The following is a 57,671-nucleotide window of genomic DNA, read 5'->3' on the forward strand; positions in this document are numbered from 1 at the left end:
GAATTTCAAAATGAAATTCCCTTTCTTTATTGAGTAGTTACGCGCAACACTAATAATTTACATTAAATGCTAGCAACAAGTTTAAATAGTGTAAAGCGAATTATATTTTTCCATTTGCCCGATCAGACTCATATAATGTGCTCACATCGTTTACTGATTAAATCTCTCCATGCTTCCCAAAAAATGGTGGCAGTTTCTGATTCTGATTGCCCTGGTGCTCGGATTGGTTTTCACTGCGCTCATCGGCCTCGCGGCTACCCTTATCTATCCCGAATTACCCTCGCTTGATGCCCTGACGGATTACAAACCCAAGGTGCCATTACGGGTGTACTCCGAGGATAATTACCTCATCGGTGAATTTGGTGAAGAGCGCCGCGCCTTCATCAAAATCGAGGATGTGCCCGCCTCACTCAAACACGCCATTCTTGCCGCTGAAGATGAACGCTTTTACAAGCATGGCGGGGTAGACACCATGGGTATCCTGCGCGCCGCCATTGCCAACGTCACCTCAGGCAGCTTCAAGGAAGGCGCCAGCACCATTACCATGCAGGTCGCCCGCAACTTCTTTCTTTCCAGCGAAAAAACCGCGTCTCGCAAACTCAGCGAAGCCCTGCTCGCGATCAAGATTGAACACAACCTGACCAAGGATCAGATCCTTGAGCTTTACATCAACCAGATCTACCTGGGGCAGCGTTCGTATGGTTTTGCCGCAGCTTCACAAGTCTATTACGGCAAGCCTTTAAATAAATTGAGTGTTGCAGAAGCCGCGATGCTGGCCGGACTGCCAAAAGCACCTTCGCGCTACAACCCGTTTGCCAATCCAAAACGCGCAACAGCGCGCCAGCACTACGTTTTGCGGCGCATGAAAGAATTGCGTTACATCGATGAAAATACTTACGACAACGCATTAAAAGAACCGCAAAAATTCCGCCAGACCAAGCAGGTGCGTGACCTGGCCGCCGACTATGTGGCCGAGATCGCCCGGCAAATGATGTATCAGCGTTACAAGGATGACATCTATACCAGCGGCCTCAAGGTCTACACCACTATCCGCAAATCCAATCAGGAAGCCGCCAACAAGGCCGTCCTCCAAGGCATACTGGATTACGACAGCCGCCACGGTTATCGCGGCCCGGAAAAAGTAATTCATCCCCCGGCACACGGCACGGAAGAGGAAGCCAATTGGGTGGACAAGGCGCTGGATGAAATAGAGGTCTCCAATGGCCTGATGCCCGCCATGATCATCAACCTGAGCCCCAAGCTGGTGACTGTGCACTCGCAGAGTGGTGAAGATATCCAGATCACCGGCAACGGCCTGTCCCTGGTGCAGAAAACACTGAACGAAAAAGACCCGAGCAAGCGCAAGCTGCAACCGGGTGCCATCGTGCGCATCGTCAAGACCACCGACGGCTGGCAGATCACCCAACTGCCCCAGGTGCAGTCAGGCTTTATTGCACTGGACCCAGCGACAGGAGCTGTACGTGCACTGGTCGGCGGCTTTGATTTCAACCGCAACAAATTCAACCACGTCACGCAGGCTTGGCGCCAGCCCGGCTCCAGCTTCAAGCCATTCATCTACTCGGCTTCACTGGAGAAAGGTTTCACTCCAGCCAGCATGATTGAGGATGAACCTCTCACGCTTTCTGCGGCAGAAACTGGCAGCGGCTCGGCGTGGGAACCCAAAAACTTCGACAATACTTATGAAGGTCCGATGCGCATGCGCACCGCCCTGACCAAATCCAAGAACATGGTATCCATCCGCATACTGCAAAGCATAGGTGTGCGTTACGCTCAGGACTACATCACCCGCTTTGGCTTCTCGCCCAAGGATCACCCGCCCTACCTGGCCATGGCACTGGGTTCAGGCTCGGTCACCCCATGGCAGATGGCGGGTGCGTACGCCGTGTTTGCCAATGGCGGCTATCGCGTGCGCCCTTACATCATCAGCAAGATCGTGGACCCGCGTGGCAAAGTGGTGGAAGAAACCAAGTTTGACGAAGTGGGCAAAAATGCGGTGCGGGTGATTGATGCCCGCAATGCCTTCCTCATGACATCGATGATGCAGGATGTAGCGCGGATCGGCACTGCCGCCAAGGCACGCCAGATTGGCCGCTACGATCTCGCAGGCAAAACTGGCACGACCAACAGTCAGGTAGATGCCTGGTTCGCTGGCTTCAACCCGAAACAGGTGGCCATCACATGGATCGGTTATGACCAGCCACGCTCACTCGGCAGCAATGAAACCGGCGGCCGGGCGGCCTTGCCTATCTGGATTGATTACATGACCAATGCCTTGCGCAATGTGCCGGATGAACCATATTCCGTGCCGCCGGGTATCACTTCGGTCAAGATCAACCCGCACACTGGCATGCGCGTGAGCGACGATGAAAGCGGAATATACGAATACTTCTATCAGGAATTCATGCCGCCAGAAACCGAAGACAATACATTCAGTCCAATACCGGGATTCCCGACCAGCAAACCGCCGGAATCCACGGCAACGGATCCTACACGGGCTGATCAGTTATTCTAGGTAACCGGGTACTGCAGGATTTAGCAATATTTGTTGTTCTGGCGAGCGATTTACAGGGATTTATAAAGCGTTAGCAATGCCCCGACGGGCGAGGTAGAGCAGGCATCATGGCAAAAGACAGTTCAGGCCGACAGCAGCATCTGAGACAGCTGATTGCACAGCAGGCGGCACGCATGATGGCCGAGGAAGGGATATCCGACTTCAGCCATGCCAAGCGCAAGGCAGGCAAGCAGCTGGGGGCCACCGACATTAACTGCCTGCCGACCAATAGCGAGATCGAGGAAGAGATACGGCTTTATCACGAGATCTACAACAGCGAGGATCAGCCGGAAAACCTGCGCCAATTAAGGGCCGACGCCGTGATTGTGATGCGGCTGCTTGAACGCTTCAACCCGCACCTGACGGGGCCGGTACTGGACGGCACCGCCGGCAAGTTTGCCGAAACCCATATTCATCTCTTCGCTGACAGCCTCAAAGATGTCGAGATGTTCCTGCTGAATCAGCAGATTCCGTACGAAACCAACGAAAAATCCTACCGCATCAATGACAGGCGCAGCAGTGACCGTAAAGGCGGGGACCGCAAGAAGGTTCCGGTATTTACACTGGAAGGGCCGCATGGCCTGATCAGGCTCAGCGTATTTGAAATTGACGACCTCCGCACCCCCACCCGCAGTCCGGCAAACGGACAGGCTTCGAGTCGTGTCAACCTGGATGGCCTTAAAGCGTTGATCGCCTTGTCCCGGTTAAATCCGGAACTTGAAATGTAGCTGTTGAATTGTCGCGTTTTTGAAGAAACGCACTAGCCACGCAACCAGCGCGCCACATCCATCGCAAAGTAAGTCAGGATACCGTCAGCACCTGCACGCTTGAAAGCCAGCATGGCTTCCATGACGCAGGCCTGCTCATCCAGCCAGCCATTTTGCGAGGCCGCTTTCAGCATGGCGTATTCGCCGCTGACCTGATAGGCATAGGTCGGCACCCCAAATTCATCTTTGACACGACGCACAATATCCAAATATGGCATACCGGGTTTCACCATCACCATATCCGCCCCTTGCTCTAGATCTAGCGCAACTTCAACCAATGCTTCATTTGAATTGGCAGGGTCCATCTGATAACTATACTTGTTGCCCCGTCCCAGATTTGACGACGAGCCAACCGCATCCCGAAACGGCCCATAAAACGCTGATGCATACTTAGCCGAATAGGCCAGGATACGGGTATGTATATGCCCGTGTTGCTCCAACGCCTCGCGAATGGCGCCTATGCGGCCGTCCATCATGTCCGATGGTGCCACCACGTCAGCTCCTGCTTCGGCATGGCATAGCGCTTGGCGGATCAGCACTTCCACGGTTTCATCATTCAGCACGTAGCCGCTGTCATCAATCAGGCCATCCTGACCATGCGTGGTGTAGGGGTCCAGCGCCACATCGGTAATGATGCCAAGCTCGGGATGCGCCTGCTTGAGTGCGCGCACGGCACGCGGCACCAGCCCTTGCGGGTTGTAGGCTTCATTGGCATCCAGGCTTTTGCCGGCCTGATCCACCACAGGAAACAAAGCCAGCGCGGGAATTCCCAAGCGCACACATTCAGCCGCTGTTTGCAGCAGGTGATCAATACTCTGCCTTACCACACCTGGCATGGAGGCCACTTCTTCCTGACGCTGCTCGCCATCGAGCACAAATACCGGATAAATCAGGTCATTGGTGGTGATCACGTTTTCACGCATCAAGCGACGTGAAAATGCATCGCGCCGCATGCGACGTGGACGACTCATCAGGAATTGCTTGGATGCTGACATACTGATTTCTCCTCAGGCGAAAACGCGGGCGAGTTCGGTACCTGGCTCAGGCTGGCGCATGAACGCCTCGCCCACCAGGAACGTGTGGACATCATGCTGACGCATCAGTGCCACATCTTCGGGGGTAAAGATACCGGATTCTGTGACGACGATTTTGCCGGCCGGAATGCGCGCCAATAACCCCAGCGTGGTATCCAGCGTCACCTCAAACGTGCGCAGGTTGCGATTATTAATGCCCAGCAAAGGCGTATCCAGCTGCAGCGCCAGATCAAGCTCTTCCCCGTTATGCACTTCTACCAGCACCGCCATGCCCAGGTCATGGGCAATAGTTTCCAGCTGGCGCATACGGGGCAAGTCCAACGCTGCAGCGATCAGCAGTATGCAATCGGCACCCATGGCACGTGCTTCGTATACCTGATAGGCCTCGATCATGAAATCCTTGCGCAACACAGGTAACGCACACGCAGCCCGCGCCTCTTTCAAGTACTCTGGGGAGCCCTGAAAGAAATCTGCATCAGTCAGCACAGAAAGGCAGGCAGCGCCGCCCTTTTCATAGCTTGCCGCAATCTGGGCTGGCTGGAAGTCTTCGCGAATCACCCCTTTGGAGGGGCTGGCCTTTTTGATTTCGGCAATCACCGCCGCCTGACCTGCGGCTATCTTCTGGCGAATGGCGCCCACAAAGTCACGCGGTGCTGGCATGGCCTGTGCGTCGCGCTGCACCACGACAAGCGGATGGGCTGCCATGGCGGCCTGCACTTCCGCCTGCTTCACGCGGAGGATTTTATTCAAGATATCGGACATGCTTGTTCCAATTGAAAAATACGCTAACGGACAGGGCTTGCTACTGATACGTTTTACCCTGGTATTCGAGCCAGCCGGGCGTATGGCGTTGCTGCGGGTCATGGTGCGTCCAGTGCACCACGCCACCTTTGGCATTCCAGGCATATTCGCCAAAAAACGCCAGCTCGTCGCCAACGCCCAGTGCGGGAATACGCGGGGCGAGGTCAATATTATGTGCAATCAGCACGGTGATGCCATTTTCAAGGCGAACCAGTATGCGCTGATGCCGATTACCGTCATTGTCATCCTTGAGCACTTTGATCACCCGGCCACGCGCCTTGACCTGCACATGGCTAAGCCTGTGATCAAACGCCTGACGGATAACCGCATCACCATCCTGCCAAGTGGCGGGCCGCGCCAGCTCGACGGGCTGGGCAACAGGCGCTACTTCAGTCGCGGCGGAGGAAAAATGCCAAATGGTATACCCAGCGGCAATCGCCGCTGCCAGTATCAAGCGCTTCATACGGATGCAGCCAGGCTACGCAAGGCGTCCAGTTTTTGCATGGCAGCGCCGCTATCAATCGCCTCGGCAGCACGCAGAATCCCTGCCTGCAAGGTAGCTGCCTGACCGGCCACATAAATGGCCGCCCCTGCATTCAGCAGTACGATATCGCGCGCAGGGCCTTGCTCACCACGCAAGACAGCCGTGATCAGCTCGGCAGATTCCGCCGCATTTTCCACGCGTATGCTATCCACATCATGCAAAGGCATCCCGAAATCACGCGGGTTCAGCGTGTACTCGGTGACGACGCCATCTTTCAGTTCCGCCACATAGGTATCGCCCGAGAATGAAATTTCATCCATCTCATCGGCGCTGAATACCACCATGACATGCTCGCTGCCCAGCCGTTGCAATGCATGCGCCAGCAAAGGCACCAGGTCTTTATGGAATACGCCCATCACCTGCCGCTTGGCTCCCGCAGGATTGGTCAGCGGGCCCAGCAGATTGAACAGCGTACGCACACCCAGCTCACGACGCACCGGACCTGCATGCTTCATGGCGCTATGGTGATTAGGGGCAAACATGAAGCCGATGCCAACTTCATTCACGCAGCGGGCTACCTGTCCTGGCTGCAGGTTGATATTGACGCCCAGAGCCTCCAGCACATCCGCGCTGCCGGTCTTGGACGAAGCAGCCCGATTGCCATGCTTGGCAATGCGTGCCTGCGCACCGGCGGCAACAAACGCCGAGCAGGTCGACACATTGAATGCCTTGTTCACGGCCCCGCCCGTGCCACAGGTATCAATCAGGTAAGCGTCATCCGCCACCACCACCTTGGTGGAAAGCTCGCGCATGACTTCGGCGGCCGCTGCAATTTCATCCACCGTTTCGCCCTTGACGCGCAAGCCGATCAGCAGCCCGGCAATCTGGGCAGGCGTGAGCTCGCCGCCCATCACCTGCCGCATGATGGAGAGCATTTCACCATGGGTGAAATTCTGATGCTGGATCAGCTTTTGCAGCGCGGCCTTGATGGTCATGTCCATCAGTAGGCTTTCAGGAAATTATTCAGGAGATCGTGCCCGTGCTCCGTCAAGATGGATTCTGGGTGGAACTGCACGCCTTCCACCGGCAGGGTTTTATGACGCACGCCCATGATCTCGCCATCGTCGGTCCATGCCGTGATCTCCAGGCAATCCGGTATCGTCTCGCGCTCGATCACCAGCGAATGGTAACGGGTTGCCGTGAAGGGGTTCGGCAAACCACTGAATACACCCACATTGTTGTGGGACACCTGCGAGGTTTTGCCGTGCATCAGCTGCTTGGCGTGGATGATGCGCCCGCCAAACGCCTGACCTATGCTCTGGTGGCCGAGACACACACCCAGCAGGGGAATCTTGCCAGCAAATTCATGGATCAGCGGCACTGAAATACCCGCCTCATTGGGCGTGCAAGGGCCGGGCGAAATCACAATGTGATCCGGCTTCAGTTCGGCCACCTTGGCCAGGTCAATTTCATCGTTGCGGTAGACCTGCACATCCTGACCCAGCTCACCCAGATACTGCACCAGGTTATAGGTGAACGAATCGTAGTTATCGATCATCAGCAGCATGATTATTCCTTCCCTTGAGCCAGTTGACCGGCATTGCTGTCCAGACCGGCGAGCACAATCTCGGCGGCGCGAATCACGGCTCTTGCCTTGTTCTGCGTTTCCATCCATTCGTTCTCGGGCACCGAGTCAGCCACAATACCGGCACCGGCTTGCACATAAAGCGTCTTGTCCTTGATCACGGCGGTCCGAATGGCAATCGCCAGATCCATATCGCCATTAAAGCCGAGATAACCAACAGCACCTGCATAAATGCCGCGCTTGGAAGGCTCCAGTTCGTCTATGATTTCCATGGCACGCACCTTGGGCGCTCCGCTCACCGTACCGGCAGGGAAGGTGGCCTTCAGAACATCAATCGCCTGCATGCCGGGTTTGAGTTTGCCCTCCACGTTGGACACGATATGCATGACATGCGAGTAGCGCTCAATCACCATGCTGTCTGTCACTTTGACCGAACCCGTGACTGCGACGCGGCCCACATCGTTACGGCCGAGGTCCATCAGCTGCACATGCTCGGCACGCTCCTTGGGGTCCGCCAGCAGCTCTTCGGCCAGCGCTACGTCATGCTCGCGCGTCTTGCCACGAGGACGGGTGCCGGCAATTGGGCGGGCAGTGACCATATCGTTTTCCAAGCGCACCAGAATTTCAGGTGAAGCACCGACCACATGGTGGTCACCCATATCGTAGTAAAACATGTAAGGCGATGGGTTCAGGCTGCGCAATGCGCGATAGAGCGACATGGGGGATGCAGCAAACGGTTGCGACAAGCGTTGCGCCAGCACCACCTGCATGATGTCGCCATCAAAGATATAGCGCTTGGCCTGCTCGACGGCTGCCTTGAAATTGGCTTCGCCAAACTCCGACACCGCTTCACTCGGCGCCATCGCAGGCGCTTGGGGAATGGCGACGGGCTGACGCAGCTGCGTCAGCAATTGCTGCAGGCGCTGATGCGCTGCCTCATAGGCGTTATCCGTCGCGGGGTCCGCATACACGATGAAATAAAGCTTGCCTGACAGGTTATCCACCACAGCCAGCTCTTCGGACACCATGAGCAGAATATCGGGGACACCCAGCGCATCGGTCTTGGCATGCGCGTTGCGCGTGAGCCGCGGCTCGATATAACGCACGGTTTCATAGCCGAAATAACCAGCCAGGCCGCCGGTAAAGCGCGGCAAACCCTGATAAGGTGGTGTTTTGAAACGCGCCTGATACTGTTTGACGAAATCCAGCGGATTAATATCAGCGGCGGACTCAATCACGAGATCGTCCTGCAACACCTTGATATCACGATCATGAGCCACGATACGGGTACGGGCAGGCAAGCCTATGATGGAATACCGGCCAAAACGCTCACCACCCTGCACAGATTCCAGCAGATAGGAGAACGGGCGATTAGCCAGCTTGAGGTAAAGAGAAAGTGGAGTATCGAGGTCGGCGAAGGTTTCGACGACCAGGGGAATACGGTTGTAGCCCTGGTCCGCCAGGGCCTTGAACTCGTGCTTAGTGATGGTATGTAACATAGTAATTCCAAGTCTTGTATGTGCGTCAGGCGCAGCTGTGCGCCCTCCAGATTCGTCCCAATGGACGTTCGTCAGAGTTCAGCGCCACCATCGCCAGCTGGGCTGGCATTTAAAGTCCTGGAAATTCATCTATTTACCTTGGATCACACGTTAATAAAAAAGCCGCCTCTTGCAGACTGTCAATCACCGCATCAGCCCCCAGCATATCGGCAGGCTGCCCGCGATTATACCCATACGAAACCGCAATCGCCGCACATCCAGCGGCACGCGCCGCATCGACATCCGCCGAGGAGTCGCCTATCATCACCATCTGCGCTGGGCTTACGCCAAACATTTCGGCCATATGCAGCAAAGGCAGAGGATCCGGCTTTTTCCGCGGCAAGCTGTCTCCGGACAGCACCAGTGAAAAATACGGCAGCATGTCCATCGCTTGGAGCAGTGGCAGCGTAAAGCGTTCCGGTTTGTTGGTAATACAGGCCAGCTTGTAGCCGACCGCATGCAACTGCTTTACCCCTTCCATCGCGCCGGGGTAAGGCGCACTGCGCCGTGTCAACACTTCGGCATAGTGCTCAAAAAACAAGTCCTGCGCCTGCTCAAATGCCGCGGCATCAGGCTCCGCCTCCATCTCCCCCGTGAGCAGACGCTTGACCAGCCGCGCCGCGCCATTGCCCACATAGGTCATGACCAGCGCTTCTGGCAGGGTTGGGCGTCCCAGGGCGAGCAGCATGCGATTAGCCGCATCAGCAAGATCCGGGGCGGTATGCAGAAGCGTACCATCCAGATCCAGCGCCACGGCGCGCACCGGGATCGGAAAATTCACAACGGGGATTCCGCAGAGCACTCCATGTGCCACCGCTTGTGCGATGGCAGCAGGATTACACCTTGGCCAGCTCGGCGCGCAGGTTGCCGAGGATGGTGTCGTAACGGTTAGGATCGGTATCCTTGCCAGCACCGAACACGGCAGAACCCGCCACAAACGTATCGGCACCCGCACGGGCGATCTCGGCGATATTGGCCGTATTCACACCACCGTCGATTTCCAGCCAGATTTCACGGCCAGTCTTTTCGGTGTAGGCATCAATGCGGGCACGGGCCTGACGCAGCTTGTCCAGCGTGCCAGGAATAAACTTCTGACCGCCAAAGCCAGGGTTAACCGACATCAGCAGAATCATGTCGACCTTGTCCATGACGTAGTCGAGGTAATCCAGCGGAGTAGCTGGGTTGAATACCAGGCCGGATTTGCAGCCCAGCTCACGCACCAGCGAGAGGCTGCGATCAATATGGTCGGAAGCTTCAGGGTGGAAGGTAATGATGTTGGCGCCAGCCTTGGCAAAGTCAGGGATGATGCGATCCACGGGCTTCACCATCAAATGCACATCAATGATGGCATCGGTCACTGGGCGGATGGCCTCACAGACCAATGGACCAATGGTCAGGTTGGGAACGTAGTGGTTATCCATTACGTCAAAGTGAACGATATCGGCACCGGAAGTGATGACATCGCTGATTTCCTGGCCCAGCTTGGCAAAGTTGGCGGAAAGAATACTTGGGGCAATTCTGAATGGTTTGGCCATGGCTACGAATCAATCAGTTGAAAAACCCGCATTTTACCCGGATTTGTCACGTCAAGACAGCCCTTTAGCCCTGCCAGAGGTCAACATTTCGCCCAACTGGCCGTTACTAGGGAAGATATCTATCTGACTGAAATTGTTGCTTATGCTGGCGCGATACTGGAAAATTACGAAATGCATCTATTCACCGTCGGTGTGAACCACACCACCGCCCCCATTGCGATCCGCGAGCACGTAGCCTTTCAGAGCGAAACCCTGGAAGAAGCCCTGCGCGATCTCAGCACGCATGGCGTGCGCGAGGCGGCCATCCTGTCCACCTGCAATCGGACGGAGCTTTACTGCAATACCGACGACCCGCAAAAAGCCCTAGATTGGCTGGCAAAATACCACCAGCTGCAAACCCACAATATCCAACCCTATATGTACACTCTGCCCAGCGAAGATGCCGTGAAGCACGCCTTCCGCGTGGCGGCAGGGCTGGATTCCATGGTGCTGGGCGAAGCGCAGATTCTGGGGCAGATGAAGCAGGCGGTGAAAATCGCCGAACACGCAGGCACCCTTGGCACCCTGCTGCACAAGCTGTTCCAGCGCACCTTTGCCGTCGCCAAGGAAGTCCGCAGCACCACTGATATTGGCGCCAGCTCCATTTCCATGGCAGCCGCCTCAGTCAAGCTGGCGCAGCGCATTTTTGGCAATCTGCATGGCCTGCATGTACTGTTCATCGGCGCGGGTGAAATGATAGAACTCTGTGGCGAGCACTTCGCCACCCACAAGCCAGCCTCCATTACCGTAGCGAACCGCACCATGGAGCGCGGCAGCGAACTGGCTGCCCGTATTGGCGGCCACGCCATGCTGCTGGGCGACATTCCGGACCGCCTGGCCGATTTTGATATCGTCGTCACCTCCACCGCCAGCCAGCTGCCAATTGTCGGCCTCGGCATGGTGGAGCGCGCCATCAAGACGCGCAAACACCGCCCCATGTTCATGGTGGACCTGGCCGTGCCGCGCGATATTGAAGCCGAAGCAGCCGAGCTGGATGACGTCTTCCTGTACACGGTGGATGACCTGGCGCAAGTCGTACAGGAAGGCCTGGTGAATCGTCAGGAAGCCGCACGTGAGGCCGAGAAGATTATTGCCCTGCGCGTAGACAATTTCATGCACTGGCTGAAAACCCGCGATGCTGTTCCCACCATACGGGCACTGCGCGATCAGGCCGAGCACTTCCGCCGCAGCGAGCTCGAAAAAGCGCAGAAGCTGATCGCCCGCGGCGAAGACCCGATTGCCGCCCTTGAAGCGCTAAGCACCGCGCTCACCAACAAACTTTTGCATGGCCCCAGCCACGCACTGAATCAAGCCCATGGCGACAACCGCGAACAACTGGAAAGCCTGTTGCGCCAACTCTACCAGCTCCACCACGATTAAGAATCCGTAATGAAACCCTCCATGCTGAAAAAGCTCGCCACCCTGAGCGAGCGCCTTGATGAATTGAACCGCCTGCTATCCAGTGAAGACGCCACGTCGGATATGGATAACTACCGCAAGATTTCGCGCGAGCACGCCGAAATCACGCCTATCGTGGAGCAATACCGCGCCTATGAGCAATGCGAGAGCGACCTCAAGGAAGCCCATGCCATGCTGGGCGACCCTGAGATGAAAGCCTTTGCGCAGGAAGAAATCGAGGCAGGCAAAGCACGGCTGGAAGAGATTGCCATGGCCCTGCAGAAACTGCTGCTGCCCAAAGACCCCAACGACGAACGCAACATCTTCCTCGAAATCCGTGCCGGTACCGGCGGCGATGAATCGGCGCTGTTTGCCGGGGACTTGTTCCGCATGTATTCGCGCTATGCCGAACGCCAGCGCTGGAAAGTGGAAGTGGTCTCCGCCAGCGAATCCGAAGTCGGCGGCTACAAGGAAATCATCGCCAAGATTGAAGGCTTTGGCGCTTACTCCAAACTCAAGTTTGAGTCGGGCGGCCATCGCGTGCAGCGCGTGCCGGAAACCGAAACCCAGGGCCGCATCCACACCTCAGCCTGCACCGTGGCAGTATTGCCTGAAGTTGACGAAGTCAGCGATGTCACCATCAACCCGGCCGATATCCGCATCGATACCTTCCGCGCCTCCGGCGCCGGTGGTCAGCACATCAACAAGACCGACTCCGCCGTGCGCATTACCCACTTTCCTACCGGCATCGTGGTGGAATGTCAGGATGGCCGCAGCCAGCACTCCAACAAGGCGCAGGCCATGCAGGTGCTGGCTGCCCGCATCAAGGCCAAGCAGGTCAACGAACAACAGAGCAAGATTGCCAGCGAGCGCCGCAGCCTGATCGGCAGTGGGGATCGCTCCGAACGCATCCGCACCTACAATTATCCGCAAGGCCGCATCACCGACCACCGCATCAACCTCACGCTGTACAAAATCGACGCAATTACCGAGGGTGACATGGACGAACTGATCAATACGCTTGCCAATGAGCACCAGGCCGACCTGCTGGCAACGCTGGGCGAAGACAACTAGGCAAGCGCCATGAAATCTGCCGCCAGCCTGCGCAGCATCGCCCTGCTGGAAGCCGCCAAAGGCGCCCTGATCCTGCTGACCGCCCTTGCCGTGCTGACACATCTGCATACCGACTGGCAGGCCGCTGCCGAGCAACTGGTGGCGCACTTTCACCTGAATCCCGCCCGACAAACCCCGCGCTTTTTATTGCAATTGGCCGCCGATGCCAGCCAGCCGCGCCTGCTTGCCATCACCGCTGGCGCGCTGGTCTATGTGGGACTTCGCTGGGCAGAAGCCTATGGGCTGTGGCACGACCGGCCATGGGCAAAATGGCTGGGCTTGGTCAGCGCGGGTGTCTATCTGCCGTTTGAAATCATTGAAATCCTGCGGCAGCCATCGGTGCTGAGCTACGCCCTGCTTCTGATCAATCTCGGCATTGTCATCATCCTCTGGCGACACCTGCGCAAGTAAGTCATGTCCTCCATTCAGCAAGCCTTGCGCGCAGCCCAGCAGCAACTCGCCTCCAACCTCCATCTGGAAGCCCGAGAAGCCCGCAATGAAGCACGCATGCTGATGAGCCATGCCTTGGGCAATGTGGAGCATGCCTGGCTGATCGCCCATGAAAGCGATGCCTTGCCCTCGGCGGCCGCATCAACATTCCATGATTTACTGCACAGGCGCCTGGCGGGCGAACCTGTCGCCTACATTCTCGGCAACCGCGAATTTTTTGGATTACGTCTCGCGGTATCGTCAGCCACACTGATCCCGCGGCCGGATACCGAAACGCTGGTGGAAACAGCTCTGGCGCGCATTCCCATTGACGAAACTCGCGAGGTGCTGGATCTAGGCACTGGCACCGGTGCCATCGCACTGGCCATAGCGGCGCACCGCCCGCAATCCCGCGTGATAGCTGTCGACGCCTCCGCGGCGGCCTTGCAGGTTGCCCGACAAAATGCGGAAGCGCTGGGGTTGGCTGCCCCGGAAGCCGGTGATCAGGGCGCGACGAAAGGTAATGTGGAATTCAGATTGGGCAGCTGGTTTACCCCGCTGACCTGCTTGAAGTTTGATGTCATCGTCAGCAATCCACCCTACATCCGCAAGGACGACCCGCATTTGCAGCAGGGCGACCTTCGCCACGAACCCCTCAGCGCACTGGCTTCCGGAGCGGATGGGCTGGATGACATTCGCATCATCATCCAGCACGCCCCGACGCATCTCCAGCCATCAGGCTGGCTGCTGCTGGAGCATGGCCATGATCAGGCCGAGGCCGTCGCCACCCTGATGCGAGATACTGGCTTTAGAGATGTTCAGCATGCGCACGATCTGGCAGGCATAGCCCGCGTGACGTTCGGGCAATGGCTTGGCGAGTAGATCATGCTAGCGTGGAGAATATTCCGGCAGCGGAATCCACCAACAGCGAAAAGTAAAATAGGAAGAGAGTGCTTGATAGAGCCCGCACACCGAGACACTCCCGGCTTGCGGGAAAACGGGTTAGTGCAAACGGCGGCGATCACTACCACCTGGCGTCAGGCCGACACTGAAATCATTGGCCTGCAGGGCATGGCCCTGACGCCGGAACAGCTGATCGACCAGCCCCAGCACTTCGTCAATTTCACCCTGACCAAAATGCCGCGCCAGCAGACCACCCACATCCGCCAGCATTTCGCGCCGCTGCGCATCCAGAATCGCAGCTGCCGTCGGGCCAACAAAAATCAGTTGCAGCTCGTCGCGCCCATCTTCATGGTAGGTACTGACCTCAACCGGTGCCGCCTTTTCGCATAAAGGCCCCAGTGCCACCATGGCGGCTTCCAGCGCCTTGAAGAAAGTCTCTTCCACGTCCAGCGTGCAGCACATCTCCAGCGCCCAATTGCCCGCATTGTAGAAAAAGCCGGGCTGTTCGGGCTCCATGCTTTTCAACTCACTCAGTTGCGCCACTTCCATTTCCTGCAGCAAAGGACGACAGGCATCCTCCACCTGACGCGCGCTCACGCCCTCAACCAGCTCAAGATAGCCATGCACATGGACTTCGGTAGGCATGCCCACTCCTTCATTAAAATCAAGGGGATGATTATACCTGATCAGGCCGTCGCATCCGGATGCAGATAGCAATCCTTGAGCCGTATGTAGTGTTGGGCAGAATAGGTGAAATGCGCGATTTCGGCTTCGGTGAGGGCACGCACTTTCTTGGCGGGACGGCCGATATACAAATAACCGCTTTCCAGCACCTTGCCTTCGGGCACCAGACTACCAGCACCCAGCAACACATGCTTTTGCACCACGACTTTGTCCATGACAATACTGCCCATACCGATCAGGCATTCATCTTCCAGCGTGCAGCCATGCAGGATCACGCTATGGCCGACCGTGACGTGGTTGCCGATAATCAAGGGAGCACCCGGCGGATCCCAACTGGATTGATGGCTGACATGCAGCATGCTGAGGTCCTGAATATTGGTGCCATGGCCAATGCGGATGAAATTCACATCGCCGCGTATCACCACCCCAGGCCAGACGGAGGCATCATCGCCCAGGCTGACCTGACCAATAATAGTGGCGGCATCATGCACAAACACGCGGGAACCGAACTCGGGAAAATGGCTCTGAAAAGCACTGATAGACATGTTGTTATCCAGATAGGGCATAGGGCTTTAGCCATAGTATAATCGCGAAATGTCAGAATCCTCCTCCATCGGCATTGTAGCCCCACAGATTGCGCACTTCACTGAACCGCTGCCCCTGAAAAGCGGCGAAGTCCTCCCGCAATACGACCTCGTTTATGAAACCTATGGCACGCTGAACGCGGAAAAATCCAACGCGGTAATGATCTGTCACGCACTGTCCGGCCATCACCATGTGGCAGGCAAATACGCCGAAACCGACAAGCATGCCGGCTGGTGGGATAACCTGATCGGCCCCGGCAAGCCCCTGGATACCAACCGCTTTTTCGTCATTGGCCTCAATAATCTGGGCGGCTGTCACGGCAGCACCGGCCCATCGAGCATACATCCGCAAACCGGCAAGCCATGGGGTTCCGCATTTCCGGTACTGACGGTGGAAGACTGGGTCACCTCGCAAGCGCGCCTGGCCGATTACCTCGGCATCAAACAACTGGCCGCCATCGTCGGTGGCAGCCTAGGCGGCATGCAGGCCTTGCAATGGACCATAAGCTACCCCGAACGCGTGCGTCATGCGCTGGTGATTGCCGCTGCGCCCAACCTCACGGCGCAGAATATCGCCTTCAACGAAGTAGCACGCCAGGCCATCATCACCGACCCCGAATTCCACGGTGGCGATTACTACGCGCACCAGGTTGTGCCGCGTCGCGGCCTGCGTATTGCCCGCATGCTGGGGCACATCACCTATCTGTCAGACGATGCCATGGGTGCCAAGTTTGGCCGCAAACTGCGCGAAGGCGAGATCAAGTACAGCTTTGACGTCGAGTTCGAAATGGAATCCTACCTGCGTTATCAGGGCGATAAGTTCGCGGGTGAGTTTGATGCCAATACCTATCTGCGCATGACACGGGCGCTGGATTACTTTGACCCAGCCCTGCCTCACAGTGGCGATCTTTCGCGAGCACTGGCGCCTGCCCAGGCCGACTTCCTGGTGATTTCATTCACCAGCGACTGGCGCTTCTCGCCGGCACGCTCGCGCGAGATCGTAAAAGCGCTGCTGGATAATGAGCTGTCCGTCAGCTATGCCGAAGTAACAGCAGCGCACGGCCATGATGCGTTTTTGATGCAGGATGCCCACTATCACGCCATTCTGCGCAATTACCTCAAGAAAATTAAACTCGGAGGCCCAGCATGAGCAATACCTCCATCAAGTTTGCCGATGCTGCAAAATCAAGGCACGACTTCGCACTGATTGCCAAGTGGATCAAGCCCGGCGCCAAGGTGCTGGATCTGGGATGTGGGGATGGCACCCTGCTGGGCTATCTGCGCGATACCCTGCAAGTTCGTGGTTACGGCGTAGAAAAAGACGATGCCAACTGGCTGGCCAGCATGAGCAACGGTGTCGATGTCATTCAGATGGACCTGGAAGCTGGACTTTCCGGCTTTGAAGCCAAGTCATTTGATGTGGTGATTTTGTCGCAAACCTTGCAGGCGGTGCTCAACACCGAAGGCATCGTGCAGGAAATGCTGCGCGTAGGCCACGAAGCCATCGTCACTTTCCCCAATTTTGGGTACTGGCGCCATCGCTTTCAGCTGATTGCCGGGCAGATGCCGGTCTCCAAGAATCTGCCCTACCAGTGGTATGACACGCCGAACGTGCACCTGTGCACCATCAAGGATTTTGACGAGTTTTGCATCAATCATCATATTGAAGTGATGGAACGGCTGGTACTGACCGAGCAGGAGCCCATCCACATGATGCCAAATCTGCGTGGCAGTCTGGCCATGTACCACCTGAAGCCCGCTGAGTAAGGCAAGCCTGACGACAGCCTTTCAGGCTTTTGGTCTTTTACCAGCGACTCGGTCTTTCCAGGCGATTACAGCAAGCGGTAAAGCCCGAGCAGGCCAAACAGTATCACCGCAAAACCGCTCAACCTTCTAAGCCAGCCTTGCTGCAATACCTTTTTAAGTCTCACGGCAGCCATGCCCATCGCCAGCAAAGTGGGCAGGGTGCCCAGGCCAAACGCCAGCATCAGCAAACCACCCTGCAACGCACTGCCCGCTGCCAACGCAGCCACCAGCACGCTATAGACCAAACCACAGGGCAACCAGCCCCATACGGCGCCCAGCAATATCGCCTGCCAAGGCGACTGCACCGGCAACAAGCGCTTGGACAAGGGCTGCAACTGCTTCCATAGCACACTGCCCAGCCGCTCAAGATAGGTCACGCCATGCCAGACGCCTGCCAGGTACAAGCCCAGCAACACCAGCATCAGGCTGCTGAGTGCATAGAGTATTTTTTGCACGGGGAGGATATGCCCCAGAAAAAAGCTGCTGGCCCCCAGGGCGCCAGCCAATACCCCGGCCAGGGTGTAGCTCAAAATACGCCCGCCATTGTAGGCAAGCAGAAACGGCAAGCGTGGCCGTGCGCCCGGCAAGCTCATGCTGACCGCGCCGACGATGCCACCGCACATCCCGGCGCAATGCCCGCCACCCAGCAAGCCGACCATGAACACGCCAAATAAAGTGAATTCCAACATCCTGATATTGTGGCATGCGGCACCCGATTTCGGGTAATGTGTCGCCCATGAACGCACAACCTGTCTGGCTTAAGGCGCTGCTCAATCGGCGCATGCTTATCTGCATTTTCACCGGCTTCAGCTCGGGGCTTCCCTTATTCATACTGATCAGCCTGCTGCCGGCCTGGCTGCGTTCAGAGGGCGTCAACCTAAAGGCCATTGGCCTGTTTGCGCTGATTCAGCTGCCCTTCACCTGGAAATTCATCTGGGCACCGCTGTTTGATCGTTACATTCCACCCATGGGCAGGCGACGCGGCTGGCTGCTGGTGACGCAAGTTGCCCTGCTACTCAGCATTCCCATGTTCGGCAAGCTGCATCCGGTGCTGGATATCTGGACCATCGCCTATCTGGCCGCGGTGGTGGCGTTTTTCAGCGCCAGCCAGGATGTGGTGATTGATGCCTATCGCCGTGAAATCCTGCCCGATGCCGAGCTGGGCCTGGGCAATGTCATTCATGTGAATGCCTACAAAATTGCCGGCCTGATTCCGGGCTCGCTGTCGCTGATTCTCGCCGACCACATGGCGTGGGATAGCGTGTTTCTGATTACCGCGCTTTTCATGCTGCCTGGCATGGTGATGACGCTGCTGGTCAAAGAGCCAGAGCTGAAGCCCGGACGGCCAAAAACCCTAGCCGCAGCTGTCATCGAGCCATTCAATGAATTCATCCACCGCAATGGCTGGCGCTCCGCCCTGCTAATTCTGGCGTTTATCTTTTTGTACAAGCTGGGCGACAGCATGGCCGTGGCGCTGGCTACGCCGTTTTATCTGGACATGGGATTCAGCAAGACCGAAATCGGCCTTATTGCCAAGAATGCCGGGCTCTGGCCCAGCGTGATTGGCGGCCTGCTGGGCGGCATCTGGATGGTGCGATTGGGCATACATCGCTCGCTATGGGTGTTTGGCGCGGTGCAAATGCTGGCGATCCTGGGCTTTGCCTGGCTCGCCGTGGTCGGCCACGATCTGCTGTGGCTGGGCATCGTGATTGGTGTGGAAGCCTTTGGCGTGGGCCTGGGCACCGCCGCCTTTGTCGCCTATATCGCCCAGACCACGCATCCGCTTTATACCGCCACGCAGTTTGCGCTGTTCACCAGTCTGGCGGCGGTGCCACGCACCTTTGCCAACGCCACTACCGGCTATCTGGTGGATATGCTGGGCTGGGTGAATTTCTTCCTGCTGTGCTTTGTGGCGGCGATTCCCGGCATGCTGTTGCTGCTCAAGATCGCGCCATGGCATGGCAAGCCGCTTGCCACGCCCACCATCAGCGCCCCCAAGTAACGCGAACCCAAGGCAGCTTAGCGCTGGTAATCAATGATCAGCGGCGCGTGGTCGCTAAAACGCTCCAGCTTGTAAATGCTGGCGGCCACCGACCTGGCAGCGAAATCCGGCGTCGCAATCTGGTAATCAATACGCCAACCCACATTCTTGGCCCATGCCTGCCCGCGGTTACTCCACCACGTATAGCATTCGTCGGTGGTAGCAGGATGCAGCACCCGGTAGACATCCACCCAGCCCACGCGATCAAACAGATCGGTCAGCCAGGCGCGCTCTTCCGGCAAAAAGCCTGAGTTCTTTTTGTTGCCTTTCCAGTTTTTAAGGTCAGCTTCCTTGTGCGCGATATTCCAGTCGCCACAGATCACCACATCGCGCCCGGCAGTGCGCAAGGCTTCCAGATGCACCAGGAATCGCGTCATCACACTGAACTTGAACGCCTGACGCTCTTCACCGCTGGAACCTGACGGCAGATACAGGGATACCACGCTGAGGTTGCCGAACTGCAGCTCCAGATAACGCCCCTCGGCATCGATATCTTCAATACCCAGGCCCACGATCACCGCATCCGGCTGCACGCGGGTATAGATGCCCACGCCGCTGTAGCCTTTCTTTTCGGCATAGTGGAAATAGCCAAAGTACCCTTCAGGATTCAGCATTTCCGGCGTCATGTCCGCCAGTTGCGCCTTCAGCTCCTGCATGCAGACGATATCGGCATTCTGCTGTTGCAGCCATGGGTAGAACCCTTTATTGGCCGCTGACCGGATGCCATTCAGATTTGCAGATATAATTCGGTACAAGCTCAACCTCTTTTCTATATTCTCATGCCTGATCAAGCCCTCGATTTTACGCAACAATTCATTGCCTTTGCCATCGATAAGCAAGTATTGCGCTTTGGCGAATTCAAAACCAAGGCGGGCCGCCTTAGTCCCTACTTTTTCAACGCAGGGCTGTTCAATGACGGCGAAAGCCTGATGAAGCTGGGCGAATATTACGCCGCCGCCATTGTGCAATCCGGTATCCCTTTCGACATGCTGTTTGGCCCCGCCTACAAAGGCATTACGCTGGCCGCCAGCATCTCGATTGCCCTGGCCCGCCGAGGCATCAACCTGCCTTACGCCTACAACCGCAAGGAAGCCAAAGACCATGGCGAAGGCGGCACCATCGTCGGCGCCCCACTCAAAGGCCGCGTGCTGATTGTGGATGACGTAATCTCGGCAGGCACCTCGGTGCGTGAATCGGTGGAGATGATACGCGCGGCAGGTGCCACGCCCGCAGCGGTTGCGATTGCCATAGACCGGCAGGAACGCGGCCTGGGCAGCCTGTCTGCGGTGCAGGAAGTCGAGCAGCAATCCGGCATGCCCGTGATTAGCATCGCGAGCCTCAGCAGCCTGATTGATTACCTCAAGCATGCGCCCGAACTCGCCACCTTCCAGCCTGCGATTGAAGCCTACCGTAACGAGTACGGCGTAAGTTGCGCTTAAGCAGCTATTCCAAATAGTGCGGGCATCATTGCACCATGGCCAGCATTGAAGGCTTCCCCGCCATTGCCGAGGCAAATGCCCGCGTCCTGATTCTGGGGTCCATGCCCGGCATTGCCTCGCTAACGCAGCAGCAGTACTACGGCCATCCGCACAATCTGTTCTGGCCCATCATGGGCGAGCTGGTCGGGGCTCACCCCCATCTGCCGTATGCAGAACGTCTGGCCCAGCTAACCCGCCACCACATTGCGCTGTGGGATGTCATGCACCAGTGCTTCCGCCCCGGCAGCCTGGATAGCGCCATTGAAGAAGACAGCATTGTTGCAAATGATTTCGCCGTTTTTTTTGCCACGCATCCACAGATAAGTCATGTGTTTTTCAACGGGCAAAAAGCAGCGCAGGCATTTCAGCGCCATGTGCTGAAAGCAGGAAAATTAAGTACGGAAGTAATGGCAAACTTGGCGTTGACTACCTTGCCATCCACCAGCCCGGCGAACGCCAGCATTCCTCAAAAAATAAAACTGCAGCAATGGCAAGGCATCCTGCGGGCACTAGAGGACACCGCGATGCGAAAATGAAAAAAGCCGGGATATCCCGGCTTTTTTCATGCGAACCACATCTATCGCGCTACCTGATCAGGCGCCCAGTTTGCGTCTGAGTACCTCATTCACCTGCGCCGGGTTGGCCTTGCCCTTGGAGGCTTTCATGGCTTGGCCCACCAGTGCGTTGAAGGCTTTTTCCTTGCCAGCACGGAACTCTTCCACCATGGCAGCGTTGGCAGCCAGCACTTCATCGATAATGGCTTCGATGGCGCCGCTATCCGTCACCTGCTTCAGGCCTTTTTTCTCGATGATGCTGTCAGCATCGCCTTCGCCAGCCCACATCGCGTCGAATACTTCTCTGGCGATCTTGTTGGAGATGGTGTTGTCAGCAATGCGCTTGAACAAACCAGCCAGTTGCAGCGGGCTTACCGGCGAAGCGCTGATGTCCTGATCCTGCTCGTTGAGCTTGGCCGCGACGGTACCCATGACCCAGTTAGCGGCCATTTTAGGCTCGGCACCCTGCACGACCACGGCCGTAAAGTAGTCGGCAATACCACGTGAGGATGTCAACCCTGACGCGTCATAGGCTGAGAGCGAATACTCACGTTCAAAGCATTCTTTCATGTCGCCAGGCAATTCGGGCATCACGGCTTTCACCTTGGCAATGTCTTCCAACGTAATCTGCAAAGGCAGCAAATCAGGATCAGGGAAGTAACGATAGTCGTTGGCTTCTTCCTTGCTGCGCATGGCACGGGTTTCACCGGTATCCGGGTTGAATAGTACGGTGGCCTGCTGGATGGTGCCGCCATCTTCCAGCGTCTCGATCTGCCAGCGGGTCTCGTATTCAATCGCCTGCTGCATGAAACGGAAGGAGTTGAGGTTCTTGATTTCGCGGCGCGTGCCGAGCTTGTCTGATCCTTTGGGGCGGACAGAGACGTTCACATCGCAGCGGAAACTGCCTTCCTGCATGTTGCCATCGCAAATGCCTATCCACTGCACCAGCTCGTGCAGCTTTTTGGCATAGGCCACGGCCTCGGCGGCGGAACGCATGTCCGGTTCGGTCACGATTTCCAGCAGCGGCGTACCGGCGCGGTTGAGGTCTATGCCAGACATGCCAACAGAGGCGCCATGCACCGACTTGCCTGCATCCTCTTCCAAATGCGCGCGGGTAATGCGGATGGTCTTCTCCTGATCGCCCACCTGCACGGTGAGCGAGCCCTTACCCACCACCGGCAGCTCGTACTGGCTGATCTGGTAGCCCTTGGGCAAGTCAGGATAAAAGTAATTCTTGCGGGCGAAGACCGAACGCGGCGCGATCTCGGCATTCACTGCGAGGCCAAACTTGATGGCGCACTGCACGGCTTCCGCATTCAGCACTGGCAACACGCCTGGCAGGGCGATATCCACCGCGCTGGCCTGGGTATTGGGCTCGGCACCAAAGGCAATGCTGCTGCCAGAAAAAATCTTGGACTTGGTTTGAAGCTGGGTATGTGTTTCCAGCCCGATGACAACTTCCCACTGCATGATTAAAGCCCCTCCGGCATACGGCTATGCCAATCCGTCACTTGCTGATAGGCATGGCCCACATTCAGCATGCGCGCCTCGTCAAAATAGTTACCAATCACCTGCAAGCCAACTGGCAATTGCTTGCCATCCACACTGGCGAACCCGGCTGGGATGCTCATGCCAGGCAAACCGGCCAGATTGACGGCAATCGTGTACAAGTCTTCGAGGTACATGGCGACCGGATCATTGGCTTTTTCACCGCTACGGAACGCGGTACCAGGCGCGGTTGGCCCCATGATCACATCACACTGGGTGAATGCCTTGGCAAAGTCCTCGGCAATCAGGCGGCGAATCTGCTGCGCCTTGAGGTAATAGGCATCGTAATAGCCAGCCGACAGTACATAGGTACCGATCAGGATACGGCGCTTGACTTCGGCGCCAAACCCTTCGGCGCGGCTCTTGCAATACATGTCCAGCAGATCGTCATACTCCGCCGCGCGATGCCCATAGCGCACGCCATCAAAGCGCGACAGGTTACTGGAGGCTTCAGCCGGGGCCAGCACGTAGTACACCGGAATGGATAATTGGGTATTGGGCAGGCTGATTTCGACAATCTCGGCACCCAGCTTGCGGTATTCGGCAATCGCCGATTCCACCACGGCAGCGACTTCACTGCTGAGGCCGTCGGCAAAAAACTCCTTGGGCAGGCCAACGCGCAAGCCTTGTAGCGGCTTGCCCAGCTCACGCTCGTAATCTTCCTTGTCGCGTTGCAGGCTGGTGGAGTCACGCTCATCAAAGCCGGTCATGACATTCATCATCAGCGCCATGTCTTCACAAGACTTGGCCATGGGGCCAGCCTGGTCCAGGCTGGAGGCAAACGCGATCATGCCATAGCGCGACACCAGGCCGTAGGTAGGCTTCAGGCCGGACAAACCGCACAGCGAGGCTGGCTGGCGGATGGAGCCGCCGGTATCGGTACCGGTAGCGGCGGCACACAGGCGCGCGGCCACGGCGGCGGCACTGCCACCCGAGCTGCCGCCCGGTACGCGCGTGCGATCCCATGGATTTTGCACCTTGCCGTAGTAACTGGTTTCGTTGGAAGAGCCCATGGCGAACTCGTCCATATTGGTCTTGCCCAGATTGACAGCGCCCGCTTCATCAAACAGCTTGATCACGGTGGCGTCGTAAGGGCCGATAAAGTTGTCCAGCATTTTGGAACCGCAGGTGGTTTTCCAGCCATTGGCGACAAAAATGTCTTTCTGCGCAATGGGAATACCGGTAAGCGGCTGCGCAGTGCCAGCCGCAATGCGGGCATCGGCCGCCTTGGCCTGCGCGAGGCTGCGCTCTGCGTCTATGGTGATATAGGCATTGATCTCGGGATTGTGCTGATCAATGCGCTGCAGGAACTCCTGCGTCAGTTCTGTACTGGATACCTGCTTCGACTGAAGCATGGCACCCAGCTGTTTGAGGCTGCTGTTTATCATGGAGTTGATTCGCGAACGTTAGGGTTATTCGATGACTTTGGGAACAAGGTACAGGCCGTTTTCAACGGCAGGCGCGATGGCCTGGAAAGCGGCCCGTTGATCGGTTTCGGTGACCACATCCGGGCGCAAACGCTGCACGACATCCTGCGAATGCGACATGGGCACGATACCAGTGGTATCCACCGCCTGCATTTGCTCAATCAGCCCAAGAATGCCGGATAATTTCTGCAAGGTAGCTTCGGCTTCCTCATCGCTCACCTCAATTCGCGCGAGATGCGCGATGCGCTTTACATCTGAACTGCTCAGTGACATGGGTTTATTCCAGAACGCGTAAAGATTAAGCCGCCTTGACGGCCAATGTGGACAGGGGAGCAAACTGCTCGCCAGCCCAAATTTAAAACTAGTCTTAAAATTCGTGACTATATCGGGTATTATAACTTGATTTTATGCACATCTTCAGCCGCGACTTGCCTCAGCCAAGGCGTGGCCGTTCGTTCAGGATACAGACAACCATGTTCGGTCTTTTAAATAGTTACTTCTCCAACGATCTTGCGATCGACCTCGGCACCGCCAACACCCTTATTTACGTCCGCGGCCGCGGTATCGTCCTCGACGAACCATCGGTTGTCGCCATCCGCCAGGAAGGCGGGCCCGCGGGCAAGAAAACCATGCTGGCCGTCGGTCTCGAAGCCAAGCGCATGCTCGGCCGCGCCCCGGCCAACATCACCGCGATTCGCCCGATGAAAGACGGTGTGATCGCCGATTTCACCATTACCGAGCAAATGCTCAAGTATTTCATCCGCAAGATTCACGAATCCCGTCTGTTCAGCCCCAACCCACGCATCATCATCTGTGTGCCGGTAGGCTCTACCCAGGTTGAGCGCCGCGCGATTCGCGAATCCGCCATTGGCGCGGGTGCCCGCCAGGTATACCTGATTGAAGAACCCATGGCCGCGGCGATTGGCGCCGACATGCCAGTTGCCGAAGCCACTGGCTCCATGGTGGTCGACATCGGCGGCGGCACCACCGAAGTGGGCGTAATCTCGCTGGGTGGTATCGTCTACGCCAAATCCGAACGTGTGGGTGGTGACAAGTTTGACCAAGCCATCATCGATTACATCCGCCGCAACTACGGCATGCAAATCTCCGAGCCAACCGCCGAACTGATCAAGAAGAAAATCGGCTCAGCCTTCCCCGGCTCCGAAGTACTGGAGATGGAAGTGACCGGCCGCAATCTGGCAGAAGGCCTGCCACGCAAATTCACCATTTCCAGCAATGAAATTCTGGAAGCGCTGACCGAGCCACTGAACTCCATCGTGGGTGCGGTGAAATCAGCACTGGAACAAACCCCGCCCGAACTCGGCGCCGACATTGCCGAAAAAGGCATGGTGCTGACTGGCGGCGGCGCATTGCTGCGTGATCTGGATCGTCTGCTGGTGGAAGAAACCGGCTTGCCCGTGATCGTAGCCGAAGACCCACTGACCTGTGTTGCCCGCGGTAGCGGTCGTGCACTGGAAGAAATGGACAAGCTCGGCAATGTGTTTGCCAGCGAATAAGCAGATCCGCGTATCTGCATAACCGTAACAGGCCGGCAACGGCCTGTTTTAATTGATAAGCGTAGTTTGTTTGGTGCCCAGCCTACCGGGCCCGCCACTACAGGATAGACTCAGGGCTGAACCTATCGATGCCGCGTCCGCTTGAACCTCAACACTCACCGGCCTTCTTTGTCCGCGGCCCCAGTCCGTTTGCCCGCCTTATTTTCTTTGCCGCTGTCTCACTCACGTTGATGGCCACAGACTCACGGCTGCATTACCTGGTAGAGGTACGCCAGGGTTTCAGCGCCTTGATGCATCCCCTGCAGGTGCTGGCCAATGCGCCGTCTGACCTGATGCACGATGCCAATGAATACCTGACCACGCACAGCACCCTGCTCAAGCAGAACAGCCGGTTGACCGAGCAGGCCCTGCTGCAAAGTGCAGAGCTGCAACGCTACCGCTCGCTGGAGCAAGAAAACGAACACCTGCGCAACCTGCTGGGTGCTGCTCGCATCTCGCCACAAAATGCGCGTTTGGGCGAGATATTGCATATCGGCCGCGACCCCTTCACCCATCGCGTCGTGATCAACCTTGGCAGCCGCCATGAGGTGATCGCCGGGCAGGCTGTGATTGATGCCGATGGCGTCATCGGGCAGGTCACCCGGGTCTACCCGTTTACCAGCGAAGTCACGTTGATTACCGACCGCGAACTCTCCGTGCCCATTCAGGTGGAACGCAACAGCTTGCGTGCCATTGCCTTTGGTCATGGTCGCGACACCATGCTGGACCTGCCTTACTTGCCCGCCAATGTGGATATCCGCAAAGGTGATCGACTGGTGACCTCGGGGATTGATGGCGTTTATCCCATGGGGCTGGCAGTAGCAGAAGTCGTCAAGGTGGAGCGCAACCCCAACTCGCCATTTGCGCATATCGTTTGCAAACCGCTGGCCGGCATCGAAAATCATAAACAGGTACTGCTGCTGGATATGCCGAAACCCGAGCCTGTGGTCAATCAGACAAAAAATACAGCGCCCGCCGCAACCCCCACTGGCAAAAAAGCGCCTGCCACCAAAAAACCTACGGCTCCCCAATAATCTGACATGCGCCCCAATCTCAGCACCATTTACCTGACTCTACTTGCGGCCCTGCTGTGCCAGCTTCTGCCCTGGTCGGGTGTGGCATTAATCATACGACCGGACTTTGTCCTGCTGGTCTTGCTGTACTGGCTCTTGCGTGCACCGCATCTATGCAATATTGGCACCGCCTGGTTCGCCGGGCTGGTCATTGATCTGGCGACGGGCGGCCTGTTTGGCCAAGCAGCGCTAGCCTATGCGCTCACCGCGTTCTTTGCCTTGAGCTATCAGCGCCGCCTTACCCTGTTCAATATCTGGCAACAAGCCGCCTATGTATTTGCCTTGCTGATTTTCAATCAGGGCACGCTGCTCATCCTCAAGATGTTTGCAGGCGGTGAAAGCCCGGGCTGGGGCTATTTCTACCCATGCATCACCGGCATCATGCTATGGCTGGCGGTGATCTTCACCCGGCTTGGCATTCAAGGCCACACGGATCAGGACTAAGCCGCGTTGAACTACCGCTCCGAGCTCCGCAACTACCAGCTGGAACAGCATAATTTCCGCCTGCGTCTGGCATTCATGGCCGTGCTGGTGCTGGTGTGCTTTGGCATTCTGGGTAGCCGCTTCTTCTTCTTGCAGATGATGAAGTACGACTATTTTCAGACCTTGGCCGAAAACAATCGCATCTCCCTGGTGCCTATCGTGCCCAATCGCGGGCTGATTCTGGATCGCAATGGCGTGATACTGGCGCACAACTTCTTTGCTTACACGCTGGAAATCACGCCATCCAAAGTCAAAAATGTAGAAGACACCATTAATGAAATCAGCGATTTCATTGAAGTCAGCGCTGCGGACCGCAAGCGTTTCAAAAAGCTGCGTGCGCAGAGCCACAATTTTGAGAGCGTGCCGATACGCACACATCTGAATGAGGTCGAAGCAGCGCGCTTTGCCGTTAACCGTTACCGCTTCCCCGGGGTTGAAATCCGTTCGCGCCTGTTCCGGCACTATCCAGAAAACAATCTGGGCGCACACATGATTGGCTATATTGGCCGAATCAACGATCGTGACTTGGCCGCCTTGTCTGAAGCCAACGAGTTATCCAATTACAAAGGTTCCGACCACATCGGCAAGAGTGGCCTGGAGCAATATTACGAGCGCCATCTGCATGGCACCACCGGTTTCCAGCAAGTGGAAATCGACGCCGACGGCCATGCCGTACGTGTATTGTCCAGCACGCCGCCGGTTCCCGGCGACAACCTCATCCTCAGCATAGACAGCAAACTGCAGCGCATAGGCGAAGAGGCCTTTGGCGATCACCGTGGCGCCCTCGTTGCCATCAACCCAAAAAATGGCGAAGTGCTGGCTTATGTCAGCCAGCCCACGTTTGACCCCAATCTGTTTGTAGACGGTATCGACAGCGAAAGCTGGAAAGCCCTCAACGACTCCATCGATAAGCCCTTGATCAATCGCCCCATGCGCGGGATTTACCCACCAGGCTCCACCTTCAAGCCGTTTGTGGCGCTGGCGGGGCTGGAGGCAGGCAAGCGCGAGCCTCCTTTCAGCATCAGCGATCCCGGTTATTTCATGTTGCCTGGCAGCTCACACCGCTACCGGGACTGGAAGCCAGGCGGCCATGGGCAGGTGGATGTGCAACGTGCCATTACCGTGTCATGCGATACGTTTTTTTATGGCTTGGCGCTGGATCTGGGCATTGAACGCCTGACCTCCTTTGTCAGCCACTTTGGGTTTGGCCGCAAGACAGACATCGACATGAAAGGTGAAATGAGCGGCCTGCTGCCCTCACCAGAGTGGAAATGGAAGCGCTGGAAGCAACGATGGTTCCCCGGCGAAACCGTGATTACGGGTATTGGTCAGGGCTACACGCTGGTAACCCCACTGCAACTGGCTCAGGCCACCGCCATCCTCGCCAACAAGGGGGTTGCCATGCGGCCGCGCCTGGTCAGCAATATTCAGGATGCTCGCAATGGCGTAACCACCCCCAACCCGGCAGTGGTCGTTGATCGCGTAGCACTTGACCCGCACCATGTGGAAATCGTGACACAGGGCATGGTCAACGTCACCTTGCCGGGGGGAACTGCCGCGAGCGTGGGGGCTGGCAGCCCGTACGCGATTGCCGCCAAGACAGGCACCGCGCAAGTCATCGGTATCAAGCAAAATGAAAAATACAACGAGAGCAAGATCAACGAGCGGCACCTGGATCACGCTCTGTTCATTGCCTATGCACCGGCCGATGACCCGACGATTGCCGTGGCCGTGATCGTGGAAAATGGTCGCCATGGCGGCACCACGGCGGGCCCGATAGCCCGCAAGATCATGGACTACTACCTGCTGGGCAAAGAGCCAGCGCCTCCGGCGCCTGCGGCTGGCGCAGCGGTGGTGAATAGTCCGGAACCCACGCACGAGGAAGAATTGCATGATTAGTCGCTTCGGCTCTTATGTCGTCAGGCATATCGACTCCTTCCTCATGGGCAGCCTGCTGTTTACCATGCTGGTGGGCTTGTTTGTGTTGTATAGCGCTTCCGGCCAGAATGTGGACCGCGTGCTGTCGCAAGCGGCCAATATGGGCGCAGCGCTTGCCATCATGTGGGTAGCCGCCAATATCGCCCCCCAGCATCTGGAGCGGCTGGCGTTGCCGCTTTATATCGCGGGCATGGTGTTGTTGGTTGGCGTATTCTTTTTCGGCGAAATCAGCCATGGTGCGCGGCGCTGGCTGCATATCGGCGTTGCGCGCATCCAGCCATCCGAACTCATGAAAATTGCCGTTCCCATGCTGCTGGCCTGGTATTTTTCCCGACGCGACAATACCCTGCGCCTGAGCAACCATGCCATTGGTGCTTTGCTGCTGGCGATTCCGGTCGCCTTCATCATGAAGCAGCCTGACCTTGGCACCTCGTTACTCATTGCCTCTTCCGGCTTTTATGTCTTGTTTCTCGCGGGCTTGAGCTGGCGGCTACTGATCGGGCTGGCGGTGTTTGCCGGCGTCATGGCGCCCATCTTCTGGACCATGCTGCATGACTATCAGCGCAAGCGTATTGAAATTCTGTTTGACCCTTACCAGGATCCGCTGGGGGCTGGCTATCACACCATCCAGGCGACCATTGCCCTGGGCTCTGGCGGCATGGCAGGCAAGGGCTGGCTGCATGGCACCCAGTCGCAGCTGGATTTTCTGCCGGAACGCACCACTGACTTCATCTTCGCCGTGTTCGGGGAAGAGTTTGGCCTGATGGGCAATCTGCTGCTGCTGTTACTGTTTACGTTGATCATTGGCCGTGGCATGGTGATCGCCGCACAAGCACAAAACATGTTCTGCCGCCTGCTGGCAGGCAGTATCACCCTTACCTTTTTTACCTATGTTTTCGTCAATATCGGCATGGTCAGCGGAATTTTACCGGTCGTTGGCGTTCCATTACCATTGATCAGCTACGGCGGCACCTCCTTGGTGACCCTGCTGCTGGGTTTTGGTATTTTGATGAGCATACACACCCATAAAAAACTGGTGACTTCCTGATGAGCCTACCTCGTTATCTGATTGCCCTCGCCATTCCACTCTGGTTAAGCGCCTGTGGCGGCAGTACCAGCGTCAAACCCGAAAGCGCAACACCCGGCGCCAGCAAGCCCGGGACCAGTACAACAACTGCGCCCAAGCGTGGCGGTTACTATCTGGATGATGGCCCTGGCGACAACCCTCCTGCCGATATCGATGCTATCCCGGATGCCGTGCCACGTGCCGAAGCCCTGTTGCCGCGTGCCAATCGCCCATACATTGCCTTGGGCGTATCGTACAAACCCATGACCGAATATCAGCCATACAAGCAGCGTGGAATTGCCTCCTGGTATGGCCGTCGCTATCACGGCCAGAAAACATCCAGTGGCGAAATCTACGATATGTACGGCATGACCGGCGCCCACACCACCTTGCCACTGCCCAGCTACGTGCGGGTCACCAACCCCGACAATGGCCGCTCGGTCATCGTGCGTATCAATGACCGCGGTCCATTTCACAGCGACCGCATCATTGATCTCTCCTACGCCGCGGCGTACAAGCTGCGCCTGAGTGAAAAAGGCAGCGGACTGGTGGACGTCGAAGCCATTGATACCCGCCCGGGGGCAAAACCCCTGCCATCCGTAGTGACCCCCACACCTGCCGTACCGACACCACCACCTAGCGCGCCAGTTGCCGATACGCCATTGCCACAGCCAATCACGGCCAATGCCTTGCCGCAAGTGGATAACACGGCCAGCATTGTCAGCGGGGACTACGTGCAGGTGGGCGCCTTCAAGTTACAGCCTAACGCAGAAGCATTAAGCAGCCGAATCAGGGAGCAAGGCTTGGCCGGCAATGTCGCCACCCAGAGCTGGTATAATAACGGCACCTATCGAGTGCTGCTGGGGCCATATAGCAGCCGGGCGGAAGCTGACCGCGCTGCAGCCAACATCAAGCAGACGCTGGGCACGACCGCCATCGTCATCCGCAAGTAATTTTCAAAGTAGGAAGCCATGTCTTATATCGCACGCATTTTTACCCTGGTTGCTGCTGTTTGCAGTTTCACCGTTCAGGCCGCCGAGATTCCTCCACCACCCTCGCTCGCCGTTAAATCTTATGTACTGCGCGATTTCAACAGCCAGTCCACCATCGCCCAGCAAGCAGGCGATGAGCGCGTAGAGCCCGCCTCACTAACGAAGCTGATGACGGCCTACCTTTCCTTCAAGGCAGTGAAAAATGGCCATCTGCAATTGACCCAAACCCTGCCGATCAGCGTCAAGGCCTGGAAGGTCGAAGGCTCCAAGATGTTTGTCGAGCCCAACCGTCCCGTGACGGTGGATGAACTGCTGCATGGCATGATCATCCAGTCTGGCAATGATGCTTCGATTGCGCTGGCTGAAGGCATTGCCATCAGCGAAGAAGCCTTTGCTGACCTCATGAACAAAGAAGCAGCGCGTCTGGGCATGAAGAATACCCATTTCATGAATGCCACCGGTCTGCCAGATCCGCAGCATTACACCACGGCGTATGACCTGTCGCTGTTGGCATCCGCATTGATCCGCGACTTCCCAGAAGATTACAAGCGGCTGTATTCGCAAAAGCAATACAGCTACAACAATATTACCCAGCCCAACCGCAACCGCCTGCTATGGCTGGACCCATATGTGGATGGCATGAAAACCGGCCATACCAAGACGGCGGGGTACTGCCTGATTTCTTCGGCCAAACGCGGCGAGACTCGACTGATCTCCGTCGTGCTTGGCACGCCATCGGATAGCGCCCGCGCCACCGAAAGCCAGAAACTGCTGAACTATGGCTTCCAGTTCTATGAATCACACCTGGTATACAAACGCGGCCAGCCGATCAACCAGCTCAAGGTCTGGAAAGGTCGGGAGAATGTAGTTGCTGCCACCGTCCCAGCTGACCTGTCGATCACTCTGCCCAAGGGCGAATATGCCCGTGTAAAAGCCAAGGTCACCAGCCGTCAACCCTTGATCGCGCCGATCAGCGCAGGCCAGGATGTCGGTACCATCGAGTTCTTCCTGGATGACAAGCTGATCGACAAGCGCACGCTGGTCGCTGCCAAGAATGTAGAAGTAGCAGGCCTGTTTGGTCGCCTGTGGGATACCATCAAACTCTGGTTTGCATGATCCATGTCGCAGATCGTGTACCTGAACGGCGCCTTCATGCCGATAGAAGAAGCCCGCATTCCGGTACTGGATCGCGGCTTCATCTTCGGCGATGGCGTGTATGAACTGATCCCGGTTTACTCACGCCATCCCTTTCGCCTGCAAGAGCATTTGCGCAGACTGAGTGCAAGCCTCAGCAGTCTGCGTATACCCAATCTTTACGATACCGCCACCTGGAGCCGCCATGTGGAAGAGCTCATAAAGCGCAATGAAGCGGAAGATCAGTCTATTTACATCCACGTGACACGTGGGCCTGCGCCGCGCGACCATGCCTTTCCTGCGCATGTGGAGCCCACCGTTTTCATGATGAGCAATCCGCTGATTACGCCGCCTGCCAGTCTGGTGGAAAGTGGTGCCGTTGCGATCAGCAGCCAGGATATCCGCTGGGATCATTGCGACATCAAGGCCATCTCCCTGTTACCCAATGTGTTGCTGCGCCAGATGGCAGTGGATGAGGGCGCGGTTGAAACCATTCTGTTCCGCGACGGCATGCTGACCGAAGGCGCTGCCAGCAATATCTTTGCCGTGGATAAAGGCGTGCTACTGGCGCCGCCTAAAGACCAGCACATGCTGCCTGGCATTACCTATGATTTGATTCTGGAATTGGCTGAGAGCGAAGGTATTCCAGTCGATATTGCGTATTTCCCTGAGGCACGCATTCGTGGCGCCGATGAATTGTGGATGACCTCATCGACCAAGGAAATCCTGCCCATCGTCCGGCTGGACAATACCCCCATTGCAAATGGTTTGCCTGGCCCCATATTCAAGCGCATGTATAAAGCGTATCAGCTTTATAAAAACCACATTATGCGTAGCACGGAGACACCCCATGGCTGATCAAGATACTCTGATTGAATTCCCTTGCGACTTCCCCATCAAGGTCATGGGAGAAACGCACGACACCTTTTCCGACACGGTAGTGGAGGTCATTCGGGTACATGTGCCTGAATTTGACGCCACCCGCGTTGAGATGCGCGCGAGCTCAGGCGGCCGCTATATCAGCCTGACATGCTATGTGTATGTGACATCCAAGCCACAGCTTGATGATATTTATCGCGCTCTGACCTCGCACCCAAGCGTCAAGGTCGTCCTGTAAGCATGCTCTTGCATATTCGCCGGCTCGGCTTGAGCGGGTATGAAGACACCTGGCATGCCATGCAGGACTTCACCGCTAGCCGCGACGCCGAAACGCCAGATGAACTCTGGCTCACCGAGCATGCCCCCATCTACACTCTGGGGCTGAACCGGCGCGATGCGACGCCGCCGCTGCGCGCCGACATCCCGCTGCTAGCAGTTGATCGCGGTGGCAAGATCACGTATCACGGCCCTGGCCAAGTGGTGATCTATCTGCTGCTCGATCTCGGCAGGCGCGGCTGGACGATACGCGATGTCGTCAATGCCATGGAGCAAAGCATCGTAGACTTGCTCGCGCAATACAACGTGACAGCCCATGCCCGCGCCGATGCCCCGGGGGTATATGTCGGCGAGGCCAAAATCGCCTCACTGGGCCTGCGCATCAAGCAGCAACGCTGCTATCACGGTCTGGCTTTGAATGTGGATATGGACCTGGGGCCCTTCAGCGCAATAGATCCTTGCGGCTATAAGGGCATGCCCGTCACGCAGATACGCGACCTGAGCCTGCCCCTTACCCCGCCCCAAACAGGTGAGCGCCTGCTGGCATTACTGGCAGAGAAGCTGGGGTATACTGAAAATGAACTCTTAAGAACCGAATCTCTATGAGCGATATCCTGGAAGTCACCCCGCCCCCCGCCATTCCTCCACGCAAGGTAGCGGGTGTCAAAGAAACCGGCGCGGCCAAAACAGCGCGTATTCCTATCAAAATTGTGCCGCAACCTGCCATGCGCAAACCGGAATGGATACGCATGAAAGTGCCGGATAGCGCGCGTTTTCAGGAGATCAAACAGGTATTGCGTGAGAACAATCTGCATACCGTATGCGAAGAGGCTTCCTGCCCTAATATCGGGGAATGCTTTAGCGGCGGAACCGCCACCTTCATGATTCTGGGCGATATCTGCACGCGCCGTTGCCCATTCTGCGATGTTGCGCATGGCAAGCCGCTCGCGCCAGACGTCAATGAACCAGAAAACCTGGGCCGTACCATTGCACAAATGCGTTTACGCTATGTGGTGATCACCAGCGTAGACCGCGATGACCTCAAGGATGGAGGCGCGCAGCATTTTGTCGATTGCATACAGGCAGTACGCGATCATTCCCCTACGATCCAGATCGAGATTCTGGTGCCAGATTTTCGCGGGCGCCTTGATCGTGCCATGCAGATTCTCACACAAGCCCCACCAGATGTGATGAATCATAATCTGGAGACAGTGCCGCGCTTGTACAAACAGGCACGCCCCGGTTCTGACTATCAAAACTCACTCGATTTGCTGAAAGCTTTCGGCGATAAACACCCGGACGTCCCGACCAAATCCGGCCTCATGCTTGGCTTGGGGGAAACAGACGATGAAATTCTTGAAGTCATGCAGGATTTGAGGAAGCATGGCGTGACCATGTTGACACTAGGGCAATACCTGCAACCAAGCCCACACCACCTCCCCGTGCTGCGCTTCGTGACGCCACAACGCTTTGCCCAGTTTGAGCAAGAAGCACTGGCCATGGGCTTCACCCATGCAGCATGCGGCCCCATGGTGCGCTCGTCCTACCACGCAGACCAACAAGCGCACGCAGCGGGTTTGTAAACCTGCGTGCAGGAAAGCTTAATTCCTCGTAAAGTGAACTCGCATTTCTTTGATTTTCTGGATGAGTTCTCTCATTTGAAACTCGTCCAGATGCGAATAACCAAGCAGTAATCCGGGCACTCTACCGCTATCGCCTGCATAGTGAATATTTTGAACCAGTTGAATGCCAGCCTTTTCTGCTTTGTCGGCTAAAAGCTGGGGCGTAATGTCCATTTTCAGGGTTAGCCAAAAAAACAGACCCGCTTCTGGCATGCGAAACGATACGAAGTCATCAAGTTCGTCTGTCAGCATGTTCGCTGTATGCAGACGTCGGATGTTGTAGATCCGGGATGCGCGACGCGCAATTCGATGAAACTCCCCCGTCTGGATAAGTTCTGTAATCGCGGACTGGCTGACCGGATCATCCACCTGCCCCATCAACTGGCGTTGCCGTGCACATTTGTCAATAAACTGGGGAGTGTTCGCGATGTAACCCACCTGCCTGTCCGCGGGCAAAATGCTGGGCAGTGCGCCTATGTAAATAATGCGCTTGCGCATATTGCCTGTGGCAACGGGAGCTACAGCAGGCCGATTGAAATAGAGCTGCTGCGAGTAATCAGAAGCAATGATGTGAAAGTTAAGCTCCTCAGCCAGCTTAAGTAGTCGCTTCCGACGTGAAACCGGCAATGAAACTGTCGTCGGGTATTGCACCTGATGGGTCACAAAAATCGCCTTGACCGGATGATGGCGGCATAACACTTCAACATCGTCATCCTTTACACCTGCCTCATCAATATCGGCAAACAGGATATGTGCCCCCAGGGACTCAAACACACTGAGCGCCTCGGATGGCGACCATCGTTCAAAAATGACGTAATCCCCTGGCGAGATCAGTGCGCGCGCACTGATGTAAATACTCTGCTGCAAACCACGGGTAAGACAAAGATTCTCCACGCCCACATTGAATCCGCACTCATCATGCAACAAGGATGCGACCGCCTCTCGAAATACGGCCTGCCCTTTGTAATCCGGCGTATCCATATTGGATGCGCGCGCCACTTTTGCCATCGCGCGCTTGGATGCGCGTACATATTTGTCATAGGGAATAACCCGTTTATCGGGCAAGCCTTCACTCAATAGCAACATGTACTTTTGAGGTAACAACGGAGGGATGGAATTGCCATGAGAAGAAAACGCCAGCTCTGGCTCAGGCACTTCAAGCAATTTGGTTTTGGCCGGGTATGGGAGCGCTTCGGAAACAAAGGTACCGCGACGATGCTGGGTAGTGAGCCAGCCTTGGGCAATCAGTTCATCGTATGAAAGCACGATGGTTTTACGATTGACGTTAAGCATGGCAGCCAGCTCGCGGCTGCCGGGCATGACGGTACGCGGTTGCAAACGGCCTTGGCGGATTTTCTCGATGATCTGCTCAGCGATCTGCAAGTAAAGTGCAGTCCCGGGCTCAAACGGCCTGAAGTCAATATTCAGGTTCCAAGTGCGCCGCATTTCGGGGGCAACAGACGGCATCATGCGGGGCATGCCTTTTGCACCTTGAGATGATCAGGATTGATCAGATTTACAACATCCAGCATGGGAAATTTCAATGAGAAGTCAGCTTATGAATTGTCGCTCATTGTGGGCCGTTATAAATGTAGCAATTTGTATATAAAATGTTACAATTTGTACTCGATTGCCACCTTGTTATTACAGGGCAGATCACACCCATCCCTCGTCGAAGCCCAGCCTGATAACCTTGTCAGGGGAACTCGACTTCACTGAATGCCGCCACTACAGTCAATTCACCGACCCTGGACCATGTGATTCACATCACACTGGACCATCTGGACCCTAAAAGTTATTTCATCTGGCTCACGCCATCCATTTTACGTTTCGTTACAGTCGTCCGCTTCAAACCTTAATTCTCGTTACATATTTGAGGTTTGGTCAGAAAAAGGGGCTCAAGCCCATTCCCCCAGCTATGGTGGCGTAAGACTTAAACAATGGAGATTTTAAAGATGAGCAAGATGAAATTAGCTCTGGGTGCAGTGATCGGCATGTCCGTCGCTTTACCTATGATGGCTTCTGCTGCACCAGACCAGGAAGCGGCAATGGCTAACCCGGCAAACTGGGCTGGTCCTCGTGGTCAATACAATGGTCAGGGCTACAGCGCACTGAACCAGATCAACAAATCCAACATCAAGAATTTGAAGTCCGCATGGACCTTCTCTACGGGTGTTAACCGTGGTCACGAAGGCTCCCCCCTGGTGATCAATGGTGTGATGTATGTACACACTGCGTTCCCGAACAACGTTTACGCGCTGGACCTGAACGACGACCAGAAGATCCTCTGGACCTACTTCCCAAAGCAAGACCCCTCCGTACAAGCTGTGTTGTGCTGCGATAACGTCAGCCGCGGCCTGGGCTTTGGCGATGGCAAGATCTTCTTGCAACAGAATGACGGCATGCTGGTTGCCCTGGATGCCAAGACTGGTGCCAAGGTTTGGGACGTGAAGAACACCGATCCGAAGCTGGGTGCCAGCAACACCAATGCACCTCACGTATTCAAGGACAAGGTTCTGACCGGTTGTTCCGGTGGTGAATTCGGCGTGCGTTGCTTCCTGGTCGCTTACAATCTGAAAGATGGTTCGCTGGCATGGAAGGCCTACTCCACTGGCCCTGACAGCGAAGTGCTGATTGGTGAAGACTTCAACAAGGCTAACCCACACTACAGCGCCCTGTCTGTTTACCAAGACGTAAACGGTGGCAACAAGGAAGGTGGCTCGTTCAAGGCACTGACCAAAGACCAGCTGAAATTCCCGGAAAAAGAACTGGGCACCCGCACTTGGCTGAAGCCACAAGCCACCAAGAATGGCTGGGAACACGGCGGCGGTTCCGTATGGGGCTGGTTCTCTTATGATCCCAAGTTGAACCTGGTGTACTACGGTACTGGTAACCCATCTGTTTGGAACCCAGACGTACGTCCTGGTGACAACAAGTGGTCCATGACCCTGTTTGCACGTGATTTGAATACCGGTATCGCCAAGTGGGGTTACCAGATGACGCCTCACGACGAATGGGATTATGACGGCATCAACGAAGTTGTTCTGTTCGACAAGGGCGACAAGAAATACGCCTTCCATACCGATCGTAACGGTTTCAACTACACCCTGGACCGCACCAACGGCACTCTGCTGGTGGCTGAGAAGGCTCACCCCTTCATCAACTGGGCAACCAAAGTTGACCTAAAGTCCGGCGTGCCACAAAAAGACGCCCGCTACTCGACTCACGAAGACTACAACGCCAAGGGCATCTGCCCAGCAGCGCTGGGTGTCAAGGACCAACAGCCTATGGCTTACTCGCCACGCACTGGTCTGATGTACATCCCATTGAACCACGTTTGCATGACCTACGAGCCCGTGGAATCCAAGTACGTGGCTGGTCAGCCATGGGTAGGTGCAAGCCTGACCATGTTTGCTGGTCCTGATGGCGTGATGGGTGGTTTTGAAGCCTGGGATCCATTGAAGGGTAAAGCAGTTTGGTATAACAAAGAGAAGTTCTCCTCATGGGGCGGCGTGCTGACGACAGCATCTGACCTCGTGTTCTACGGCACTCTGGAACGTGACTTCAAGGCAGTGGATGCGTTAACCGGCAAGCTGCTGTGGAAGTTCCAAGTGGGCTCTGGTGTGATCGGCAATGCCTTCACCTACAGCAGCAAGGGCAAGCAATACGTTGGCGTACTGTCCGGTATCGGCGGTTGGGCAGGTGTTGCGATGAACCTGGGCCTGGATAACGACTCCGATGCACTGGGTGCAGCGGGTGGTTACAAGGAACTGACCAAGTACAACGCAGCTCCTGGCGGCGGTGCACTGAACGTGTTCAGCTTGTAATCAAGCTGCTCTTTCAATTGCCTGGCAACAGGCATTGATAAATAAAAACCCGCCTCAGATTGAGGCGGGTTTTTTTATGGCTTCGAGCTGCAAAGCCCGATTGCTTCAGTTGGGCTGTGTCAGCCACTCCGACACCGCGCGCTTTTCATCACATGAGAGCTTTACTTCAGCATTATCGGTAGAGGCTACCCAGTCCTTGGGAATGTAGTGATGTTGGCCCTGCTCATCCTTGGTGAGCTTGATCAGGTTGGTGCCTTCAAGGCCATCAACGGTACCCACTTTGGTGTTCTGGGCGGAAAGCACCGGCATGCCGGGCAAAATAGCGTGAGAAACTGACATATCAAAACCTCCATATCGTCTAAAAATCATCTGGTAAATAATGCTGTTGCATACGGACATGCAAACCATGAATTCACAATGACAGATCAGACGCATGCTCAGCGAGAGAGTGAGGTCCTATACTGCTGTAGGACTTTGTTAGCCCGTCATGCCCGATTTAGATTTTCCTACAGCACAATAAGAAATCCCTTGATGTTGCCGGTGGCGCTTAGCTTTCACGATACATCCTTGCACAGTCAACACATCCCATAACTCAAGACTTCAAGGAGATCATCATGAAAACCAATATCTACGGAAAATACCTCGGCCTTGGCATCCTGCTCGCCTGCCTGCAAACACCATTGGCCTTTGCCGGAGGCACCAACAGTGGCTCGAATACCAACGCCACCCCGGGCGATAACAGCACCTCCACATCGACCCCAGCCGACGGCAGTGGCAGCCAGCGCAAGGGCACCCACCAGCCAGAAAAAACACAAACACCCAAGCGTTCGGATGAACTGAATTCAAACCGCGCAGGGACAGGGACAGGCAGCAGTTCTGGCAGTGGCAGCAGCTCGTCTGGCAGTTCCAGTGGTTCAGGCAGCAGCTCTGGCTCGCATTAAGCAAGCTCTTGACGCCTGCAGGGTTCCTGGCGGGCGGCGGTCAACCATTCAGCTAATCTCATTTCAGGAGAATTTCGTATGGGTTTGTTCTACATAAGCGCGTGGGATAAATCCGCCCATCGTGACACCCCTATCTGGGAACATTCACTGTCCGCCAAGGATATTGATGAAGCGTATCGCATAGGCAAGGCGCAATTTCAAACCGAACGGCCCGAGCTGGATTTGCGCCAGTTTCGATTCGAGGCTTCGTGGGGTTCAGTTGAAAAGTAATAGCGGATATATGGAGATATCTAGCGCCTGATCAGGCGTCGATATATCCCCATTGCCGCAAAAGGTCCAGCTGCCCATTCACCAGGCGCTGGCCTATATCGTTGCGGTAACGCACATTCGGCACGATCACCTTGCCCGCCAACGCATAGGCATTGGCACTTGCTTCCTGCACCGTCGAACCGGTGCCGGTAGCCACCCCAATATAACCAATCACCCCACTGGTCACCAGGTAGTCTCCTACCTGCTCCACTTCTGCCAGAAAAACGCGCTGGCGCTCTGCATCGCTGATATCTGGATGAAAAAGCACCGGCATGCCTTTGGCAAGATGATCGTAACCATAGGCATAAGGGAAAGGCGGCACGGTAAGCACGACACCGCTGGCAAACCCTGGCGCAGTTGCGAAAGTGGTGGAATCGCGATCCAGCATTGTCTTGAACATGTTGGCCCAGGACTGGCGATGCAAGGCACTGCAGATGGCAAAGCCGGGGTAGCCAAAGCGGCTGGTGAACTCCAGCGGCCAGATATGCGCTTCATTCACGATCATGTTGAGATTGATATAACCGCAATATCCCCCGGCCGCCAATGCGTCTTCCAGATGCGCCAAAGTACGCTGAAAAAGCGACTGCCCACCCGTGTAAGTGACTACTGTGCCCATCTCACCGGTCAACTCGCCGAGGTCGCCGGGGAAGAAATGTTTGTGCTCCCAATCGAGACACACCGGCGACAAAAAACGGGTGCCATTGAAATAAGCACCTATGCCCATCTCAATGCCTTGCACATGTTCCATCAGCATGAAGTCCACGGGGGAAGTGTCGGTGGTGGGTGAGTGCTGGCGATAAAAATCCAGCAGCGCGATGACATCACTGCCATCAGCCAGGGTACCGACAAAATTACGTGTGCGCTCACTATCGGCACCATTGCTCTTATACACATAGCGGGCAGGGTGATTCTCGATAAAGCGAATCGCCGCCTCTATATCGTAAAAACGCTCGCAACGTGCCACTTCCAGCCCCATGTCCTGCATGACCTGCTGGCCAAACAGGCGGTCCCCTTCCAGGCGATCACCATAAGCACTACCGCCAATGACATGGAATCCATCGCGCCGCAGTGCATCCTGCCATTCGCCTTTGGTCGCCGACTCAAACACGATACAACCATCTTCGCCTGCTGCGCGCACCCACCCCAATTCTGCTTGCCAGTCATCGGTAAATTGCAAGAGGCCGCGATGGATGCGGCGATAAGCCTCATCCTCCACCCATACGCGTACCTCATGCCCTTCCTGCGCCAGACGACTGTACATGGCAGCGAGGTCGCCATACTCGCCTATCCCCAATATGCGCATGGCGGCTATGCCTCGCGCTCGAGCATGAGCACCACGGCAGCAATGCGGTCGGCAATGTCATACGGGGGAAGGTCCAGCTCCTCCCCAAAAATATCCGGGTCAATTTCCGTGTAATCCCAGGTAAAACCAGGCTGGTTTTGCAGGCGAGCCCCCACTTCTGCAAGAAAAGGATCGGCCCCGTCCACCATGGCAACGCCGGTATAGAGCACCAGGGCGCCCCCGGGGGCAAGACGTGCCATGGCGGCATCGACCATGCTCAAGGAAAGCTCGGCGCCCAGCGCCCCTCCGCCATGGCGGTAACTGCGCTGGGCGGCATCTACCAGATACGGTGGATTGGCGATAATGAGATCAAACTCGCCTTGCACATCGTGCAATAAATCACTGTGCAGCATCTGCACATGATGGCAGCCATTCGCCATGGCATTGACTCTTGCCAGCGCCAACGCATGCGGGTTGATATCCACGCCCAGCACCTCGGCATCAGGGAACAAACTGGCCAACGCAATCGCTCCCACTCCACTGCCGGTTCCGATGTCCACGGCCCGCCGCACCTTGGGCCGTGTGCTCTCGGCATAGTGCTGCACAGCCCGGACAAAGCGGTAAGTATCCGGGCCAAAAAATACCGACGAGGCCTCCAGGGTCGGGTAGGCCGAATGCAGAAAAAGCTGTCCGTTTAAAGACGCCACCCGCACCTTGCTGCGCCAGCCCATTTCCACGGGTTGCAGCACATCGCCAGCCTGCATCAGCCCAAACATCGGCTCGCCTGCGACATCCGCATGGAAGGGGCGCCCCCAGCCAACGATATCGCGCACGGTCTTAGCCCAGCCCTGGGCATCGCGCTTGTATATACGTGCATGACTCAAGGGGGTGATGGCGACATGCTGGTAATTCACATGCCGCAGATAAGTGAGCAAATCCACCAACGCAGTCGCCTGCTCCGGAGAAAGCATCTGCTCTGGGGTGATCTGCTCTGCCTGGTTATCAGGGTTCAATGCGGGGCCTCTGCTTTCAGTATGACGATCAAACAGCGCCCTGCCCCATTTCTGAAACGTCAGTGGAACTTCAGGCGCTGACCTATTGATGACTCAGCTTAACAAAAGCCACTGGCACCGTCTGTAAGCCGCGTCTGACAGCAATCTCGGAGCCGGGCGGATAAGCAGATGAGTCGACTCCGCCCATACTTTTTCGCATCAAAGAGAAGGAACTAAGATGCCCGGAGACCCAAGATTATTTGACGAGGAAGCGGCTACCCCCCCTGCGCCGTTTGAAGCGCCCCTCGTCATCAAAACGCTGTATTTTGATTTGCTTAACCCCGACTTGCCAGCAGAGCGGCATGTAGAAGCTTCGCGCCAGGCGCATGCCTTTCTGACCCGGCAACTCGCACAGATCGATGTGTCGTCCATGGATTCGGACCCCGACTTGCGCGATGCCATTCTCGCAGATTCGCCTCATGCCTTGCATGCCTGGATACAAACCAATGCGCAGGCCACCGGCCGCCAGTATCAGGAATACCTGGAAGGTCGCAAACGGGGCGAGCCACGACGCTATTTTTCATGTAAATCGCATGCGCTGAATTTTCTATTGCAGGTAGCACCCACCAAGATGGTGGACGGTGCCTGGCTCTATGGCCTCACTCGGCAGTGGGATGACCCGCGCTATGCGTCGCTGATCAAGACCTATCTGGAAGAGCTGGGCGAAGGTCGCAGCGACAAAAACCATGTGGTGCTCTACCAGCAACTGTTGCGCCGCTATGACCTCGATACCGAATGGCATGGCCTGGATGACGGCCATTTTCTGCAAGGGCTGACGCAGCTGGCACTGGGACATCATGCAGAAAGCTTCCTGCCAGAGGTGATCGGCTTCAACCTGGCCTATGAGCAATTGCCGCTCCATCTCTTGATCACCACGCACGAGCTGGAAGAGCTCAACATCGACCCCTACTATTTCATGCTGCATGTGACGGTGGATAACGCCATGACCGGCCATGCCATGCGCGCCGCCTGGGCCGTGTTTGAAGCCTTGCCCAGACGCCAGCAACGCCAGGCATTCATGGTGCGCATGCTGCGCGGCATGGCGCTTAACTCAGTGGGGCTGGCAACCCCCGCGCTGATCAAGCAGTTTGATCCCGAAACCGAGATAACCAACGTGTTCCGCAAAAAAGCCTCGGTGGGAAAATTCATGCACGCAAGCCAGTGCAAACTCGGCGCTTACAGCATCAATGAATGGCTATCTGACCCGCAAAAAATCCCTCAGCTGCTGCATGCGCTGGTAGAGGCGGGATGGATGACGCGAAACCAGGACCCGGCGCAATCCCGCTTCTGGAAATTGGTGGAAGGGGAGCATGCCAGCATGTTTGGGGTATTCACCCCTTATGAAAAACAGCTGATGTATGACTGGATGGCCGGAGATGCGCTGGATTCCCTGCCGCGACAAGCCAGGCTGGGCGAGCATTGGCGCAAAAGAGGAATGACAGACAGTAGCGGCCACCCGGCGGAAACCTCATTTGCCACCTTGCAGTCACTCATAGAGCCCGCCTTGCTCACCCAACCCAGTCGGCAAATGCACAAGATGGCCAAATGGCTGGCGCCGGGGCAACACCACACCTCCGCCGGGCTGGCCGCCACGCGCCTTTACATGCAGCAGACGGGCATGAGTTAAATGAGTTAAGCCGATTAAACAAAGTCCGTGTTCATGTGTATTGCACAGCGGGCTGGTTCTGATGTTCTCAGACAATCAAGACACCCACGCTCATCATTATGGAAGTGAGCTCCATGGTTAGATGCCGCATTTGACGCATCCATCACATGCGGTTTCTTTTGCCATAAGCGAAGGCCCCGCCCATAAAAGTGGCCTCAAACTATCCTTACAGACTTTTCCAATTTCCTCCTACAGCCCTTCTTCGCCTCACCCCTTAGGCTACAAGTGCAAGCCCTGCGGCCTGATTCAGGCGATGGATGGCGCGCTTATGTTGATACCCGCCACCTGATTCATCTAGCCGAATTACTCCAGTCACCTTCTATGTAGTGCCCGCCATACCCCTCTGTCAGCAGAGCCATGGCAGGGGAAAGGATGGCTTGCTTGTTACTCCCATTTTTTCAACAGGATCTCAACCAGGAAAGCATTGCGGATGATGTTGCCGGAAGACCTTGATCACACGCCAGACCCCTTGCAGCAAAGCAAGGATGCGGCGGTATTGGAATATCGGTTTGCGATATTGCATCGCTCCCGTATTGCCATTGAAAACGTGACCCCATGCGTGGACAACGGACGCTTTGCCGTCAAGCGCCAGCAGCAGGAGTCGGTGGTAGTGAGTGCTGACGTATTCATGGATACCCATGACTTGTTGCGGGTGTGCCTGGCCTGGCATAGCGGGGAAGAAGGACAGGCGCATTACCTTGCCATGCAAAGCCTGGGGAATGATCGCTGGCAGACCAGTTTTGTGCCGCCGGATATCGGCTGCCATTACTTTTACATTGAAGCCTGGCATGACGAGTTTGGTACTTATGTTTCCAACTTGCGCAAAAAAGTGCAAGCCCGAATGCCCGTCGAGCTCGAAATCGAAGAGGGTCGCCTGCTCATTGCCAAATACCTCGCCAGCGCGAATGGCGGGCCTGCGCAAAACAGCTATACGCTGAGCGCCAAGGAGTTTCTGGCGCGACTGGTTTGCGCACTGGAGGCGCCCGAGATCACCGCCGCCTGCGCCATGCAGGGTGAGCTGCAGCAGGTCGATGCCAGCGGACTCGATCTCTCCGGTTACTCGGGACGCGATGAGGTCAAGCTCATCCTGCTGCTATCAGGCGATGTTGCACAGATGATGGATGCGCTGGACCCGCGAAACTTCATGGCACGCAGCATCAAATTCCCGCTCGTGGTAGAGCGCAAAGCCGCCGCTTTTGCCAGCTGGTATGAGATGTTTCCGCGTTCGCAAAGCGGCGATGCCGAGCGCCATGGCACCCTGCGCGATGTCGTCGCCCGCCTGCCCGCCATTCGTGACATGGGCTTTGATGTGTTTTATTTCCCACCTATCCATCCCATCGGCATAACCCATCGCAAGGGCCGCAACAATGCGCTGGTCGCCCAGGCCAGCGACCCTGGCAGCCCGTACGCCATTGGCTCGCATGAAGGTGGACACGAGGCCCTGCATCCGCAGCTTGGCTCCTGGGATGACTGGGATCATCTGCTGGAACAGGCACGCCTGCATGGCATGGAGATCGCCCTGGATTTTGCCATCCAGTGTTCACCCGACCACCCATGGATTTCGCAGCACCCGGAATGGTTTGACTGGCGGCCGGATGGCTCGCTGCGCCATGCTGAAAATCCGCCGAAGAAATACGAGGATATTGTGAATGTGGCATTTTATGCGCCCGAAGCCATCCCGCATCTGTGGCTGGCCTTGCGCAATATCCTGCTGCACTGGATCGCCAAGGGCGTGAAGATATTCCGCGTGGACAATCCACACACCAAGCCCCTGCCCTTCTGGGAATGGCTACTGCGCACCGTGCGCGAGCAGCACCCCGATGTGGTGTTTCTATCCGAAGCCTTCACGACACCCAAGATGATGTATCGGCTGGCGAAAACCGGCTTCAGCCAGTCTTATACCTACTTCACCTGGCGTAACGACAAACAGGGGCTGACCGACTATCTGCAGGAAATGGCGCAAGGTGAAATTGCGGATTTCTTCCGCCCCAATTTCTTTGTGAATACGCCGGATATCAACCCGGTTTTCCTGCAGGAATCCGGCCGTCCGGGGTTTCTGATCCGCGCCGCCCTTGCCACTACGCTCTCCGGCCTGTGGGGTATTTCTTCCGGGTTTGAATTATGCGAATCCGAAGCCCTGCCCGACAGCGAGGAATTCAACCATTCGGAGAAGTATCAGATCCGCGCCTGGGATTGGCAGCGCCCGGGCAATATCGTGGCCGAGATCAGCCGCCTCAACCAGATTCGCCGCGACAACCCGCCCCTGCAAACCCACCTTGGCGTGCGTTTTCACCCCAGCAGCAATGATCAGGTGCTGTTCTTCTCCAAGACTGGCCAGCGCGATATCACTCGCCCCAGCGCCACGGTGGTGCTGGTAGCGATCAATCTCGACCCGCAGACCACGCAGAGCGCCACGCTGCAAATACCGCTGTATCTGCTGGGCCTGGCGGATGACGCCGATGTAGATGTCCTCGACTTGTGGGATAACCAGCCCGCCCGCTGGCAGGGGAAATACCTGTCCGTGGAGCTTGACCCTGCCATTCGCCCCTTTGCCATTTGGCGCCTGGACGCCGGAAACCGTTAAATGCCTACACCCAAACATACAGACAAAAAAACCAGCGACAAGAAACGTACCGACCGCCGGAGCAGTGCGTTGCAATTTACGCGCGACCCGCTTTGGTACAAGGATGCGGTGATTTACCAGGTGCACGTCAAATCCTTTTTTGACGGCAACAATGATGGCATAGGCGATTTTGCCGGGCTGATCCAGAAGCTGGATTACATTGTCAGCCTGGGCGTGAATACCCTGTGGCTGCTGCCCTTCTATCCATCGCCCCGCCGGGATGATGGCTATGATATTTCCGACTATCGCGGCGTGCATGCTGACTACGGCAATCTATTTGATGTGAAGCGGTTTATCGCCGAAGCCCACAAGCATGGCCTGCGCGTGATCACCGAGCTCATCATCAACCACACTTCGGACCAGCATCCCTGGTTCCAGCGCGCCCGGCAGGCCAAGCCAGGCTCCGCCGCCCGCAATTTTTATGTATGGTCGGACACCGATACCGCCTATAGCCAGACCCGTATCATTTTTACCGATACCGAAAAATCCAATTGGACCTGGGACCCTGTGGCCAATGCCTTTTACTGGCACCGCTTTTTCTCCCACCAGCCTGACCTCAATTACGACAATCCACGCGTATTCAATACGGTCATGAGCATCATGGAATTCTGGCTGGACCTGGGGGTGGATGGCCTGCGGCTGGATGCCGTGCCCTACCTGATAGAGCGTGAAGGCACCTCGAATGAAAACCTGCCGGAAACCCACCAGATCCTGAAAAAAATCCGGCAATTCATTGATCAGCGCTACCCCGACCGGATGCTGCTGGCCGAGGCCAATATGTGGCCAGAAGATGTGCAGTATTACTTCGGCAATAACGACGAATGCCACATGGCGTTCCACTTTCCGCTCATGCCGCGCATGTACCTCGCGCTGGCGCAGGAAGACCGCTTTCCCATTACCGATATCCTGCAGCAGACGCCGGATATCCCCAGCGATTGCCAGTGGGCGATTTTCCTGCGCAATCACGATGAGTTGACGCTGGAAATGGTCACCGATAATGAGCGGGCCTACATGCTCAACTTTTACGCCGCGGATAACCGGGCTCGGCTCAATGTCGGCATACGGCGGCGCCTGGCCCCGCTGTTGCAGCGTGATCGTCGTCGCCTGGAGCTGTTGAACAGCCTGCTGCTTTCCATGCCCGGCACGCCGGTGATCTATTACGGTGACGAAATCGGCATGGGCGACAACATCCACCTGGGCGACCGCGATGGCGTGCGCACGCCCATGCAATGGACCCCGGATCGCAATGGCGGATTTTCACTCACCGACCCGGCGCGGCTGGTGCTGCCATTGAACATGGATACGCTTTACGGCTATCAGGCCGTCAATGTGGAAGCACAAAGCGCGGACCCGCATTCCCTGCTCAACTGGATGCGCCGCCTCCTGGCCGTGCGCAAGCAGTTCTATGCCTTTGGCCGCGGTAGCTTCCGCATGCTGTACCCGGCCAACCGCAAGATTCTCGCCTATCTGCGCGAATACAAGCCGCAAGAAATGCTGGCGCAACCCAGCCCGAATACCGCGTTTGATCCGACTCAGACCGAGCGTGCCCACAGCGCACCTCCCCCAGAAAAAACCCAGGGCGACATCCCGCCTGAAGAGGCATCAGCAACCCAAGCGGATGGGATCAAGGCGCTGGGCGATGAAATATTGCTGTGCGTGGCCAATGTCGGCAGTACGGCACAGGCGGTGGAACTCGATCTCTCGGAGTACGCAGGCTACACGCCCACTGAGCTGATGGGCGGAGAGAAGTTTCCTGTGATCGGCCCTTCCCTTTATATATTGACGCTGGCCCCCTATGATTTCTACTGGTTCCGACTGAGTAACGAGCAAAGCCCGCTGGCTACGCCTTCGCGCCTCAGCACCGTACCATTTGTTGCCCCCGAATACCGCACGCTGGTGCTCAATGCCGGCATACATGACCTCATGCAGCCACGCTTGCAACAACGCCTGGAGACCGAGATATTCCCGGCCTATCTGGCACGTCAGCGCTGGTTTTCCAACCAGGCAGACACCGGCAAAAAAGCAGGCGGCCAAGCCAAGGGTCCTATGACGGTCAACCTGCAATACCTTAGTCATTTGCCGAGACCGGATATCAGTGGCGCGGATTTTCTGCTGGTAAGCGTCGCCGCCAGCGAAAGCAATGCCTGGTTTTTCATGCCGCTCGGCATTGTGCCGGAGGAGATGTCCACCTCCACGGTGATCCAGCAACATGTGATCTGCCGTGTGCGCCAAGGCGCGAAAGTGGGTTTGCTGGTGGATGCCTATTGCATGGATGAATTTGCGCACACCCTGCTGGAGCAGTTCCGGAATTCCGACCATTACCGCGAGGGTGCCCGCGAGCTGCACTTTGAATCGACGGCGGCTTTTGGCGCCCTTGATTTCAAAGGCAGCGATGGCAAAACCGGGCTTGATATTCGGCGGCCGCATGCCGAGCAATCCAACAGCTCGCTGATTATCAACGATGTTGCCATTGTCAAAATGGTGCGGCATTACCAGGCTGGCACCCATCCCGAGCTTGAAATGGCACAACGGCTGGACGAGCTGGGTTACCGCAACACCCCCGCCCTGCTGGGCCATATGGCGTTTACCAATGCCGAGGGCGAGAGCCATACCCAGATCGTCATGCAGGCCTATGTACATAACCAGGGCGATGCCTGGCAATGGACCATAGATCGACTGGGCATTGTCATCCAGCAGTTGAATGCAGCAGACATCGCCGCCCAGCCGCTGGCACCGGAAGACACCAATGCCATGAAAGAACTGCAGAATTTTGCCGCTACCCTCGGCAAGCGGCTGGCCGAGCTGCACAATCTGCTTTCGCTACCCACAGTGCATGAGGACTTCAAGCCGCAGCAGATGGCCAAGGCCGATCTCACCGCCCTCAAGCAGCGCATCGTGCACCAATGGCGCGAGGCATTTGCCGGGCTGGTACACTTCAAGGCAGATAATCTGGTGGACCCTGAATTGCTGCCAGATGTGCTGGGCCGCCAGAAAGAGGTGTTTGCCTGCGTGGATGCGCTGATAGACCATGCCCGCGGTCAAGCCCTGACGCGGATTCATGGCGACTTTCACCTCGGCCAGGTGCTGGTAGTGGGCGAGGATGTACTCATCATTGATTTTGAAGGCGAACCGGCACGCCCCCTGCCCGAGCGGCGGCAAAAAGACAATCCACTGCGCGATGTCGCCGGGCTGATCCGCTCGTTTTCATACGTCGCCGCCTTTATCGAGAAAAGCGAGCTGTATGCCAGCAGTGGCGGCAACCTGCCGCGCAGGCAGATTCTGCAACGCTACAAGGACATCTCCGAAACCGCTTTCCTGCAAAGCTACTTTGAACACGCATTACCCCATCCGCTAAGCCAGCCAGAGCAAACCTTGAATGCGGGGGCGTACGCCCATGCCTCGGATATGGCGTTGCTGCAACTCTACAAGCTGGAAAAAGTAGGCTACGAAATTGCCTACGAGCTGATGCACAGGCCTTCATGGACAGAAGTGCCACTGGAAGGACTGCAATCGCTGCTGGACGACCTGGCGCATGACAAGCCACCCTCGCCAGGCAAAAAGGCAGCGAGAACGTGAGCAGAACACCTCTTTCCAGGATCGCAAGCCAGGCGAATCACCATGCAGGGGCAAACGCTCTTGCGCCCATCGCCCCACTCTCATGGCATGAAGTCTCCATGATTCAAGGTAAACGCCAAGGAAAACCTTATGTCCAGTTCTACCCCATTCAGGCCTGAGCAGGTGCCTGCCCCGTCATCACGCAACACCTTCAGCTACCGGCTGGCAGGGGGTGCGCAGCTGCTCGGGCTGACAGAAACCGACTTCCGGCTGTGGGCACCCGACGCCCGTCAGGTCGACCTTATACTCGACAAGGGGCCTGTGGTGCCTATGCGGCCAGACCGCGCTACAGGCTGGTTCCGCACCCTGGCCGAGTGTGGCGCTGGTACGCCTTACCAGTATCGCGTCATCAATCAGGCCGGCAGCGAGCTCTTGGTGCCTGACCCCTACGCACGCGGGCAAACCGGCAGTGTGCATGGCGCCAGTGTGGTGGTGGACCCGCAATCCTATCGCTGGCGCAATCTGCAGTGGAAAGGCCGCCCATGGCATGAAACCGTGATCTATGAAACCCATGCCGGATTGATGGGCGGTTTTGTCGGTGTACGCGCCAAACTGGCCGAGCTGGCCGCCATGGGATTCACCGCCATAGAGCTGATGCCGATTGCCAGTTTCCCCGGAGCCCACAACTGGGGCTATGACGGCGTGCTGCAATTCGCCCCGCATGTGAGCTATGGATCGCCGGATGATCTGAAGGCACTGGTGGATGAAGCCCACGCTCTTGGCTTATCGATCTTTCTGGATGTGGTCTACAACCATTTCGGCCCGGATGGCAATTACCTGTGGCACTACGCTCCCGGGTTTTTCACGCATCAGTACAAAACGCCGTGGGGCGATGCCATTGATTTTGCCGAGCCGCATGTACAGCAGTTTTTTGTCGACAATATTTACTACTGGCTGGAGGAGTTTCGCTTTGACGGCCTGCGCTTTGATGCTTGCCATGCCATCTGGAACAAACCCTGGCTGGGGGACACCATCAAACAGGTGCGCGAGCATTACCAAGGCAAGCGCCATGTGCATCTGGTGGCAGAAAATGACGACAATGCAGCGAGCCTGATGGGCGACCGTTTTGTCGCGCAGTGGAATGACGATGGCCACCATGTGCTGCATGTGTTGCTAACCGGCGAAACCGAAGGCTATTACTCGGATTATGCCGAAGCGCCCGCCGAGAAACTGGCCCGCTGCCTGGCGGAAGGCTTTGTCTACCAGGGCGAAGTCTCGCATCACCGGCAGGACAGTATCAGAGGGGAGATCAGCCAGCATTTGCCATTGACCTCGTTTGTACTGTTTCTGCAAAACCATGACCAGATCGGTAACCGTCCCTTTGGCGAACGCCTGACTACGCTGGTGCCCGAGCCAGCGCTGCGTGCGGCCATGGGGCTGGTGCTGTTAAGCCCGCAGATTCCGCTGCTGTTCATGGGCGAAGAGTTCGGCGCTACCCAGCCTTTTCTGTATTTCACGGACCATGAAAACCCCGATCTGGCGGCAGCTGTATGGGAAGGTCGCCGCCGTGAATTCGCGACCTTTGAGAAATTCGCCAAGGCGAGTTTTGCCGAAAAAATCCCCAACCCGAACGATATCGAGAGCTTTAATGCCTCCATCCCCCGCCCGCTGGGCAGTGACGATGCCGACATCAATCGCGCCTCCCAATGGCAGGCCTGGGTTCGGCAGCTGCTGAGTTTGCGCCACCAGCATATTGCCCCTTATCTGGAGCATACAAAAACGCTGGCGGCCTATGCCATAGGCCCGGCGGCGGTCAAGGCACGCTGGCATCTGGGCAATGGCGCCACGCTGGAAATCCTGCTGAATCTGAGTGATATCGCGGTGGATTTCGGCGAGCAGTGGCCAGAAGACAAACTGGCGCAAACCCTGCTGGATGTGGGCAACACCCGCGAAGCATTAATGCAGGGAACCCTGGGCGGCTATAGCTGCCTGGTATTGCTGGAAGGCCCGCTGGGAACGGAAAACGAAGCCAGCCTTGAGAGAGGCGACCGGCATCCATGACACCGCAGCATCCGCTCTCTACCCTGCGCCTGCAGTTTCATAAAGGCTTCACCTTTGCCGATGCACTGGCGCACGTGGGCTATTTTTCCAAGCTGGGCATCAGCCATATTTATGCCTCTCCGATTTTTACTGCGCGGCCCAACTCCAGCCATGGCTACGACATTGTGGACCCGACGCAGATCAACCCCGAGCTGGGCGGGCGCAAGGGTCTGGCCCGGCTGGTGGAAGCGCTGCGCAATGCACATATGGGCCTGATCGTGGACATTGTGCCCAACCACATGGGCGTGGGCGGCGCGGATAACCCCTGGTGGCAGCATGTGTTCGAGTGGGGGCGCCATAGCCCGTATGCCATGTGGTTTGATATCGACTGGCATTCGCCAGACCCTTATCTCCACAACAAAATCCTGGCGCCATTTTTAGGCGATGCGTATGGCGTGGTGATAGATCAGGGTGACATCCGGCTGGAATATGACCGCTACGCGCAGCGCATCCAGGCACGCTACTTTGATAATGCCTTCCCTATCGCGCTGGCGGACTATGCGGATATTTTGCAAGCAGCCGATCATGCGGCCCTGGCACCGTTGCTCGAGCAATTTCGGCGCATAGACTACCGCCTGCCTTTTCTGGACATACAGAGCCAGGTGAACCAGGTGCTGGCCGCGCTGGCAACACTCAGCCTGCAACCGGCCGTGGAAGCCGCCATCCACCAGGCCCTGGCTACCTACTCGGACCACCGTATCGAGAAACTACACCCCTTGCTGGAAAGGCAACACTACCGCCTGACATGGTGGCGCAATGCGTCGGACCAGATCAACTGGCGGCGCTTTTTTGAAGTAAGCGAGCTGGCGGGTGTCAGGGTGGAACTGGATGAAGTGTTTGAAGCCACGCATTCGCTGCTGTTCGAGCTGTATGCGCAGGGCCTGATTGATGGCGTGCGCCTTGACCATATTGATGGGCTGGCGCAACCGCAGCATTATTGCCGCAAGTTGCGCGCGCGACTGGAAGCGCTGATGCCGAACCGGCCACCGCATCTGCGCACGCCACTCTACATGATTGCCGAGAAGATTCTGGCGCCCGGCGAATGGCTGCGCGAGGGTTGGGGGCTGGATGGTACCACCGGCTATGAGTTCATGGACCAGGTGTCGGCCCTGCTGCATGACCCGCAAGGGGATCAGCCATTGAATGCCTTGTGGCACCAGCTAAGCCAAGATGAAAAATCGTTTCATCAGCATGTAGAACAGGCACGCCGCCAGTTGCTATCGGAAAATCTGGTGAGCGAATTCGAGGCCGCCGTGCATGCCCTGCATGCCATCGCCCGCGCTGACCTGCATACGCGCGATTATTCGCTGGCATCGATCCGGCGCGTGTTTACCGAGATTCTGGTGCACTTCCCGGTGTATCGCAGCTATGTCACGGTAGAAGGCATGGATGTACAGGACCAGGAGCTGTTTGAAAGCACAGCCATCAAGGCCAGGCGCACGCTGGGCCATGTCGACAAGCCACTGGTGGACATTATTTTCAGTTGGCTGCGTGGCGACCTGATACATGTGCAGCAGCCGCCAGCGATATCCGACCTGTCGCAGCGTGCCATTACCCGTTTTCAGCAGTTGATGCCGCCCTTGTGCGCCAAATCCATGGAAGACACGGCGTTCTACCGCTTTGGCAGGCTGGTTTCCCGCAATGAGGTTGGCAGCGACCCCGATATGTTCACGCTGGATATATCGGCGTTTCATGATGCCTGCCAGCGGCGGCGTAGCCTGTATCCGGGCAATCTGCTGGCGACTGCCACCCACGATCACAAACGCGGCGAAGACGTGCGTGCGCGCATCGCGGTCATCAGCCAAGTGCCAGCGCAATGGGAGCTGATGGTCAAGCGGTGGATAGAGATGAACCGTCGCTTTCATCGCCGGGTTTTCCCCGATGAAATGCGATATGTGGCGTATGAGGCACCCCGCATCACGCATGAATACATGCTGTACCAGATGCTGGTGGGCGCATGGCCGTTTGACTTGCAGGTAAGCGATAAAGCCGGGCTGCAAGCCTATGGCGAGCGCATGGAAGCCTGGTTCATCAAAAGCATACGCGAGGCAAAATGGATGTCGAGCTGGGTGCAGGCCAATGAGCCTTACGAAGAGGCCTGTGCTGGCTTTTTGAAAAACATTCTCGACCCGGAACAAAGTAGCGAGTTTCTGACCTCGCTCGTCCAGTTTATTGAGCTAATCGCCCCGGCCGGGGCCATGAATGGTTTGGCGCAGACCGTACTCCGCATGACGGTGCCAGGCATACCCGACCTGTATCAGGGCACCGAATTCTGGGATCTCAGCCTGGTCGATCCGGACAATCGCCGCTCGGTCGATTACCAGCAACGCGCGCAGGCTTTTCATGCTTCGCCTGCCTTGGCAGCCCAGCTTGCCAACTGGCGCCATGGCGGCGTCAAGCAGACCATCATCCACCAGCTGCTCCATTACCGTCAGGAGCATCCCTTGTTGTTTGAAGCAGGCGATTATCAGCCGCTGTATGCGCAAGGCATGCATGGCGACAAGATTGTGGCCTTTCAGCGGCAGCATGCAGAGCAGCGCCTGTTGGTCGTGGTGCCGCGATTTTGCCATGCCTTGCTTACCCATCATGGCACTCTGCACCTGGGCAATTGGCAAGATACTCGCTTAGGCAATGGCTGGCATTTACATAGTCGTTATCGCGATATCCTGAGCGGTAACATTCATACGGTGACCGATAATGGCTTGACCATGGCACAGCTGTTTTCAACACTACCGCTGGCCGTATTGGCGCTGGAACCTACATAACGTCTGACGCACATAACAGCCGCTCTCCGATGCCTGTCCTGTGCATCCATGCTTAAGGTGTATGCCTGATTCCTCAATTTCTGGAGATCATCATGCATTCAGCCCTTATGGCAGGCACTCCCGCCGCCAGCTTTGAATACCATCGTAACTGGCAATTCCCCTCTGATCACTTCATGGATGAATCGGGCATCTGCCCGGCCGACGCGGCTTCACGCCATGACGACGATAATCTTGAAAATGAAAACGTATCCGGCGGCCAGGCTTTCCCGGATGCTGGCAAGCATCCGCGCGACAGGCAGCCCGAAAAACAGCCGCCCTCCCAGCCCGACCTGCTGGATCAGCCCAACCCACCCACGGCAGACCCCGATTACCGCCAGCATCCACCTGAAACCGTGACCCCCGATCCTCACAAGGCATACCCGCCTGCCAATCACGAGGATAGCCAGCCTGAGCCGGAGATCATTGATGACAAAGCCAAGGACAAGGCTGACAAATCCAAGCCCGAGGTGATGCCCCCAACCGATGGATTTTTCATCAAGGAAAACACCAAATAGCGGTTTACCATGGGCTATTGCTACTCAGGATCATAAAAAAACAGGAGCCGCTGGCTCCTGTTTTTTTGGGTAACTCCCCGCAAGCGCTTGGTGCTTAATGCTTGGGCATCGATTGCTGCACGGCCGCTTTCAGTTTCTTGATATCGATACCCCCTTCGGTATTGACGACTTCCGCCATCAGCTGGCCTTTACGCTTGCTTAGCTCCACTTCCAGTTCTTCCAGGTCAACCTTGGCTTTTTTGACCTTGGGAAACATTTCCTTTTCCTCCTCCTCCACATGGTGATCAATATATTCACTGAGCACCGTCATTTTGGCGTCGTACATGGGGTCAGCTGGATTCATGGATTGAATCTGCCCGATCAGGCTTTTGGCACTGCTATGTTCCACCACCGCTTCATTCAGAAGATCATCGTCATGAATGGCGGCACGGGCGGCAGGATAGAAAATCTCTTCCTCTACACGGGTGTGCACCGTGAGCTCCAGACATATCTGGTTGGCAATGGCGGTCTTGCCCTCAATGTCATCCTTCTCGGCCAGTTTGCTGTATTGCTTGAACAGCTTTTTCACATTCTTGTGATCATCTGTCAGGTGCTGGATGACGTCTTTTTTCTGCGCGGTGCGCCGGGTAGTCGCTTTTACGGTCGCATCCGCATGGCGTGGCATAGTCATTTTCATCTCCTCAAGGTGGGTTGTAATGCAGCTTGAGAGTGACACTTGCGGCAACGCCGAGCCAGCAGATTACGCTGATTGCCATGTAGGAAATACTGTAGGGAATGACCTGACAGCAGGGTCTGGTTTCAAGTCGCCATGATCATCAGAAAAAATGATTCAGCAGTGCCATAAACAGTAGAAATATGGCGATACATAGCTCCAAAAAATAATCCTGATACCACCTTGAGGGTATTTTTTTATTGGGCTCAGAGTCGTCGTTCAACATAGCGCGCAGAATGCCTTTTCATTCCAGATTGTTGAATAGTGCGTGGATAATGTTGCACAACATTTTAGTTATTCAACATGACAGAGGCAAGCCCATCTGGAAATACCCTAAGCCTTTATTTCACCTAGGAATCGTCTGGTTTTCTGGCGGATTACCATCTTCATTTACCGGCCGTCATGTGTTGAGCAACGCCCATCGTTTAGGGATATTCCGACAGAGATTTCAGCCCAGGACTACTAGGGTTCATCCATCTAAGGCTCGAATAATAAGCGTCATGCTGCAGGCAAGTGGAGTCCATGCGCCTGCACCTCATTCATGCCATCCGTTCATGTTCAGGAAACGCTATGCCGCGAGCCATATGGAAAGGTGCCATCAGCTTTGGTTTGGTGCATATACCCGTCGAACTCTATCCCTCACATAACGCGCCAGGGATAGACCTGGATATGCTGGATCGGCGCGACTTTTCGCCTGTGGGGTATAAACGCTACAACAAAACCACGGGCAAGGAGATTCACACCGAAGATATCATCAAAGGCTATCAGTATGAAAAAGGCGAATATGTGGTGCTGACCGATGCCGAGATTCGCCAGGCCAATAAAGAGGCTACTCAGACCATCGATATTCAGGCGTTTGTGAACGTGAGCGAGATTTCGCCTTTGTATTTTGAGCAGCCGTATTACCTCAAGCCCACCAAAGGCGGTGAGAAAGTCTATGCCCTGC

Annotated in this window: 52 protein-coding genes (1 of these 52 cut by a window edge); 32 read left to right on the forward strand and 20 right to left on the reverse strand. The window is 56.4% G+C overall.

Features of this window, described 5'->3' with window-relative positions; translation table 11 throughout:
* Positions 1 to 169: 169 nt before the first annotated feature.
* Entirely contained in the window at positions 170 to 2,533 is a 2,364-nt protein-coding gene (locus LG204_RS00360) for a penicillin-binding protein 1A (RefSeq protein WP_230335411.1), read from the forward strand.
* Positions 2,534 to 2,640: 107 nt separating this feature from the next.
* Complete coding sequence (locus LG204_RS00365; RefSeq protein WP_230335412.1) at positions 2,641 to 3,300, forward strand: hypothetical protein; 660 nt, start codon at positions 2,641 to 2,643, stop codon at positions 3,298 to 3,300.
* Between the two features lie 32 nt (positions 3,301 to 3,332).
* Here the strand turns inward: LG204_RS00365 and hemB are convergent, their stop codons facing one another.
* The 8 genes from hemB to rpe form a co-directional block, all read right to left on the reverse strand.
* The gene (hemB, locus tag LG204_RS00370; RefSeq protein ID WP_230335413.1) at positions 3,333 to 4,334 is read right to left on the reverse strand and encodes a porphobilinogen synthase; all 1,002 of its coding nucleotides are present in this window, start codon (positions 4,332 to 4,334) and stop codon (positions 3,333 to 3,335) included.
* A 12-nt stretch (positions 4,335 to 4,346) separates the two neighbouring features.
* The gene (trpC, locus tag LG204_RS00375; protein WP_230335414.1) at positions 4,347 to 5,135 is read right to left on the reverse strand and encodes an indole-3-glycerol phosphate synthase TrpC; all 789 of its coding nucleotides are present in this window, start codon (positions 5,133 to 5,135) and stop codon (positions 4,347 to 4,349) included.
* A gap of 40 nt (positions 5,136 to 5,175) precedes the next feature.
* Positions 5,176 to 5,637 carry a DUF3465 domain-containing protein gene (locus tag LG204_RS00380; RefSeq protein ID WP_230335415.1) on the reverse strand — a complete coding sequence of 154 codons (462 nt, stop codon included), beginning with the start codon at positions 5,635 to 5,637 and terminating at the stop codon, positions 5,176 to 5,178.
* Complete coding sequence (gene trpD, locus LG204_RS00385; protein WP_230335416.1) at positions 5,634 to 6,659, reverse strand: anthranilate phosphoribosyltransferase; 1,026 nt, start codon at positions 6,657 to 6,659, stop codon at positions 5,634 to 5,636. The genes LG204_RS00380 and trpD overlap by 4 nt, the downstream gene beginning before the upstream one ends.
* Entirely contained in the window at positions 6,659 to 7,225 is a 567-nt protein-coding gene (pabA, locus tag LG204_RS00390; protein WP_013443224.1) for an aminodeoxychorismate/anthranilate synthase component II, read from the reverse strand. Before pabA ends, trpD begins: the two co-directional genes overlap by 1 nt.
* Before the next feature lie 2 nt (positions 7,226 to 7,227).
* Entirely contained in the window at positions 7,228 to 8,742 is a 1,515-nt protein-coding gene (gene trpE / locus LG204_RS00395) for an anthranilate synthase component I (RefSeq protein WP_230335417.1), read from the reverse strand.
* A gap of 133 nt (positions 8,743 to 8,875) precedes the next feature.
* Positions 8,876 to 9,562 carry a phosphoglycolate phosphatase gene (locus LG204_RS00400; protein ID WP_230335418.1) on the reverse strand — a complete coding sequence of 229 codons (687 nt, stop codon included), beginning with the start codon at positions 9,560 to 9,562 and terminating at the stop codon, positions 8,876 to 8,878.
* A gap of 55 nt (positions 9,563 to 9,617) precedes the next feature.
* Positions 9,618 to 10,316 (reverse strand): ribulose-phosphate 3-epimerase, encoded by a 699-nt coding sequence (rpe, locus tag LG204_RS00405; protein ID WP_230335419.1) that lies wholly within the window; start codon positions 10,314 to 10,316, stop codon positions 9,618 to 9,620.
* Between the two features lie 171 nt (positions 10,317 to 10,487).
* On the opposite strand from rpe, the gene hemA reads away from it, so the two are divergent.
* Genes hemA through prmC form a run of 4 tightly spaced genes read left to right on the forward strand, consistent with a single transcriptional unit; the run spans position 10,488 to position 14,177 of the window.
* A complete protein-coding gene (hemA, locus tag LG204_RS00410; RefSeq protein WP_230335420.1) occupies positions 10,488 to 11,735 on the forward strand; it encodes a glutamyl-tRNA reductase in 1,248 nt (415 codons plus the stop codon).
* 9 nt (positions 11,736 to 11,744) lie between these two features.
* Positions 11,745 to 12,827, forward strand: coding sequence for a peptide chain release factor 1 (gene prfA, locus LG204_RS00415; RefSeq protein ID WP_230335421.1), 1,083 nt, complete (start codon positions 11,745 to 11,747; stop codon positions 12,825 to 12,827).
* 9 nt (positions 12,828 to 12,836) lie between these two features.
* Complete coding sequence (locus LG204_RS00420) at positions 12,837 to 13,277, forward strand: DUF2127 domain-containing protein (protein ID WP_230335422.1); 441 nt, start codon at positions 12,837 to 12,839, stop codon at positions 13,275 to 13,277.
* Between the two features lie 3 nt (positions 13,278 to 13,280).
* A complete protein-coding gene (prmC, locus tag LG204_RS00425; RefSeq protein ID WP_230335423.1) occupies positions 13,281 to 14,177 on the forward strand; it encodes a peptide chain release factor N(5)-glutamine methyltransferase in 897 nt (298 codons plus the stop codon).
* Between the two features lie 120 nt (positions 14,178 to 14,297).
* On the opposite strand, the gene LG204_RS00430 is transcribed toward prmC, so the two are convergent.
* Both LG204_RS00430 and LG204_RS00435 read right to left on the reverse strand, forming a co-directional pair.
* Positions 14,298 to 14,843 carry a DUF6806 family protein gene (locus LG204_RS00430; protein WP_230335424.1) on the reverse strand — a complete coding sequence of 182 codons (546 nt, stop codon included), beginning with the start codon at positions 14,841 to 14,843 and terminating at the stop codon, positions 14,298 to 14,300.
* 41 nt (positions 14,844 to 14,884) lie between these two features.
* A complete protein-coding gene (locus tag LG204_RS00435) occupies positions 14,885 to 15,427 on the reverse strand; it encodes a gamma carbonic anhydrase family protein (protein WP_230335425.1) in 543 nt (180 codons plus the stop codon).
* A gap of 49 nt (positions 15,428 to 15,476) precedes the next feature.
* Between LG204_RS00435 and metX the strand changes: the two genes are divergently transcribed.
* Together metX and metW are read left to right on the forward strand one after the other, a co-directional pair.
* Entirely contained in the window at positions 15,477 to 16,616 is a 1,140-nt protein-coding gene (gene metX, locus LG204_RS00440; protein WP_230335426.1) for a homoserine O-succinyltransferase MetX, read from the forward strand.
* Positions 16,613 to 17,233 (forward strand): methionine biosynthesis protein MetW, encoded by a 621-nt coding sequence (gene metW / locus LG204_RS00445; protein ID WP_013443235.1) that lies wholly within the window; start codon positions 16,613 to 16,615, stop codon positions 17,231 to 17,233. Before metX ends, metW begins: the two co-directional genes overlap by 4 nt.
* Before the next feature lie 65 nt (positions 17,234 to 17,298).
* On the opposite strand, the gene LG204_RS00450 is transcribed toward metW, so the two are convergent.
* Entirely contained in the window at positions 17,299 to 17,961 is a 663-nt protein-coding gene (locus tag LG204_RS00450) for a sulfite exporter TauE/SafE family protein (protein ID WP_230335427.1), read from the reverse strand.
* Positions 17,962 to 18,008: 47 nt separating this feature from the next.
* On the opposite strand from LG204_RS00450, the gene LG204_RS00455 reads away from it, so the two are divergent.
* Complete coding sequence (locus LG204_RS00455; protein ID WP_230335428.1) at positions 18,009 to 19,274, forward strand: AmpG family muropeptide MFS transporter; 1,266 nt, start codon at positions 18,009 to 18,011, stop codon at positions 19,272 to 19,274.
* Between the two features lie 17 nt (positions 19,275 to 19,291).
* Here the strand turns inward: LG204_RS00455 and LG204_RS00460 are convergent, their stop codons facing one another.
* Positions 19,292 to 20,074 (reverse strand): exodeoxyribonuclease III, encoded by a 783-nt coding sequence (locus tag LG204_RS00460; protein ID WP_230335429.1) that lies wholly within the window; start codon positions 20,072 to 20,074, stop codon positions 19,292 to 19,294.
* 18 nt (positions 20,075 to 20,092) lie between these two features.
* Between LG204_RS00460 and pyrE the strand changes: the two genes are divergently transcribed.
* Positions 20,093 to 20,752: an orotate phosphoribosyltransferase gene (gene pyrE, locus LG204_RS00465; protein ID WP_230335430.1), complete on the forward strand. Its 660-nt coding sequence runs from the start codon at positions 20,093 to 20,095 to the stop codon at positions 20,750 to 20,752.
* Between the two features lie 35 nt (positions 20,753 to 20,787).
* Positions 20,788 to 21,327 carry a DNA-deoxyinosine glycosylase gene (locus LG204_RS00470; protein ID WP_230335431.1) on the forward strand — a complete coding sequence of 180 codons (540 nt, stop codon included), beginning with the start codon at positions 20,788 to 20,790 and terminating at the stop codon, positions 21,325 to 21,327.
* A 57-nt stretch (positions 21,328 to 21,384) separates the two neighbouring features.
* On the opposite strand, the gene gatB is transcribed toward LG204_RS00470, so the two are convergent.
* The 3 genes from gatB to gatC are packed head-to-tail and all read right to left on the reverse strand — an operon-like array spanning position 21,385 to position 24,593.
* Positions 21,385 to 22,815, reverse strand: a complete 1,431-nt coding sequence (gene gatB, locus LG204_RS00475; RefSeq protein ID WP_230335432.1) for an Asp-tRNA(Asn)/Glu-tRNA(Gln) amidotransferase subunit GatB — start codon at positions 22,813 to 22,815, stop codon at positions 21,385 to 21,387.
* Positions 22,816 to 22,817: 2 nt separating this feature from the next.
* Positions 22,818 to 24,281, reverse strand: a complete 1,464-nt coding sequence (gatA, locus tag LG204_RS00480; protein WP_230335433.1) for an Asp-tRNA(Asn)/Glu-tRNA(Gln) amidotransferase subunit GatA — start codon at positions 24,279 to 24,281, stop codon at positions 22,818 to 22,820.
* A 24-nt stretch (positions 24,282 to 24,305) separates the two neighbouring features.
* A complete protein-coding gene (gene gatC, locus LG204_RS00485; protein ID WP_230335434.1) occupies positions 24,306 to 24,593 on the reverse strand; it encodes an Asp-tRNA(Asn)/Glu-tRNA(Gln) amidotransferase subunit GatC in 288 nt (95 codons plus the stop codon).
* A gap of 200 nt (positions 24,594 to 24,793) precedes the next feature.
* On the opposite strand from gatC, the gene LG204_RS00490 reads away from it, so the two are divergent.
* From LG204_RS00490 to lipA, 11 genes are all read left to right on the forward strand, one after another.
* The gene (locus tag LG204_RS00490) at positions 24,794 to 25,837 is read left to right on the forward strand and encodes a rod shape-determining protein (protein ID WP_013443245.1); all 1,044 of its coding nucleotides are present in this window, start codon (positions 24,794 to 24,796) and stop codon (positions 25,835 to 25,837) included.
* Positions 25,838 to 25,965: 128 nt separating this feature from the next.
* Entirely contained in the window at positions 25,966 to 26,910 is a 945-nt protein-coding gene (mreC, locus tag LG204_RS00495; protein ID WP_230335435.1) for a rod shape-determining protein MreC, read from the forward strand.
* 6 nt (positions 26,911 to 26,916) lie between these two features.
* Positions 26,917 to 27,393 carry a rod shape-determining protein MreD gene (mreD, locus tag LG204_RS00500; protein ID WP_230335436.1) on the forward strand — a complete coding sequence of 159 codons (477 nt, stop codon included), beginning with the start codon at positions 26,917 to 26,919 and terminating at the stop codon, positions 27,391 to 27,393.
* A 6-nt stretch (positions 27,394 to 27,399) separates the two neighbouring features.
* Positions 27,400 to 29,331 (forward strand): penicillin-binding protein 2, encoded by a 1,932-nt coding sequence (gene mrdA / locus LG204_RS00505; protein ID WP_230335437.1) that lies wholly within the window; start codon positions 27,400 to 27,402, stop codon positions 29,329 to 29,331.
* Positions 29,324 to 30,418: a rod shape-determining protein RodA gene (gene rodA, locus LG204_RS00510; RefSeq protein WP_230335438.1), complete on the forward strand. Its 1,095-nt coding sequence runs from the start codon at positions 29,324 to 29,326 to the stop codon at positions 30,416 to 30,418. The genes mrdA and rodA overlap by 8 nt, the downstream gene beginning before the upstream one ends.
* Positions 30,418 to 31,389: a septal ring lytic transglycosylase RlpA family protein gene (locus LG204_RS00515; protein WP_230335439.1), complete on the forward strand. Its 972-nt coding sequence runs from the start codon at positions 30,418 to 30,420 to the stop codon at positions 31,387 to 31,389. The genes rodA and LG204_RS00515 overlap by 1 nt, the downstream gene beginning before the upstream one ends.
* Before the next feature lie 18 nt (positions 31,390 to 31,407).
* Positions 31,408 to 32,544: a D-alanyl-D-alanine carboxypeptidase family protein gene (locus LG204_RS00520; protein WP_230335440.1), complete on the forward strand. Its 1,137-nt coding sequence runs from the start codon at positions 31,408 to 31,410 to the stop codon at positions 32,542 to 32,544.
* A gap of 3 nt (positions 32,545 to 32,547) precedes the next feature.
* Complete coding sequence (locus tag LG204_RS00525) at positions 32,548 to 33,420, forward strand: D-amino acid aminotransferase (protein WP_230335441.1); 873 nt, start codon at positions 32,548 to 32,550, stop codon at positions 33,418 to 33,420.
* Complete coding sequence (locus tag LG204_RS00530) at positions 33,413 to 33,679, forward strand: HP0495 family protein (RefSeq protein WP_230335442.1); 267 nt, start codon at positions 33,413 to 33,415, stop codon at positions 33,677 to 33,679. The genes LG204_RS00525 and LG204_RS00530 overlap by 8 nt, the downstream gene beginning before the upstream one ends.
* 2 nt (positions 33,680 to 33,681) lie before the next feature.
* On the forward strand, positions 33,682 to 34,323 hold the full coding sequence (lipB, locus tag LG204_RS00535; protein WP_230335443.1) for a lipoyl(octanoyl) transferase LipB: 642 nt from the start codon (positions 33,682 to 33,684) through the stop codon (positions 34,321 to 34,323).
* Positions 34,320 to 35,300, forward strand: coding sequence for a lipoyl synthase (gene lipA, locus LG204_RS00540; RefSeq protein WP_230335444.1), 981 nt, complete (start codon positions 34,320 to 34,322; stop codon positions 35,298 to 35,300). Before lipB ends, lipA begins: the two co-directional genes overlap by 4 nt.
* 18 nt (positions 35,301 to 35,318) lie before the next feature.
* Here lipA and LG204_RS00545 read toward each other — a convergent pair whose 3' ends face one another.
* Complete coding sequence (locus LG204_RS00545) at positions 35,319 to 36,809, reverse strand: aminotransferase-like domain-containing protein (protein ID WP_230335445.1); 1,491 nt, start codon at positions 36,807 to 36,809, stop codon at positions 35,319 to 35,321.
* A gap of 485 nt (positions 36,810 to 37,294) precedes the next feature.
* Here LG204_RS00545 and LG204_RS00550 point away from each other — a divergent pair, with 485 nt between their 5' ends.
* Complete coding sequence (locus LG204_RS00550; RefSeq protein ID WP_230335446.1) at positions 37,295 to 39,166, forward strand: methanol/ethanol family PQQ-dependent dehydrogenase; 1,872 nt, start codon at positions 37,295 to 37,297, stop codon at positions 39,164 to 39,166.
* A 105-nt stretch (positions 39,167 to 39,271) separates the two neighbouring features.
* Here LG204_RS00550 and LG204_RS00555 read toward each other — a convergent pair whose 3' ends face one another.
* Positions 39,272 to 39,505, reverse strand: a complete 234-nt coding sequence (locus LG204_RS00555) for a DUF2171 domain-containing protein (RefSeq protein WP_013443261.1) — start codon at positions 39,503 to 39,505, stop codon at positions 39,272 to 39,274.
* A gap of 275 nt (positions 39,506 to 39,780) precedes the next feature.
* On the opposite strand from LG204_RS00555, the gene LG204_RS00560 reads away from it, so the two are divergent.
* Both LG204_RS00560 and LG204_RS00565 read left to right on the forward strand, forming a co-directional pair.
* Positions 39,781 to 40,107, forward strand: coding sequence for a hypothetical protein (locus tag LG204_RS00560; protein WP_230335447.1), 327 nt, complete (start codon positions 39,781 to 39,783; stop codon positions 40,105 to 40,107).
* Positions 40,108 to 40,185: 78 nt separating this feature from the next.
* Positions 40,186 to 40,377 (forward strand): hypothetical protein, encoded by a 192-nt coding sequence (locus tag LG204_RS00565; protein WP_230335448.1) that lies wholly within the window; start codon positions 40,186 to 40,188, stop codon positions 40,375 to 40,377.
* Between the two features lie 31 nt (positions 40,378 to 40,408).
* Here LG204_RS00565 and LG204_RS00570 read toward each other — a convergent pair whose 3' ends face one another.
* Entirely contained in the window at positions 40,409 to 41,719 is a 1,311-nt protein-coding gene (locus LG204_RS00570) for a phosphoribosylamine--glycine ligase (RefSeq protein ID WP_230335449.1), read from the reverse strand.
* A gap of 5 nt (positions 41,720 to 41,724) precedes the next feature.
* The gene (locus tag LG204_RS00575; RefSeq protein WP_230335450.1) at positions 41,725 to 42,711 is read right to left on the reverse strand and encodes a methyltransferase; all 987 of its coding nucleotides are present in this window, start codon (positions 42,709 to 42,711) and stop codon (positions 41,725 to 41,727) included.
* A 217-nt stretch (positions 42,712 to 42,928) separates the two neighbouring features.
* Here LG204_RS00575 and LG204_RS00580 point away from each other — a divergent pair, with 217 nt between their 5' ends.
* From LG204_RS00580 to LG204_RS00605, 6 genes are all read left to right on the forward strand, one after another.
* Positions 42,929 to 44,377 carry an iron-containing redox enzyme family protein gene (locus tag LG204_RS00580; protein ID WP_230335451.1) on the forward strand — a complete coding sequence of 483 codons (1,449 nt, stop codon included), beginning with the start codon at positions 42,929 to 42,931 and terminating at the stop codon, positions 44,375 to 44,377.
* Between the two features lie 469 nt (positions 44,378 to 44,846).
* Positions 44,847 to 47,000 (forward strand): alpha-1,4-glucan--maltose-1-phosphate maltosyltransferase, encoded by a 2,154-nt coding sequence (locus LG204_RS00585; protein WP_230335452.1) that lies wholly within the window; start codon positions 44,847 to 44,849, stop codon positions 46,998 to 47,000.
* Positions 47,001 to 50,615: a maltose alpha-D-glucosyltransferase gene (gene treS / locus LG204_RS00590; RefSeq protein ID WP_230335453.1), complete on the forward strand. Its 3,615-nt coding sequence runs from the start codon at positions 47,001 to 47,003 to the stop codon at positions 50,613 to 50,615.
* 129 nt (positions 50,616 to 50,744) lie between these two features.
* Complete coding sequence (gene treZ, locus LG204_RS00595; RefSeq protein ID WP_230335454.1) at positions 50,745 to 52,655, forward strand: malto-oligosyltrehalose trehalohydrolase; 1,911 nt, start codon at positions 50,745 to 50,747, stop codon at positions 52,653 to 52,655.
* Entirely contained in the window at positions 52,652 to 55,459 is a 2,808-nt protein-coding gene (treY, locus tag LG204_RS00600) for a malto-oligosyltrehalose synthase (RefSeq protein WP_230335455.1), read from the forward strand. The genes treZ and treY overlap by 4 nt, the downstream gene beginning before the upstream one ends.
* Before the next feature lie 92 nt (positions 55,460 to 55,551).
* Entirely contained in the window at positions 55,552 to 56,013 is a 462-nt protein-coding gene (locus LG204_RS00605) for a hypothetical protein (protein ID WP_230335456.1), read from the forward strand.
* A gap of 94 nt (positions 56,014 to 56,107) precedes the next feature.
* On the opposite strand, the gene LG204_RS00610 is transcribed toward LG204_RS00605, so the two are convergent.
* The gene (locus LG204_RS00610) at positions 56,108 to 56,683 is read right to left on the reverse strand and encodes a hemerythrin domain-containing protein (protein ID WP_230335457.1); all 576 of its coding nucleotides are present in this window, start codon (positions 56,681 to 56,683) and stop codon (positions 56,108 to 56,110) included.
* A gap of 612 nt (positions 56,684 to 57,295) precedes the next feature.
* Here LG204_RS00610 and ku point away from each other — a divergent pair.
* A protein-coding gene (gene ku, locus LG204_RS00615; protein ID WP_230335458.1) for a non-homologous end joining protein Ku crosses the window boundary here: on the forward strand, positions 57,296 to 57,671 show its 5' portion. Its footprint extends 518 nt past the window's final position; the window shows 376 of its 894 coding nt (coding positions 1–376); its start codon is at positions 57,296 to 57,298; the stop codon falls past the right edge of the window.

The organism is Methylovorus menthalis, assembly GCF_020523625.1.
In the GTDB taxonomy this organism is placed as follows: Bacteria; Pseudomonadota; Gammaproteobacteria; order Burkholderiales; family Methylophilaceae; genus Methylovorus; species Methylovorus menthalis.

Bases quoted from the DNA above. Each gene is read 5' to 3' on its own strand.
- LG204_RS00360 (WP_230335411.1), top strand. From the start codon at position 170: ATGCTTCCCAAAAAATGGTGGCAGTTTCTGATTCTGATTGCCCTGGTG.
- LG204_RS00365 (WP_230335412.1), top strand. From the start codon at position 2,641: ATGGCAAAAGACAGTTCAGGCCGACAGCAGCATCTGAGACAGCTGATT.
- hemB (WP_230335413.1), bottom strand. From the start codon at position 4,334: ATGTCAGCATCCAAGCAATTCCTGATGAGTCGTCCACGTCGCATGCGG.
- trpC (WP_230335414.1), bottom strand. From the start codon at position 5,135: ATGTCCGATATCTTGAATAAAATCCTCCGCGTGAAGCAGGCGGAAGTG.
- LG204_RS00380 (WP_230335415.1), bottom strand. From the start codon at position 5,637: ATGAAGCGCTTGATACTGGCAGCGGCGATTGCCGCTGGGTATACCATT.
- trpD (WP_230335416.1), bottom strand. From the start codon at position 6,659: ATGGACATGACCATCAAGGCCGCGCTGCAAAAGCTGATCCAGCATCAG.
- pabA (WP_013443224.1), bottom strand. From the start codon at position 7,225: ATGCTGCTGATGATCGATAACTACGATTCGTTCACCTATAACCTGGTG.
- trpE (WP_230335417.1), bottom strand. From the start codon at position 8,742: ATGTTACATACCATCACTAAGCACGAGTTCAAGGCCCTGGCGGACCAG.
- rpe (WP_230335419.1), bottom strand. From the start codon at position 10,316: ATGGCCAAACCATTCAGAATTGCCCCAAGTATTCTTTCCGCCAACTTT.
- hemA (WP_230335420.1), top strand. From the start codon at position 10,488: ATGCATCTATTCACCGTCGGTGTGAACCACACCACCGCCCCCATTGCG.
- prfA (WP_230335421.1), top strand. From the start codon at position 11,745: ATGAAACCCTCCATGCTGAAAAAGCTCGCCACCCTGAGCGAGCGCCTT.
- LG204_RS00420 (WP_230335422.1), top strand. From the start codon at position 12,837: ATGAAATCTGCCGCCAGCCTGCGCAGCATCGCCCTGCTGGAAGCCGCC.
- prmC (WP_230335423.1), top strand. From the start codon at position 13,281: ATGTCCTCCATTCAGCAAGCCTTGCGCGCAGCCCAGCAGCAACTCGCC.
- LG204_RS00430 (WP_230335424.1), bottom strand. From the start codon at position 14,843: ATGCCTACCGAAGTCCATGTGCATGGCTATCTTGAGCTGGTTGAGGGC.
- LG204_RS00435 (WP_230335425.1), bottom strand. From the start codon at position 15,427: ATGTCTATCAGTGCTTTTCAGAGCCATTTTCCCGAGTTCGGTTCCCGC.
- metX (WP_230335426.1), top strand. From the start codon at position 15,477: ATGTCAGAATCCTCCTCCATCGGCATTGTAGCCCCACAGATTGCGCAC.
- metW (WP_013443235.1), top strand. From the start codon at position 16,613: ATGAGCAATACCTCCATCAAGTTTGCCGATGCTGCAAAATCAAGGCAC.
- LG204_RS00450 (WP_230335427.1), bottom strand. From the start codon at position 17,961: ATGTTGGAATTCACTTTATTTGGCGTGTTCATGGTCGGCTTGCTGGGT.
- LG204_RS00455 (WP_230335428.1), top strand. From the start codon at position 18,009: ATGAACGCACAACCTGTCTGGCTTAAGGCGCTGCTCAATCGGCGCATG.
- pyrE (WP_230335430.1), top strand. From the start codon at position 20,093: ATGCCTGATCAAGCCCTCGATTTTACGCAACAATTCATTGCCTTTGCC.
- LG204_RS00470 (WP_230335431.1), top strand. From the start codon at position 20,788: ATGGCCAGCATTGAAGGCTTCCCCGCCATTGCCGAGGCAAATGCCCGC.
- gatB (WP_230335432.1), bottom strand. From the start codon at position 22,815: ATGCAGTGGGAAGTTGTCATCGGGCTGGAAACACATACCCAGCTTCAA.
- gatA (WP_230335433.1), bottom strand. From the start codon at position 24,281: ATGATAAACAGCAGCCTCAAACAGCTGGGTGCCATGCTTCAGTCGAAG.
- gatC (WP_230335434.1), bottom strand. From the start codon at position 24,593: ATGTCACTGAGCAGTTCAGATGTAAAGCGCATCGCGCATCTCGCGCGA.
- LG204_RS00490 (WP_013443245.1), top strand. From the start codon at position 24,794: ATGTTCGGTCTTTTAAATAGTTACTTCTCCAACGATCTTGCGATCGAC.
- mreC (WP_230335435.1), top strand. From the start codon at position 25,966: ATGCCGCGTCCGCTTGAACCTCAACACTCACCGGCCTTCTTTGTCCGC.
- mreD (WP_230335436.1), top strand. From the start codon at position 26,917: ATGCGCCCCAATCTCAGCACCATTTACCTGACTCTACTTGCGGCCCTG.
- rodA (WP_230335438.1), top strand. From the start codon at position 29,324: ATGATTAGTCGCTTCGGCTCTTATGTCGTCAGGCATATCGACTCCTTC.
- LG204_RS00515 (WP_230335439.1), top strand. From the start codon at position 30,418: ATGAGCCTACCTCGTTATCTGATTGCCCTCGCCATTCCACTCTGGTTA.
- LG204_RS00520 (WP_230335440.1), top strand. From the start codon at position 31,408: ATGTCTTATATCGCACGCATTTTTACCCTGGTTGCTGCTGTTTGCAGT.
- LG204_RS00525 (WP_230335441.1), top strand. From the start codon at position 32,548: ATGTCGCAGATCGTGTACCTGAACGGCGCCTTCATGCCGATAGAAGAA.
- LG204_RS00530 (WP_230335442.1), top strand. From the start codon at position 33,413: ATGGCTGATCAAGATACTCTGATTGAATTCCCTTGCGACTTCCCCATC.
- lipB (WP_230335443.1), top strand. From the start codon at position 33,682: ATGCTCTTGCATATTCGCCGGCTCGGCTTGAGCGGGTATGAAGACACC.
- lipA (WP_230335444.1), top strand. From the start codon at position 34,320: ATGAGCGATATCCTGGAAGTCACCCCGCCCCCCGCCATTCCTCCACGC.
- LG204_RS00545 (WP_230335445.1), bottom strand. From the start codon at position 36,809: ATGATGCCGTCTGTTGCCCCCGAAATGCGGCGCACTTGGAACCTGAAT.
- LG204_RS00550 (WP_230335446.1), top strand. From the start codon at position 37,295: ATGAGCAAGATGAAATTAGCTCTGGGTGCAGTGATCGGCATGTCCGTC.
- LG204_RS00555 (WP_013443261.1), bottom strand. From the start codon at position 39,505: ATGTCAGTTTCTCACGCTATTTTGCCCGGCATGCCGGTGCTTTCCGCC.
- LG204_RS00560 (WP_230335447.1), top strand. From the start codon at position 39,781: ATGAAAACCAATATCTACGGAAAATACCTCGGCCTTGGCATCCTGCTC.
- LG204_RS00565 (WP_230335448.1), top strand. From the start codon at position 40,186: ATGGGTTTGTTCTACATAAGCGCGTGGGATAAATCCGCCCATCGTGAC.
- LG204_RS00570 (WP_230335449.1), bottom strand. From the start codon at position 41,719: ATGCGCATATTGGGGATAGGCGAGTATGGCGACCTCGCTGCCATGTAC.
- LG204_RS00580 (WP_230335451.1), top strand. From the start codon at position 42,929: ATGCCCGGAGACCCAAGATTATTTGACGAGGAAGCGGCTACCCCCCCT.
- LG204_RS00585 (WP_230335452.1), top strand. From the start codon at position 44,847: ATGATGTTGCCGGAAGACCTTGATCACACGCCAGACCCCTTGCAGCAA.
- treS (WP_230335453.1), top strand. From the start codon at position 47,001: ATGCCTACACCCAAACATACAGACAAAAAAACCAGCGACAAGAAACGT.
- treZ (WP_230335454.1), top strand. From the start codon at position 50,745: ATGTCCAGTTCTACCCCATTCAGGCCTGAGCAGGTGCCTGCCCCGTCA.
- treY (WP_230335455.1), top strand. From the start codon at position 52,652: ATGACACCGCAGCATCCGCTCTCTACCCTGCGCCTGCAGTTTCATAAA.
- LG204_RS00605 (WP_230335456.1), top strand. From the start codon at position 55,552: ATGCATTCAGCCCTTATGGCAGGCACTCCCGCCGCCAGCTTTGAATAC.
- LG204_RS00610 (WP_230335457.1), bottom strand. From the start codon at position 56,683: ATGACTATGCCACGCCATGCGGATGCGACCGTAAAAGCGACTACCCGG.